The 57671-nt window shown below is 64.6% G+C and carries 48 protein-coding genes (1 of these 48 only partly in view); 32 read left to right on the top strand and 16 right to left on the bottom strand.

Going from position 1 to position 57671, the window contains the following annotated elements; all coding sequences use genetic code 11:
* Positions 1–58: 58 nt before the first annotated feature.
* From betB to glpK, 13 genes are all read left to right on the top strand, one after another.
* Positions 59–1468: a betaine-aldehyde dehydrogenase gene (gene betB, locus NSE01_RS01890; protein WP_147157927.1), complete on the top strand. Its 1410-nt coding sequence runs from the start codon at positions 59–61 to the stop codon at positions 1466–1468.
* Positions 1455–3122 (top strand): choline dehydrogenase, encoded by a 1668-nt coding sequence (betA, locus tag NSE01_RS01885; RefSeq protein ID WP_147157926.1) that lies wholly within the window; start codon positions 1455–1457, stop codon positions 3120–3122. Before betB ends, betA begins: the two co-directional genes overlap by 14 nt.
* A complete protein-coding gene (locus NSE01_RS01880) occupies positions 3119–4768 on the top strand; it encodes a trimethylamine N-oxide permease (protein WP_147157925.1) in 1650 nt (549 codons plus the stop codon). Before betA ends, NSE01_RS01880 begins: the two co-directional genes overlap by 4 nt.
* A gap of 114 nt (positions 4769–4882) precedes the next feature.
* Positions 4883–7390, top strand: a complete 2508-nt coding sequence (locus NSE01_RS01875) for a GcvT family protein (protein WP_147157924.1) — start codon at positions 4883–4885, stop codon at positions 7388–7390.
* Between the two features lie 4 nt (positions 7391–7394).
* Positions 7395–8633, top strand: a complete 1239-nt coding sequence (locus tag NSE01_RS01870) for an aromatic ring-hydroxylating oxygenase subunit alpha (RefSeq protein WP_147157923.1) — start codon at positions 7395–7397, stop codon at positions 8631–8633.
* A gap of 5 nt (positions 8634–8638) precedes the next feature.
* Positions 8639–9892, top strand: a complete 1254-nt coding sequence (locus NSE01_RS01865) for a sarcosine oxidase subunit beta family protein (protein ID WP_147157922.1) — start codon at positions 8639–8641, stop codon at positions 9890–9892.
* A 10-nt stretch (positions 9893–9902) separates the two neighbouring features.
* Positions 9903–10175: a sarcosine oxidase subunit delta gene (locus NSE01_RS01860; RefSeq protein ID WP_147157921.1), complete on the top strand. Its 273-nt coding sequence runs from the start codon at positions 9903–9905 to the stop codon at positions 10173–10175.
* Positions 10172–13036 (top strand): glycine cleavage T C-terminal barrel domain-containing protein, encoded by a 2865-nt coding sequence (locus NSE01_RS01855; protein WP_147157920.1) that lies wholly within the window; start codon positions 10172–10174, stop codon positions 13034–13036. The genes NSE01_RS01860 and NSE01_RS01855 overlap by 4 nt, the downstream gene beginning before the upstream one ends.
* Positions 13029–13559 (top strand): sarcosine oxidase subunit gamma, encoded by a 531-nt coding sequence (locus NSE01_RS01850; protein WP_147157919.1) that lies wholly within the window; start codon positions 13029–13031, stop codon positions 13557–13559. Before NSE01_RS01855 ends, NSE01_RS01850 begins: the two co-directional genes overlap by 8 nt.
* Positions 13556–14065 carry a prolyl-tRNA synthetase associated domain-containing protein gene (locus NSE01_RS01845; RefSeq protein WP_147157918.1) on the top strand — a complete coding sequence of 170 codons (510 nt, stop codon included), beginning with the start codon at positions 13556–13558 and terminating at the stop codon, positions 14063–14065. Before NSE01_RS01850 ends, NSE01_RS01845 begins: the two co-directional genes overlap by 4 nt.
* The gene (locus NSE01_RS01840) at positions 14062–15438 is read left to right on the top strand and encodes an L-serine ammonia-lyase (RefSeq protein WP_147157917.1); all 1377 of its coding nucleotides are present in this window, start codon (positions 14062–14064) and stop codon (positions 15436–15438) included. The genes NSE01_RS01845 and NSE01_RS01840 overlap by 4 nt, the downstream gene beginning before the upstream one ends.
* 205 nt (positions 15439–15643) lie before the next feature.
* On the top strand, positions 15644–17389 hold the full coding sequence (locus NSE01_RS01835; protein ID WP_147157916.1) for an amidohydrolase: 1746 nt from the start codon (positions 15644–15646) through the stop codon (positions 17387–17389).
* 117 nt (positions 17390–17506) lie between these two features.
* Positions 17507–18991 carry a glycerol kinase GlpK gene (glpK, locus tag NSE01_RS01830; protein ID WP_147157915.1) on the top strand — a complete coding sequence of 495 codons (1485 nt, stop codon included), beginning with the start codon at positions 17507–17509 and terminating at the stop codon, positions 18989–18991.
* A gap of 55 nt (positions 18992–19046) precedes the next feature.
* Here the strand turns inward: glpK and NSE01_RS01825 are convergent, their stop codons facing one another.
* The 8 genes from NSE01_RS01825 to NSE01_RS01790 form a co-directional block, all read right to left on the bottom strand.
* Positions 19047–19631 carry a nucleotidyltransferase family protein gene (locus NSE01_RS01825; protein ID WP_147157914.1) on the bottom strand — a complete coding sequence of 195 codons (585 nt, stop codon included), beginning with the start codon at positions 19629–19631 and terminating at the stop codon, positions 19047–19049.
* The gene (locus tag NSE01_RS01820; protein WP_147157913.1) at positions 19612–20592 is read right to left on the bottom strand and encodes an XdhC family protein; all 981 of its coding nucleotides are present in this window, start codon (positions 20590–20592) and stop codon (positions 19612–19614) included. The genes NSE01_RS01825 and NSE01_RS01820 overlap by 20 nt, the downstream gene beginning before the upstream one ends.
* The gene (locus NSE01_RS01815) at positions 20589–21128 is read right to left on the bottom strand and encodes a cytochrome C (RefSeq protein ID WP_147157912.1); all 540 of its coding nucleotides are present in this window, start codon (positions 21126–21128) and stop codon (positions 20589–20591) included. Before NSE01_RS01815 ends, NSE01_RS01820 begins: the two co-directional genes overlap by 4 nt.
* Positions 21129–21168: 40 nt before the next feature.
* Positions 21169–21711 carry a methylamine dehydrogenase light chain gene (locus tag NSE01_RS01810; protein ID WP_147157911.1) on the bottom strand — a complete coding sequence of 181 codons (543 nt, stop codon included), beginning with the start codon at positions 21709–21711 and terminating at the stop codon, positions 21169–21171.
* Positions 21712–21780: 69 nt separating this feature from the next.
* Positions 21781–22383, bottom strand: coding sequence for a thioredoxin domain-containing protein (locus NSE01_RS01805; RefSeq protein ID WP_147157910.1), 603 nt, complete (start codon positions 22381–22383; stop codon positions 21781–21783).
* 4 nt (positions 22384–22387) lie between these two features.
* On the bottom strand, positions 22388–22957 hold the full coding sequence (locus tag NSE01_RS01800) for a MauE/DoxX family redox-associated membrane protein (protein ID WP_147157909.1): 570 nt from the start codon (positions 22955–22957) through the stop codon (positions 22388–22390).
* Entirely contained in the window at positions 22957–24159 is a 1203-nt protein-coding gene (locus tag NSE01_RS01795) for an amine dehydrogenase large subunit (protein ID WP_246134981.1), read from the bottom strand. The genes NSE01_RS01800 and NSE01_RS01795 overlap by 1 nt, the downstream gene beginning before the upstream one ends.
* A gap of 385 nt (positions 24160–24544) precedes the next feature.
* Positions 24545–25249, bottom strand: coding sequence for a TetR/AcrR family transcriptional regulator (locus tag NSE01_RS01790; protein WP_246134980.1), 705 nt, complete (start codon positions 25247–25249; stop codon positions 24545–24547).
* Positions 25250–25494: 245 nt separating this feature from the next.
* On the opposite strand from NSE01_RS01790, the gene NSE01_RS01785 reads away from it, so the two are divergent.
* Positions 25495–25968 (top strand): (2Fe-2S)-binding protein, encoded by a 474-nt coding sequence (locus NSE01_RS01785; protein WP_147157907.1) that lies wholly within the window; start codon positions 25495–25497, stop codon positions 25966–25968.
* A complete protein-coding gene (locus NSE01_RS01780) occupies positions 25965–28151 on the top strand; it encodes a xanthine dehydrogenase family protein molybdopterin-binding subunit (protein ID WP_147157906.1) in 2187 nt (728 codons plus the stop codon). Before NSE01_RS01785 ends, NSE01_RS01780 begins: the two co-directional genes overlap by 4 nt.
* A 185-nt stretch (positions 28152–28336) precedes the next feature.
* Here NSE01_RS01780 and NSE01_RS01775 read toward each other — a convergent pair whose 3' ends face one another.
* Positions 28337–31033: a TonB-dependent receptor gene (locus tag NSE01_RS01775; RefSeq protein WP_147157905.1), complete on the bottom strand. Its 2697-nt coding sequence runs from the start codon at positions 31031–31033 to the stop codon at positions 28337–28339.
* A 387-nt stretch (positions 31034–31420) separates the two neighbouring features.
* On the opposite strand from NSE01_RS01775, the gene NSE01_RS01770 reads away from it, so the two are divergent.
* Positions 31421–33481 (top strand): tetratricopeptide repeat-containing sulfotransferase family protein, encoded by a 2061-nt coding sequence (locus NSE01_RS01770; RefSeq protein WP_147157904.1) that lies wholly within the window; start codon positions 31421–31423, stop codon positions 33479–33481.
* On the opposite strand, the gene NSE01_RS01765 is transcribed toward NSE01_RS01770, so the two are convergent.
* Positions 33478–35481: a TonB-dependent receptor plug domain-containing protein gene (locus NSE01_RS01765; protein WP_174811979.1), complete on the bottom strand. Its 2004-nt coding sequence runs from the start codon at positions 35479–35481 to the stop codon at positions 33478–33480. The two genes, NSE01_RS01770 and NSE01_RS01765, sit on opposite strands and share 4 nt — an antisense overlap.
* A 149-nt stretch (positions 35482–35630) precedes the next feature.
* On the opposite strand from NSE01_RS01765, the gene NSE01_RS01760 reads away from it, so the two are divergent.
* The 3 genes from NSE01_RS01760 (at position 35631) to NSE01_RS01750 (ending at position 38286) form a co-directional block, all read left to right on the top strand.
* Positions 35631–36395 carry a DUF1223 domain-containing protein gene (locus NSE01_RS01760; RefSeq protein WP_147157902.1) on the top strand — a complete coding sequence of 255 codons (765 nt, stop codon included), beginning with the start codon at positions 35631–35633 and terminating at the stop codon, positions 36393–36395.
* 69 nt (positions 36396–36464) lie between these two features.
* Positions 36465–37628 (top strand): pyridoxal phosphate-dependent decarboxylase family protein, encoded by a 1164-nt coding sequence (locus NSE01_RS01755; protein WP_218033228.1) that lies wholly within the window; start codon positions 36465–36467, stop codon positions 37626–37628.
* Between the two features lie 58 nt (positions 37629–37686).
* A complete protein-coding gene (locus NSE01_RS01750; protein WP_170233725.1) occupies positions 37687–38286 on the top strand; it encodes a GNAT family N-acetyltransferase in 600 nt (199 codons plus the stop codon).
* Positions 38287–38307: 21 nt separating this feature from the next.
* On the opposite strand, the gene NSE01_RS01745 is transcribed toward NSE01_RS01750, so the two are convergent.
* On the bottom strand, positions 38308–38751 hold the full coding sequence (locus tag NSE01_RS01745) for a MarR family winged helix-turn-helix transcriptional regulator (protein WP_170233724.1): 444 nt from the start codon (positions 38749–38751) through the stop codon (positions 38308–38310).
* 108 nt (positions 38752–38859) lie between these two features.
* Positions 38860–40665 (bottom strand): cation:proton antiporter domain-containing protein, encoded by a 1806-nt coding sequence (locus NSE01_RS01740; RefSeq protein WP_170233722.1) that lies wholly within the window; start codon positions 40663–40665, stop codon positions 38860–38862.
* 89 nt (positions 40666–40754) lie between these two features.
* On the opposite strand from NSE01_RS01740, the gene NSE01_RS01735 reads away from it, so the two are divergent.
* On the top strand, positions 40755–41054 hold the full coding sequence (locus tag NSE01_RS01735) for a hypothetical protein (RefSeq protein WP_147157899.1): 300 nt from the start codon (positions 40755–40757) through the stop codon (positions 41052–41054).
* A gap of 39 nt (positions 41055–41093) precedes the next feature.
* On the opposite strand, the gene NSE01_RS01730 is transcribed toward NSE01_RS01735, so the two are convergent.
* A complete protein-coding gene (locus NSE01_RS01730; RefSeq protein WP_147157898.1) occupies positions 41094–41546 on the bottom strand; it encodes a PaaI family thioesterase in 453 nt (150 codons plus the stop codon).
* Positions 41547–41711: 165 nt separating this feature from the next.
* On the opposite strand from NSE01_RS01730, the gene NSE01_RS01725 reads away from it, so the two are divergent.
* From NSE01_RS01725 to katG, 6 genes are all read left to right on the top strand, one after another.
* Positions 41712–42023 carry an FtsB family cell division protein gene (locus NSE01_RS01725; protein ID WP_170233721.1) on the top strand — a complete coding sequence of 104 codons (312 nt, stop codon included), beginning with the start codon at positions 41712–41714 and terminating at the stop codon, positions 42021–42023.
* 46 nt (positions 42024–42069) lie between these two features.
* Entirely contained in the window at positions 42070–42684 is a 615-nt protein-coding gene (gene folE, locus NSE01_RS01720; protein ID WP_147157896.1) for a GTP cyclohydrolase I FolE, read from the top strand.
* 22 nt (positions 42685–42706) lie between these two features.
* Positions 42707–43600 carry an alpha/beta hydrolase family protein gene (locus NSE01_RS01715; protein WP_147157895.1) on the top strand — a complete coding sequence of 298 codons (894 nt, stop codon included), beginning with the start codon at positions 42707–42709 and terminating at the stop codon, positions 43598–43600.
* A 117-nt stretch (positions 43601–43717) separates the two neighbouring features.
* Positions 43718–44167: a hypothetical protein gene (locus tag NSE01_RS01710; protein WP_147157894.1), complete on the top strand. Its 450-nt coding sequence runs from the start codon at positions 43718–43720 to the stop codon at positions 44165–44167.
* 41 nt (positions 44168–44208) lie between these two features.
* Positions 44209–44910 (top strand): TorF family putative porin, encoded by a 702-nt coding sequence (locus NSE01_RS01705; RefSeq protein WP_170233719.1) that lies wholly within the window; start codon positions 44209–44211, stop codon positions 44908–44910.
* Between the two features lie 133 nt (positions 44911–45043).
* Positions 45044–47227: a catalase/peroxidase HPI gene (katG, locus tag NSE01_RS01700; protein WP_147157892.1), complete on the top strand. Its 2184-nt coding sequence runs from the start codon at positions 45044–45046 to the stop codon at positions 47225–47227.
* Between the two features lie 7 nt (positions 47228–47234).
* On the opposite strand, the gene NSE01_RS01695 is transcribed toward katG, so the two are convergent.
* From NSE01_RS01695 to NSE01_RS01685, 3 genes are all read right to left on the bottom strand, one after another.
* Positions 47235–47915: a hypothetical protein gene (locus NSE01_RS01695; protein ID WP_147157891.1), complete on the bottom strand. Its 681-nt coding sequence runs from the start codon at positions 47913–47915 to the stop codon at positions 47235–47237.
* Positions 47916–47942: 27 nt separating this feature from the next.
* Complete coding sequence (locus tag NSE01_RS01690) at positions 47943–48941, bottom strand: sterol desaturase family protein (protein WP_147157890.1); 999 nt, start codon at positions 48939–48941, stop codon at positions 47943–47945.
* Between the two features lie 152 nt (positions 48942–49093).
* On the bottom strand, positions 49094–49573 hold the full coding sequence (locus tag NSE01_RS01685; protein WP_147157889.1) for a peroxiredoxin: 480 nt from the start codon (positions 49571–49573) through the stop codon (positions 49094–49096).
* Between the two features lie 293 nt (positions 49574–49866).
* Between NSE01_RS01685 and ahcY the strand changes: the two genes are divergently transcribed.
* From ahcY to addB, 6 genes are all read left to right on the top strand, one after another.
* Positions 49867–51276, top strand: coding sequence for an adenosylhomocysteinase (gene ahcY / locus NSE01_RS01680; protein ID WP_147157888.1), 1410 nt, complete (start codon positions 49867–49869; stop codon positions 51274–51276).
* Positions 51277–51403: 127 nt separating this feature from the next.
* Complete coding sequence (locus NSE01_RS01675; protein ID WP_147157887.1) at positions 51404–53764, top strand: sensor histidine kinase; 2361 nt, start codon at positions 51404–51406, stop codon at positions 53762–53764.
* Positions 53765–53813: 49 nt separating this feature from the next.
* Positions 53814–54263, top strand: a complete 450-nt coding sequence (gene tsaE, locus NSE01_RS01670; RefSeq protein WP_147157886.1) for a tRNA (adenosine(37)-N6)-threonylcarbamoyltransferase complex ATPase subunit type 1 TsaE — start codon at positions 53814–53816, stop codon at positions 54261–54263.
* On the top strand, positions 54260–55252 hold the full coding sequence (locus tag NSE01_RS01665) for an aminoglycoside phosphotransferase family protein (protein ID WP_371863195.1): 993 nt from the start codon (positions 54260–54262) through the stop codon (positions 55250–55252). The genes tsaE and NSE01_RS01665 overlap by 4 nt, the downstream gene beginning before the upstream one ends.
* Positions 55249–55968 carry a nucleotidyltransferase family protein gene (locus NSE01_RS01660; protein ID WP_147157884.1) on the top strand — a complete coding sequence of 240 codons (720 nt, stop codon included), beginning with the start codon at positions 55249–55251 and terminating at the stop codon, positions 55966–55968. The genes NSE01_RS01665 and NSE01_RS01660 overlap by 4 nt, the downstream gene beginning before the upstream one ends.
* Positions 55961–57671: the 5' portion of a double-strand break repair protein AddB gene (addB, locus tag NSE01_RS01655; RefSeq protein WP_147157883.1), read on the top strand. Its footprint extends 1268 nt past the window's final position; the window shows 1711 of its 2979 coding nt (coding positions 1–1711); it begins with the start codon at positions 55961–55963; its stop codon lies off the right edge, out of view. The genes NSE01_RS01660 and addB overlap by 8 nt, the downstream gene beginning before the upstream one ends.

Genomic DNA, 57671 nt, shown 5'->3' with positions numbered 1-57671 from the left:
GTGCCGAAGGCAGGTCGGAGGGGTTCTTCCTTCAATTTGAAAGCAGCGATACCAACCCATGACCGAGACCTTCCAGACCATCAATCCGGCAACCGGCGAAGTGCTGGCGACTTTGCCCATCGCCGGGCAGGCCGAAGTCGATGCAGCAGTCGCCAAGGCGGCAGCAGCGCAGAAGGAATGGGCCAAGCGCACCGGCACCGAGCGCGGCCGCATCCTGCGCCGCGCGGCAGAGATCCTGCGCGAGCGCAATGACGAACTGGCCGCGCTGGAAACACGCGATACCGGCAAGCCGATCCAGGAAACCATAGTGGTCGATGTCGTCTCGGGCATCGATTGCCTTGAGTTCTTCGCCGGTGTCGCGCCGACCATCGCGGGCGAGCATATCGATCTGGGGCCCAGCGCATTTGGCTATACCCGCCGAGAGCCGCTGGGGGTCTGCGCGGGCATCGGGGCCTGGAATTATCCGATCCAGATCGCCTGCTGGAAGTCCGCGCCCGCGCTTGCCTGCGGCAATGCGGTGATCTTCAAGCCTTCGGAACTGACCCCGTTGACCGCGATCGAGGTGGAAAAGATCTACCTTGAAGCCGGGCTGCCGGAAGGCTTGTTCCAGGTGCTCCACGGTTTCGGTGCGACGGGCGCAATGCTCACCGAACACCCCGGCATCGCCAAGATCTCGCTCACCGGCTCTGTGCCGACGGGCAAGAAGATCATGGCGGGCGCCGCTTCGACGCTCAAGAACGTGACGCTGGAACTCGGCGGTAAATCACCGCTGATCGTGTTCGCCGATGCCGATATCGAGAACGCGGTTTCGGGCGCACATCTCGCCAATTTCTACTCGGCGGGTGAGGTCTGCTCGAACGGCACGCGCGTGTTCGTGGAACGCAGCATTCTGCCGAAGTTCCTTGCCAGCCTGAAGACACGTACCGAGCGGATCAAGCTGGGCGACCCGATGGACCCGGCGACACAGATGGGCTCGCTGATCTCGGAAGCGCACCTGAACAAGGTCATGGGCTATATCGAGAAGGGCAAGGCCGAAGGCGCCGAGGTTCTGACCGGCGGCCACCGCGTGACAGAGGGCGTGCCGGCAGCCGGTTTTTACGTGGCGCCTACGGTATTTAGCGCGTGCACCGACGACATGACCGTGGTGCGCGAGGAAATCTTTGGGCCTGTGATGACGGTTCTGCCGTTCGACAGCGAAGAGGAAGTGATCGCCCGCGCGAACGACACCGAATTCGGGCTGGCGGCGGGTGTGTTCACCAATGACCTGACGCGGGCGCACCGTGTGATCGCGGCGCTCGATGCGGGCTCCTGCTGGATCAACACCTTCAACATCTGCCCGGTGGAAATGCCCTTCGGGGGGTTCAAGCAGTCTGGCATCGGCTTCGAGAACAGCCGCGAGGCGATCCACCACTTCACGCGCCTGAAGGGCGTCTATGTCGCGATGGAGCCGATCGATGCCCCTTACTGACGGGGAATTCGACTACATCATCGTTGGGGCCGGGTCGGCCGGCTGCGTGCTGGCTGACCGGCTTTCGGCGGACGGCAAGCACAAGGTGCTGGTGCTGGAATTCGGCGGGTCGGACCAGTCGATCTACATCCAGATGCCGAGTGCGCTCGCGATCCCGATGAACACCGCGCGGTGGAACTGGCAGTACGAGAGCGAGCCCGAGCCTGGCCTTGATGGCCGCGTGCTGCACACGCCGCGCGGCAAAGGGCTCGGCGGGTCCTCCTCGATCAACGGCCTTGTCTACATCCGTGGCAATCCGCTGGATTTCGAGCGCTGGGAAGAAGAAGGCGCGCGGGGCTGGAACTACGCCTCGGTGCTGCCCTACTTCAAGCGCGCGGAGCGCCGCGACGAGGGCGGGAACGAGTATCGCGGCGGCGATGGGCCGCTCGATACGCGCTATGGCACCTTGCAAAACCCGCTCAATCAGGCGTGGCTCGATGCGGCAAAGCAGGCCGGCTATTCGCTGACTGATGACGTCAACGGCTACCGTCAGGAAGGCTTTGGCCGGATGGACATGACCGTCCGCGATGGCGAGCGCTGCTCGGCGGCAAAGGCCTACCTGCGCCCGGCGATGCGCAGGCCCAATCTGACTGTGCTGCAACACACCCTCGCAACGCGGGTGGTGATGGAAGGCAAGCGTGCGGTGGGCGTCGAGATCGAGCGCTATGGCAAGCGGTCCATCGTGAAGGCCAATCGCGAAGTCATTCTTGCCGGGGGGCCAATCAATTCGCCGCAGCTTCTGAAGCTTTCGGGCATCGGCCCGGCGGAGGAACTGGCGCGGCACGGGATCAAGGTCGTGGCGGACCGCGCCGGGGTCGGCGCGAACCTGCAGGACCACCTCGAGTTCTATTTCCAGATGGCCTGCACGCAGCCGGTCACGCTCTACAAGTACGCCAATCTCTTCGGCAAAGGGCTGGTCGGCGCGCGCTGGCTGTTTCTGAAATCAGGCCTTGGTGCGACCAACCACTTCGAGACCTGCGGATTCATCCGCAGCAAGGCCGGCATCCGCTATCCCGATATCCAGTACCATTTCTTCCCGATGGCGGTGAGCTACGACGGCAATTCGCTGGCGAGTGAGCACGGCTTTCAGGCCCATGTCGGCCCGATGCGTTCAAAGAGCCGGGGTTCGGTAACCCTGCGGAGCGCTGATCCGAACGACAAGCCAGTGATCCGCTTCAACTACCTTTCGCATCCCGACGACATCGAGGAAATGCGCGCCTGCGTGCGGCTGACGCGCGAGATTTTCCAGCAGCCTGCGTTCGAACCTTGGCGGGGCCGCGAAATCCAGCCGGGCGCGGATGTGACCAGCGACGAGGCGATCGACGCCTTCATCCGCCAGAAGGTCGAGAGCGCCTATCACCCCTCGTGCACCTGCAAGATGGGCGCGGTGGATGATCCCTTTGCGGTGGTCGATCCTGAACTGCGCGTGATCGGCGTGGAAGGCCTGCGCGTGGTCGATAGTTCGGTCATGCCGTCCGTCACCACTGGCAACCTCAATGCGCCAACCATCATGATTGGCGAAAAGGGCGCGGACCACATCCTCGGCAAGGACATGCTCGCGCCTTCGAATGCGCCCTACTACGTCGCCCCGAATTGGGAGACCTCACAACGATGAGCGGAGCCGCGATCGCTGACGTCGCCGGTATCGAGGAAAACGGCGAACTGCATCGCTCGCTCGACTGGAAGGGCGCGTTCTGGGCTTCGTCCGGTGTGCCGGCAGGCGTTCTTCTGACCATTGGCGGTATCGCCACCATGATCGGCCAGCCGAGCTGGGTGATCTTCATAGCCTCGATCATGATGGGGTTCCTGCAGAGCTTCGTCTACGCAGAGATCGCCGGGCTCTATCCGCACAAGTCGGGCGGGGCCTCGGTCTATGGCGCGGCGGCTTGGCTGCCCTATTCCAAGTTCGTGGCGCCGATTTCGGTGTGGTGCAACTGGCTGGCGTGGTCGCCGGTGCTGACGCTGGGCACCAGTCTGGCGGCGGGCTACATCATGGCGAGCCTGTTTGCGCCCGATAGTGCGATCAATACCTGGCATATCACGCTGCTCGACCTGGGCTTCATCCGCGAGAAGCTGACGCTGCGTATCAATGCCGTCTCGATCATCGGGACTGCGTTTCTGCTGCTGACTTTCGCCTTGCAGCATGGCGGCGCGGCCAAGGCTGCGAACGCGCAGAAAATCCTCGGCATCGCCTGCCTTGCGCCGCTGATCCTCGTCGGCTTTGTCCCGCTGATTACGGGCGATCTGCCGACGCAGAACCTGTTCCCGATCCTGCCGCTCGTCCGCGATGCAGCGGGGCATGCGCATTTTGGCACATGGGATGGCTATGGCCTCACCCTGATGGCTGCCGCGATGTTCGGCGCGGGCTGGTCGACTTACGGGTTCGAGACGGCGGTCTGCTATACCCGCGAGTTCAAGGACCCGGCGCGAGATACGCCGCGCGCGCTGATAGCTTCGGGCATCCTGTGCATCGTGATCTTCGCGCTGGTGCCGCTGGCGTTTCAGGCCTCGCTGGGCCTCGAAGCGATGATGGACCCGCGCATCGGCGATGGTTCGGGCGTCGCGCTGGCACTGGCCACCATCGTCACCAAGGGTCTGGGCGTTACGGCAGGCGGCGCGGTGGTCGTCGCCAACCTGTTCATCGCGATGCTGATCCTCTCGCTGCTGCTCATCGTGATGACCTCGATGATGGGCTCCTCGCGCACGCTTTATCAGGCGGCAGTCGATGGCTGGCTGCCGAAGTATCTGGGCCGCGTGAACAGTCACGGCGCGCCGACTGCGGCGATGTGGACGGACCTTGCGTTCAATCTCGTGCTGCTGCTCGCTTCGGACTACTTCGCAGTGCTGATGATCTCGAACGTCTGCTACATGGCGTTCAATTTCCTCAACCTGCAATCGGGCTGGATCCACCGCATGGACCGCGCGACCTGGGAGCGGCCGTTTCGCTGCCCGACATGGCTGCTCGGGCTCGGCGCGGTGCTGGGCTTTGTCAACATGGCCTTCATGGGGGCGGGTGCGGACGTCTATGGCGCCGGGACGCTGCGCAACGGCCTTATCGGTGTGCTGCTGATTCTGCCCGTCTTCGCCTTCCGCCACTACGTGCAGGACAAAGGCGTGTTCCCGGCGGCGCTGGCGGAAGACTTTGCCGAAAGCCCTGCGGTGAAGCGCGCGGGAGTGCTGCCGTGGCTGGCGCTTGCGGCTTGTGCGGCGGTGGTTTGGGGCGCACATTCCCTCGCAAAGTTGCCGGTTCCGGTTGGCTAGGCCTGGCTAATACTCTGCATTAGTCTTTGCGATGGCTGCAATGAGCGGTTCAGCCGCGCGCGCTTGGCTGGCATATCGGATGCCTGATATAAGAAATCGAAAGCCGAGGGCGAAATGAAGACGACAGCGCGGGTAGTGGTCATTGGCGGCGGTGTGGTGGGCGTGAGCACGCTCTATCACCTTGCCAAGCTCGGCTGGAGCGATTGCGTTCTCATCGAGCGCAAGGAGCTGACCTCGGGTTCGACATGGCACGCCGCAGGCCTGCTGCCGCTGTTCAACCTCTCGTACTCGGTGGGCAAGCTGCACCAGTACTCGGTCGATCTCTATCCCTCGCTTGAGGCCGAAACCGAGCTCAACGTCGGCTTCTCCAACGTTTCGAACATCCGCCTCGCCACCACGCGCGACCGTATGGACGAGTACAAGTACTACGCCGGAGTCGCGAAGACGATTGGCGTCGAAGTCAATTTCCTGACGCCCGACGAAGTGAAGGCGATCTGGCCGCTGGCCGAGATGCAGAACGTGCTCGGCGCGATCCAGCACCCGGCGGACGGCTACATCCAGCCGGCGGATCTCACGCAGGCGCTCGCCAAGGGTGCCCGTCAGCGCGGCGCCACGATCTATCGCAACACGACCGTGACCGACATCACCCAGAAGGCCAATGGCGAGTGGGTCGTCACGACCGATCAGGGCGAGATCACCTGCGAGCACGTCGTTTCCGCCACCGGCAGCTTCGCGCGCCAGACGGGTGCGATGGTCGGGCTTGATATCCCGGTCGTGCCGGTCGAGCACCAGTACATCGTTACGGAACAGCACCCGGCGATCATGGAGCGCCGCAAGCAGGGCCTGCCCGAAATGGGTGTGCTGCGAGAGAGCGACGCCAGCTGGTACATGCGTGAGGAAGCCGGCGGCCTGCTGCTCGGGCCCTACGAGATCGGCGCGCCCGCATGCTACGTGAAGGGCCCGGCGGCCAACAGCGAATACGAGCTGTTCCCCGACGCGCTTGAGCGTCTGGAGCCGTACATCCTCTCCGCCATCGAGCGCGTGCCCGCGTTCGGCGAAGTCGGCGTCAAGAAGGTCTACAACGGCGCGATTGCCTACACGCCCGATGGTTCGCCTATCGTCGGCCCGGCGTGGGACAAGAAGAACTTCTGGCTCAACGAAGGCCACTCGTTCGGCATCACCGCTGCAGGTGGCGCTGGCTGGCAGCTGGCGCAGTGGATCGTCGAGGGCGAGCCGAGCATCGACATGATGGGCGTCGATCCGCGCCGCTTCGGCGACTATGCGGGCGAAGGCTATCTCATCGAGAAGAACGAGGAAGCCTACGCCAAGGTCTTCACCGTCCACTACCCGGACGAAGAGCGCGAGGCCGCGCGCCCGCTCCGCCGCACGCCGTGCTACGACCGGATGAAGGCGCTAGGCGCCGTGTTCGGCAGCGTGTTTGGCTGGGAGCGCCCGAACTGGTTCGCGCCGGAAGGCTATGAGCTGACCGATGCCGATCTCGACCGTCCGGACGTTATCCTCAACCACAACCACCCCGATGTGCCCGGTGAGCCGATCCGCGAGAAGTGGTCGTTCCGCCGCTCGAACTACTTCGAGCATGTCGGCAACGAATGCCGCCACGTGACGCAGCATGTCGGCATTCAGGACATGTCGGCCTTCGCCAAGTGCATGATCTCTGGCCCCGGCGCGGAAGATTGGCTCAATGGCCTGCTGTCCAACGTGGTGCCCAAGAAGACCGGCCGCGTGACGTTGTCGTACCTGCTGACGGATATCGGCGGCGTGCGCGCCGAGTTCACCGTCTACAAGAAGGGGCCGCAGCAGTACTACCTCGTCTCGGCGGGTGCGTTGGAGCGCCATGACCAGGACTATCTGCTGAAAGCCCTGCCGACTGACGGCTCGGTGCGCTTTGAACGCCTGACGACTGCAATGGGCGTGCTGGTGGTTGCCGGTCCGAAGTCGCGCGATGTGCTGCAAAAGCTGACCCACGCCGATCTTTCGAACGGAGCGTTTCCGTGGCTGACCGGCCAGTCGGTTTCGCTCGGCACGGCCAAGGTCGATCTGCTGCGCGTGAACTTCATCGGCGAGCTGGGTTTTGAAATCCACCACCCGATCGAGATGCAGAACTACATCTTCGACAAGATCATGGCGGCGGGCGCAGAGTTCCAGATCAAGCCCTTCGGTATCCGCGCGATGACCGCGATGGCGATCGAAAAGAGCTACAAGCTGATCCCGCGCGAGCTTTCGATCGAATATGCGGCGCTCGAAAGCGGGCTCGACCGCTTCGTCAGCTTCAAGAAGCCGGCGTTCAAGGGCCGCGAGGGGCTGTTGGCGCGCAAGGAAGCGGGCCTGAAGTGGCAGTTCGTGACGCTCGAAGTCTTCGGCGTGACCGATGCCGATGCGCGCGGTTCGGAAGCGATCTTCCGTGATGGCGAGCTGGTTGGCCGCGCAACTTCGGGCGGCTATGGCTGGCGCTGCGGCAAGAGCCTCGCCCTCGCGATGGTCGGGCCGGAACACGCCGCTGTCGGCACTGAACTCGAGATCGTCATTCTGGGTGAGCCGCACCGCGCGGTCGTCATCCCGGATTCGCCCTTCGACCCGGACAACAACGCATTGCGGAGCTGATCCCATGATGCACTTTGACGCGATTGCCGAAAGCCTGAAGCAGGACAAGCCCGGCTTCACCCTCCCGCAGAAGCTCTATGTGAGCGAGGAGGCCTACAAATTTGACACCGAGGTGATGCTCAAGTCGGTGTGGCTTTACGCCTGCACGATTGCGCACGTGAAGAACCCGGGCGACCGCTTCCTGTTCGAGCTGGGCGATACTTCGGTGATCGTGACCCGCACCAAGGATGGCGAGATCAAGGCCTTCCACAACAGCTGCACCCATCGCGGCGCGAAGCTGTGTGACGGCGCGGGCAAGAGCGCGCGTCTGGTGTGCCCGTACCACCAGTGGACCTTCTCGCTCGACGGCAAGCTGCTTGCCGCGCGCAACATGCCGGAAGAGTTCGACAAAGCGGAGTTCGGCCTGCGCCCGGTCGCGCTGGAGAACATCGGCGGCCTGATCTTCCTCTGCCTTGCGGACAATCCGCCGCCGATCGACCGCGTGAAGGCCGATATCGAAGAGCAGATCGCGATCTACGACATGACCAAGCTGAAGGTCGCGGTGCAGGACGATCTGATCGAGCCCGCCAACTGGAAGCTCGTGATGGAAAACAACCGCGAGTGCTACCACTGCGACGCGAGCCATCCCGAACTGCTGAAGTCGCTTTCGACCTATGGCTTCGGCAAGGGGCTGCCCGAGGACGGCGAGGGCGACGTCGTCGATGACGCGGCGTTCGATGCCATGCTCGAAGCGCAGCGCCAGCGCTGGGAAGACCTGGGTTTCTACCACGACATCGTCGAGTTCCCTGACAACTGGTGGCACCGCGTGGCCCGCCTGCCGCTGGCAAACGGCGCGGTTTCGCAGACGCTTGACGGCAAGCCCGCCTCGCAGAAGCCGATCTGGCCGCATGGCCTCAATGAGACGACCAGCCTTTCGGTGTGGACGCAGCCCAATTCGTGGCACCACTTCTGCTGCGATCACGTGGTGACGTTCTCGCTCACCCCGCTGGGACCGGAGAAGACGCTGCTGCGCACCACCTGGCTTGTGCACGAAGATGCAGTTGAAGGCGTTGATTACGATCCCGCAAACCTCGCGGCGGTGTGGCGCGCCACGAACGCGCAAGACAGCCATCTCTCGGCGGTCAACCACGCCGGCATCAAGGGCGATGGCTATCGCCCGGGCATGTATTCGGTCGAGGAGAAGCTGGTGGACGCGTTCAAGGCCTTCTACGTCGAGCGCAGCCGCGCTGCTCTGGGGGTCTGAGCCAGATGAAGCGGTTTTCCGGTTTCAACCTGATCGGCGAGGCGTTTCGCAGCCATCAGGGCTGGCCCGAGCACTGGCCCGACAAGGCGCCCAAGGCGAGCTATGATGCGATCATCGTCGGCGCTGGCGGGCACGGGCTTGGTGCGGCGTACTACCTTGCCAAGAAGTACGGCATCACCAACGTTGCCGTGATCGAGAAGGGCTGGCTGGGCGGCGGCAACACCGGGCGCAACACCACGATTATCCGCTCGAACTACCTCTACGACGAGAGCGCGCATCTTTACGATCACGCGGTGAAGCTTTGGGACGGGCTGAGCCAGGATCTCAACTACAACATCATGTATTCGAAGCGCGGCGTGCTGATGCTCGCGCACAACGTGCATGATGTGCAAAGCTTCAAGCGGCACATTCACGCCAATCGCTTGAACGGCGTCGACAACGAATGGCTGACGCCTGAAGAGTGCAAGGCCTATTGCCCGCCGATCGACATTTCCCCGCGCACGCGCCATCCGGTGCTGGGCGGCGCGTTGCAGCGGCGCGGCGGCACGGCGCGGCATGACAGTGTGGCCTGGGGTTATGCGCGTGCAGCCTCTGCGCTGGGCGTTGATATCATCCAGAACTGCGCGGTGACGGGCATCCGGCGCGGCGCGGACGGTGCCATCGAAGGCGTCGAGACCGAGCGCGGCTTCATTGCCTCGCGCCGGGTCGGCGTTTCGGCTGCCGGCAGCACCTCGCTCGTCATGAAGATGGCGGGCCTCGATTTCCCGCTGGAGAGCTACCCGCTGCAGGCGCTGGTATCGGAGCCGGTGAAGCCGATCTTCCCCTGCGTCGTCATGTCGAACACGGTCCATGCCTACATGAGCCAGTCCGACAAGGGCGAGCTGGTGATCGGCGCGGGCACCGACCAGTACACCAGCTATTCGCAGCGCGGTGCGTTCCATATCGTTGAGCACACGCTGGCCGCGATCTGCGAGATCTTCCCGATCTTCACGCGGATGCGGATGCTGCGCACCTGGGGCGGGATCGTCGATGTGACACCGGACCGTTCGCCGATCCTCGGCAAGACACCGGTCAAGGGGCTCTACGTCAATTGCGGTTGGGGCACCGGCGGCTTCAAGGCGACCCCGGGTGCGGGCGACTTGCTCGCCTACACGATGGCACACGACGAGCCGCACAAGATCAACGCGCCCTACAATCTCGACCGGTTCCGCAACGGACGGCTGATCGACGAAGCGGCTGCGGCCGCTGTCGCGCACTGAGGCACAAGCCATGATTCTGATTCATTGCCCTTATTGCGAAGAGGCGCGCCCCGAGGTGGAGTTCGCCTATGGCGGCGAGGCGCATATAGCGCGTCCGGTGGACCCTTCGACCTATTCGGACGAGCAGTGGGAGGAATTCCTCTACATCCGCAACAATCCGCGCGGGCGGCACCATGAACGGTGGCGGCACACGCACGGATGCGGGCGCTTCTTCAATGCAGTTCGGGATACGGTGACCGACGTTTTCGAGACAACCTACAAGGCCGGGGAGGCCCGCAAGTGAGCGGCTTCAGACTGGCGGATGGCGGCCGCATCGACCGCCGCACCAAGCGCAATTTCACGTTCGATGGCAAGGCCCAGTGGGGTTATGCCGGGGACAGCCTTGCCTCCGCACTTCTTGCGCAAGGCCAGATGCTGTTCGGGCGCTCGTTCAAGTATCACCGCCCGCGCGGCATCCTCGGTGCTGGTGTGGAAGAGCCCAACGCGCTGGTGACGGTCGATCGCGGGCCTGGCCGCATCACGCCCAACTTGCGTGCGCCTTCGGTGGCGCTGCACGATGGGCTGACTGCGACGAGCCAAAACCGTTTCCCGACGCTCAAGACCGACCTGATCGCGGTCAACAACGTGTTCTCCGCGTTCTTCCCGGCGGGTTTCTACAACAAGACCTTCATGTGGCCGCGCGCTGCATGGGAGAAGGTCTATGAGCCGATCATCCGGCGTCTTGCTGGCCTTGGCGACAGCCCGACGACGCGCGATCCCGATCACTATGACGCGACCTATGCGCATTGCGAGACGCTGGTTGTCGGCGCCGGGCCTGCGGGTATTGCAGCGGCGCTCGAAGCGGCAGCGGGCGGCGGACGGGTCATCCTGATCGACGAACAGGAAGAAATCGGCGGCGGCGCGCTCAGTGATCCCGCGCAGTGGCCGTGGCTTGAAGAGGCCTCTGCCAAGCTGGCTGCGATGGACAATGTGACGGTGCTGCCGCGCACGACAGCAATCGGCCACTATCACCAGAACTTCGTTGTGGCAGCAGAGCGCCTGACCGATCACCTATCGGTGGATGAGGCCGAAGGCGCGCGCGAGAAGCTTTGGCGTATCCGTGCAGGCGAAGTCGTGCTCGCGATGGGCGCGATCGAGCGCCCCCTGGTGTTCGAAGGCAATGATGTGCCCGGCGTAATGCTGGCGAGCGCGGCGAAGACCTTTGCGCTGCGTTATGGCGTGGCGGTTGGTCGCAAGCTGGTCGTCATGGCGGTGCATGACAGCGGGTGGCGCGATGCGCTCGCGCTGCACAAGGCGGGCGTCAACATTGCGGCTATCGTCGATATGCGGCGCGATGTGGCGTCCGAACTGATCGAAGGCGCGCGTGCCGCACGGATTGCGTGCTATCAGGGCTATGCCGTGACGGGCGTTTCCGGCGGGCAGGCGGTGAAGGGCGTGACCATCGCGCTGGCCGGTGTCGGCAAGGGCCAGAAGATCGATTGCGATGCCGTGCTGATGGCTGGCGGATGGACCCCGACGGTGCACCTGTGGAGCCACGCCAAGGGTTCGCTGCGCTGGGATGAAGCCTGGGGCGCATTCGTGCCGGACAAGACGCACGAAGACCTGCGCTGCGTTGGCGCTTGCGGTGGCGCCTGGGACTACGGCAAGGGCCTCTCGGGCGGACTGCTGCCCGCGCCCAAACCGCTTCATGACAGCAAGGCCTTCGTCGATTTCCAGAACGACGTGAAGGCGCGCGATATCGGCCTTGCGGTGCAGGAAGGCTTCCGTTCGATCGAGCACATCAAGCGCTACACCACCAATGGCATGGCGACCGATCAGGGCAAGACTTCGAACCTCAACGGCCTCCAGATCGCCTCGGGAGTGCTGCACCGGCCGGTGACCGAGATCGGCCTGACCACGTTCCGTCCGCCCTATACGCCGCAGAGCTTTGGCGCGATCCTAGGCCACCACAAGGAAGCGCTGTTTCAGCCGCTTCGCAAGTCGGTGATCGACGATTGGGCGGCGGCGCAGGGTGCGGTTTATGAAAACGTCGCGCAGTGGCGCCGCGCGCGCTATTTCCCGCAAGGGTCCGAGGACATGGACGCGGCGGTTGCACGCGAGTGCCGCACCGTGCGTTCGGCGGTCGGCGTGTTCGATGCCTCCACGCTCGGCAAGATCGAAGTGGTGGGGCCGGATGCGGCGGAATTCCTCAACCGCATGTACACGAACCCGTGGAAGTCGCTCGAGCCGGGACGCTGCCGCTACGGCCTGCTGCTGGGCGAGCACGGCTTCATCATCGACGACGGTGTTTCGGCGCGGCTTGCGCCCGACCGGTTCCACCTGACGACGACGACCGGCGGCGCTGCGCGCGTGCTGAACATGATGGAGGACTACCTCCAGACCGAGTGGTCGGACCTCGACGTCTGGCTGACGAGCACGACCGAGCAATGGGCGGTGATCGCGGTACAGGGCCCCAAGGCGCGGCGCGTGATCGAACCGCTGGTGGAGGGCATCGACCTTTCGCCCGAGGCCTTCCCCCACATGTCCGTGCGCGAAGGCAAGATTTGCGGCGTCGATACACGGTTGTTCCGCGTGAGCTTCACCGGCGAACTGGGCTTCGAAGTCAACGTGCCGGCAGAACATGGCCGTGCCGTTTGGGAAGCGATCTGGGCCGAAGGGCAGAAGCACGGCGCGGTGGCCTATGGCACCGAGACGATGCATGTGCTGCGTGCGGAGAAGGGCTTCATCATCGTCGGGCAGGATACCGATGGCACGGTGACGCCGGACGATGCCGGTCTTGGCTGGGCGGTTGGCAAGAAGAAGCCCGATTTCGTCGGCAAGCGCTCGCTGGCGCGGCCCGACATCGTGGCGCCGGGCCGCAAGCAGCTGGTGGGGCTGCTTACTGATGATCCGCAGGCGGTGCTGGAGGAAGGCGCGCAGATCGTGGCCGATCCGAACCAGCCCGTGCCGATGACGATGATCGGGCACGTGACGTCCTCGTATCACAGCGCGACGCTGGGCCGCTCCATCGCGATGGCGCTGGTGGCGGGCGGGCGCGACCGGATGGGCGAGACGCTGCACATTCCGATGCCTGACAGGACGATCAGCGCGAAGGTCGTCGCACCGATGTTCTACGATGCCGAAGGGAGCCGCCTGAATGGTTGAGATCGCAGAAATCGCGGTTTCGGCAGCGGAGCTGAAGCTCGGCACGGAGCCGGTGCAGGGTGCCGGGGTGCGGCTTTCGCATGCTGGCCCGCGGTCGCGCTATTCGCTGCGGGCGCGCGATGCCAAGGTCCTCGCCGAAGTGGTTGGACGCACGCTTCCCGGCAAGATCGGCGATCAGGCCGAAGGCGTGATCTGCCTTGGCCCGGACGAATGGTATGCCATCCTTGCCGAAGATACGGTGCTGCCGCGTGGTGAAGGGCTGCCCGTCAGTGTGACCGACGTATCATCGCGCGCACTCGGACTGGTGCTTGAAGGGCCGGCCGCGCTGGCCGTGCTTTCCAGCGGATGCCCGCTCGATCTGGCCAATATGGGCGTGGGCCGCGCGACGCGGACCGTGTTCGAGACGGTCGAAATCGTGGTCTGGCGCGAGGCGGAAGATCGCTGGCACGTAGAAGTGTGGCGCAGCTTTGCAACATGGCTGTGGAACGCCTTCCTTGCCGCGATGCCGGGTGCACACGGATGAGCGACACGGCGCTGAAGGAGGCCTTGGCCGCGCTGGGCATCGGTTGGTCGATCCTCGAGCATGAGGCGGTCTATACGGTCGAGGAAAGCCTTGCGATCCACGATGCATTGCCGGGCGCGCATACCAAGAACCTGTTTCTGAAGGATGCCGGAGGCCAGTTCTGGCTGGTGACCGTGGAGCATTCCCGCCGCGTTGACCTCAAGGCACTGGCAGGCGTGATCGGCGCGAAGAAGCTGAGTTTCGGCAAGGCCGAGGATATGGAGCGCCTGCTGGGTGTGACGCCGGGTTCGGTGACCCCGCTGGCTGCGCTCAATGATACCGGCGGCGCGGTGCGCGTGGTGCTCGATCCCGATCTTGCGGCGGCGGATGCGGTTCATGTTCACCCGCTGCGCAACACAGCGACGATTGGCCTTTCGGGTGCAGACCTGATCCGCGCACTGGGTGCCTGGGGCCATGACCCGCTCATCGCGGCGATCCCCGAACGCGCGCCTGCCTTGCCGGCATGACCGTCTCGACCTTCGAACTGTTCAAGATTGGCGTCGGGCCATCGAGCTCGCATACCGTGGGCCCGATGGTCGCCGCGCGGCGGTTTGGCCTGCTCCTCGAAGAGCGCGGGCTGTTGGCGCAGACCCTGCGCCTCGAGGTCGATCTCTATGGCTCACTGGCGCTGACGGGGAAGGGGCACGCCTCCGATACGGCGGTGCTGCTTGGCCTGATGGGCGAGACACCCGCCGAAGTCGATATCGATGCTGCACCGGGCAGGATCGCTGCGGTGCATGAGACCGGCACGATCGATCTGCTCGGCAAGCAGCGGGTACAGTTCGCGCCAGCCGACGACCTCCATTTCCATCAGCGCGAGCGGCAACCGTTCCACTCCAATGCGATGGCGATTTCCGCTTTCGGGGCGGGCGATGCGTTGCTGCTGCGGCGGTTCTACTATTCGGTCGGCGGCGGTTTCGTGCTCGATGAGGAAGAGGCTGGCCGCAATGCGCCTGCGGGCGATACGGCGCCGGTGCCCTATCCGTTCACGACCGGGGACGAGCTTATCAAGATGGCGGGGGAAGCGGGCCTCTCCATTGCCGAACTGATGCTGCAGAACGAAACGGCGCTTCGGCCCCTGAACGAAGTGCAGCAGGGCCTCGACCACATTGCCGAGACGATGGCGGCCTGTATCGACCGCGGCACCTCGCAAGGCGGCGTCCTGCCCGGTGGCCTCAGGGTCAAACGCCGGGCGCAAGGGATCGCTGCGGAACTCGTGTCGCGCCAACAGGCGGCGCTCAGTGATCCGCTGGTGGTGCTCGATTGGATCAACCTCTGGGCCATGGCGGTCAACGAGGAAAACGCTGCGGGCGGGCGCGTCGTCACGGCGCCGACCAATGGCGCTGCGGGCATCATCCCGGCTGTCCTGCGCTACTACGAGCGGTGCTATCGCGGCGACGTTGCGGGGCGGCGCGTGTTTCTGCTGACGGCGGCGGCGATCGGCGCGCTCTACAAGCGCAATGCCTCGATTTCCGGCGCGGAAGTGGGCTGCCAAGGCGAAGTAGGCGTGGCCTGCTCCATGGCGGCGGCCGGGCTAACAGCGGCATTGGGCGGCACCAACGCGCAGATCGAGAACGCGGCCGAGATCGGCATGGAGCACAATCTGGGGCTCACCTGCGATCCGGTCGGAGGCCTGGTGCAGATACCCTGCATCGAACGTAACGCAATGGGCGCGGTCAAGGCCATCGACGCCTCGCGCCTCGCGCTGCTGGGCGACGGTGAACACATGGTCAGCCTCGACAAGGTGATCGAGACGATGCGCCAGACCGGTTTCGACATGCGCGACAAGTACAAGGAAACTTCGCAGGGCGGGCTCGCGGTCAACGTGGTGGAGTGCTGAGGGGGCGCCTCTCGGAATACGGCCCAAACCCGCTCATGCTGAGCCTGTCGAAGGATCTTGCACCACGGTCGCGCCAACATCCTTCGACAAGCTCAGGATGAGCGGGGTCAGGATTTGAATGCCTGAAGGGATTCGACAGCCTACGATCCCCTTGATACGATCTAGGACAAGTGTTCGGGGTTGTTCTGGTTCGGGGGGTATCGGCATGGCGAATTCGCGGCGCATCGGGCTTTGGAGCGGACTGGTTGCAGCGTCCCTCGCGCTTCCGGCAGGGCCAGCGAACGCCAAGGAAGCGGTCGATCTGATCCTCCATCACGGTCAGGTCATCACCGTCGACCGCGCATTCACCCTGAAAACCGCCGTTGCCGTGAAGGGTGACCGGATCGTCGCGGTTGGCGGTGAGGAACTGCTGGAGGCGTATTCCGCGCCCAAGGTGATCGATCTTGCCGGCAAGACGCTGATGCCGGGCTTCATCGATACGCACGTGCATCCCAAGCCCGTTTCGCCCAACGACATCGCGGTGGAGGAGGCGAAGAGCATCGCCGAAGTGCAGGCCATGCTGCGGACCAAAGCGAAGGAACTGGGGCCGGGCAAGTGGATCACCGGTTATGGCTGGCAGGAATCGAACTTTACCGAGAAGCGCAATCTCAGCCGCGCGGATCTCGATGCCGCCGCGCCGAACAACCCGGTAGCGCTGCTGCGCGCGGGTTCGCATTCGGCGGCCTACAACACGGCCGCGTTCAAGATTGCCAAAGTGGACAAGTCCACACCCGAGCCTGCGACCGGCCTGATCGAGCGGGGGCCGGACGGCGAGCCCAGCGGGATCATCCGCGAACGCATGGATGTCGTTTCGAAGTTCATTCCCGATCCGGGCTGGGACGCCATGCGCGGGCCGACGATCACCTGGCTCAAGCAGATGCTGGCGCTCGGCATCACCAGTTTCCACGACGCCAGCGGCACCATCGACGATGAGCCGGTGGGCAAGGGCGGGACTGACAGCAAGGACCTCGACCCGCTGTGGGGCGCCTCCAACATGACATGGAAGCGCGCGCGCGAAGTCTACGCCGCGATGGGTGACCAGCTGCCGCGCATCACGATGTACATCATCCACCCCGGCGCGGAGCGGCTCAAGGCGTTCCCCTACCACACCGGCTACGGCGATAACCGGCTGCGCCTCGGCGCTATCGGCGAGAACGCGGTGGACGGCGGGTTCACAGGGCCAACGGCGTGGCTGCTGGCGGATTACAAGGGCCAGCCCGGTTTTCGCGGCAAGGGGCGCTTCACAGATGCCGAACTGCAGGAGCTGGTCGACAGCGCCGCGAAGCTGGGCTGGCAGATGGGGCTGCATGCCATCGGTGATGCGGCCATCGTCCAGACGATCAACGCTTATCACAACGCGCTGAACAGCATTCCCGACCCGGCGCACGAACCGAATGACCGGCGCTGGTTCACCGATCACTTCACGATCATGCCGCCCGACGCGACCATGGCGCTCATGGCGCAGGATCACGTGATGATCTCGCAGCAGCCCAATTTCCTCTACAATCTCGATGATCGCTATGCCGCGCTGCTCGATGATTGGCGGCTTGCGCACAACAATGCGATCAGCACGCCGGTCTACAAGTTCGGGCTGTTCATGGCCTTTGCCAGCGATAACCTGCCGATCGGGCCGCTGGTCGGGCTCTATGCCGCAACAACGCGAAAGGGGCCGAGCGGAGTGGCGCGTGGGCCGGAGGAAGCGGTCAACCGCGCCGAGGCGATCCGGATGTACACGGCAAACGGGGCCTACCTCTCGTGGGAGGAGAACGAGAAGGGCACGCTGGAGCCGGGCAAACTCGCAGACATGATCGTGCTGCCGTTCGACCCGCTGACCGCGCCGGAGCAGACGTTCCTCACCGGCAAGGTGGACATGACCTTCGTCGGCGGGAAGCTGGTCTACCAGCGCAAGTAGCGCACGCCGCAGGGGCGCGATCTCAAAATTCTATGGGCTGGATGCAAAGGGTGCTTCCGGTGCCGCTCCGGCTTGGATAGGCAGGGCCCAACGGCCGAGCGCCACGAGAGGAGACCCATGCAGCCCCCCTACATTCTTGCCATCGATCAGGGCACCACGTCGAGCCGCTGCATCGTGTTCGATGCCGCGGCCAAGCCTGTTGCCGTGGCGCAGCGCGAATTTCCCCAGCATTACCCGGCGTCAGGCTGGGTTGAGCATGATCTCGAGGACATTTGGCAGGATGTCGTCACCGTGCTGCGCGAGGCGGTCGGCAAGGCGGGAATCGATGTGGCGGACATTGCCGCCATCGGCATCACCAACCAGCGCGAGACAGTCTCGGTGTGGGACCGCGCGACCGGCAAGCCGATCCACCGCGCCATCGTGTGGCAGGACCGCCGCACCGCCGATACCTGCGCGCGGCTCAAGGCTGATGGTGCAGAACCGCTGTTTGCCGCGAAAACCGGGCTGCTGCTCGATCCCTATTTCTCGGGCACCAAGCTTGCGTGGATTCTCGACGAGGTGGCGGGCGCCCGTGCGGCGGCAGACCGGGGCGAACTCGCCTTCGGGACGATCGACTGCTTCCTCCTCTCGCGGCTGACGCGCGGCAAGGTTCACGCCACCGATCCGACCAATGCCTCGCGCACGCTCATGTTCGATATCGGAGCGCAGGCCTGGGACGAGGAATTGCTGCGCCTGCTGCGCGTGCCCGCCTCGGTCCTGCCCGAGGTGAAGGACAATTCGCACCTCTTCGGCGAATGCGACCCGGCGATCCTCGGTCGCGCGATCCCGATTGCCGGCATGGCGGGGGATCAGCAGGCCGCGCTGTTCGGGCAGGCCTGCTTCCGCCCGGGTATGACCAAGTCGACCTACGGCACCGGCGCCTTCGCGCTGATGAACATCGGCAGCAAGCCGATCCCGTCGAAGAAGCGCATGTTGACGACGGTGGGTTACCGGCTGAACGGCGAGACGACATACGCGCTGGAAGGCGCGATCTTCGTGGCGGGCGCGGCGGTGAAGTGGCTGCGCGATGGCCTCAAGATCATCACCCATGCCTCGGACACGCACGACATGGCGGTGCGCGTGCCGGACAACCACGGCGTCTACATGGTGCCGGCCTTCGTTGGGCTTGGCGCGCCGCATTGGAACCCCGATGCGCGCGGGCTGATCTGCGGGCTGACGCTTGATTCCACGCAGGCGCATGTTGCGCGCGCTGCGCTGGAATCGGTGGCCTACCAGACGCTCGATCTCATCAACGCGATGAAGGAGGATGCCAACCCCGGCGACGCGGCGCTCAGGATCGATGGAGGTATGGCGGCCAACGATTGGCTCGGCCAGTTCCTTTCCGACGTGCTGGTCGCGCCCGTCGAGCGCCCGGTAAGCGTGGAGACGACCGCGCTGGGTGCGGCGTTCCTTGCCGGGCTTGCGACGGGGGTGTGGAGCGATCTCGCTGCACTCGAGGCAACCTGGGCCGCGGACAAGCGCTTCGAGCCGAAGATGAGCGCGGCGCTGCGCGGCGAACTGGTTGCCGGGTGGCACAAGGCAGTGGATCGGGCGCTGCTGTAATCCCGGATCACCAAGGCTTCGTCATTCCCGCGCAGGCGGGGATGACGAAGGATGGCTAAAGCAGCGCTTCGGCGCGTGTGAGGTCTTCGGGCCGGTCCACGTCGAGGGCGAACCTTGGGTCGAGTGCCACTATCGGCGCGCCCTTGAGCCGCACCGCTCCGCCGCGATCGCCATCGAGCGCGGCGAGGGCGGGAAAATGCTGTGCGCCGAAGATTGCGGGCGGCAAGGTGACGCCATGCGCCGAAGTGGCAATGCGATCGCCGTCAAATTGGCTGACCAGCGCGCGGATATGATCCTGCGGCACGAGCGGCATGTCTGCCAGTGCGACCAGCACCGCCTCCGCGCCGTCCGCCATGGCCGCCGCAACCCCAAGCGCGAGTGACCGGGCCTGAGGCGCTCCGGCAGGTGTGAGCGGGATGCACTCATAGCCCAGCGCGGAAAGATCCGGCACTTGCGGTCCGACAACGGCATAGCGCTTCGTGAACGGCAAGCCGGCGAGCATTGCCGCCGCGTGGACGGCGAGCGGCATTCCGGCGAGCGGAGCCAGCAGTTTGGGACCACCGAAGCGGGCGGACTGTCCGCCTGCGAGCAGGATCAGCGCGAGACCGGAAAAGCCGGTCTCAGTTGCGGGTCGGGACATGCGAGGCAGGATCCTGCCCCGTCCGGCCCGGCGCACGGCCGCTCCAGCCCGGCATGCCGGCACAGGCCTGATAGTCCTGAACCAGTTCGCCAAGGACTGAAAGCGCAAGCGTCGCGGGATCACGCGTCGCCGGAATAAGGCCGATGCCGCCGCGCAGCGTATCGAGGCTGGCTTGCGGAACGCCGATCGTGCGCAGGCCCGCAAGCCGCGCATGGTGCGTGCGCGCGCTGCCAACGGCGCCATGGTAGAAGCCGTCCTGCGCCAAGGCATGGGGGAGGAGCATTTCCTCCCAATCGTGATCGTGAAACAGGAACACGAAGGCGGTCCATGGATCGCCGACAAGGTCTGGCAGCGCGGTGCGGCTGACCAGCGGGATGACACCGGGTTCGGCAGCGGCATGGCGGTCGGTCGCCGGGGCAAAGGCTTCGACTGTCACGCCGAACGCCCGCGCCAGCCGGACCAGTGCGGTCAGATCTTCACCGTGCCCCAGCGCAACGAGCCGCAGCGGCGGTGCATAGGCGCGCTGGAAGCCGTGGGCGCCCGGCGTGCTGGAAAGGGCCGCGCCGCCTTCATTGAGCCGAAGCACTGCCGCCTTGCGCGCATCAATCCGTGCCAGAATTTCGGAAAGTACCGCCGGGTCAGGGTGTGGCGTGAACAGCAGATCGATGCCACCGCCGCAGGGCAGGCGGATATCGAGGTACGGTGATCCCACGCCGTAGCGCACTGTGCGGCCATAGCCCTTGGCGAGCACGTCCTGCGCTTCGGCAATCACGGCGGCTTCGACGCATCCGCCAGAGAAGGAACCGGCGCTGCGCCCATCCGCCAGCACCGCCATCTGGGCGCCGACCCCGCGCGAAGAGCCGCCCTCGATGCCGGTCAGCGTGACAAGGACGCCTTCGATGCCCGCCTCGGCACCCTCAATCAGCAGGCCAAGGATGCTGCGATCATCGTGAGCGATCATTGTGTCGATCCCGGATACTGCAAGCGCAGGGATGCAGGCGCGCGGCACTTCTTGATCGACTCGTTGGCGAGCCGCAGGCGTTCGGCCTTGAGCGAAATACTGGTGAGTGCGAATTGCCGCTCGTACGCAACTTCCGGACCGGTGAACGGCTTCGTTCCAGCTGGCACGCTCGTGCCGCCGAGCACGAAGACCACGTAGTTCATCAGGTCCGCCAGCTGATCGTTGTCCGCAATCCGGCTATGCGCGACATTGGGCAGGCGCAGCAGATACGCGCGCGATCCCGGCGTGCACATGAACCAACCGACGCGGTCCTTGATCTCCGGCAGCTTGGCAGGAACGGTTGTGCCGCGAAGGCCATGGCAACCGGCGCAGTTCTCGATGAAATCGGTCTGTGCCAGTTCGGGATCGGCCAGCAGCGATCTTACCCCTGCCGGGATCTCGGGCGAATGGTTGTCCGGCTCGGCTGCTTGCAGCGCGCCGAGCGACAGTGCGCACAGCAGCGTAGCAGCGGCAAGGAGGGCTGTACGGAATGTCATTTGCCGCTTTATAGCCCCACGTGCCGCGCTGCGATACCCCTCAGGCTGTGCCGACGAGCACAGCCGTCGAGCAATGGTATTCCATGCTCGTGGTGCCGAAGCACCAGATGACGTCATTGTTGAGCTGCGGGACGTAGAGCTGCGTCTCGCGGTCGGTGCCGTCGCAGTTGCACTTCGCGCAGTAGGCCTTGCCGCAGCAATCGCGGTAGGCGATCAGGTAGGCGCGGCCGTCGTCGGGATTGATGCAAGTGCCGACCCACGAGACGGGCGAGTGTTCAGCGCCCGGCGGGCAGCGGTTTACCGCACCGCCGCAGCACGAGCAGAGCGAGCCGTCGATCGCGCAGTAGCGCCAGTAATCGCACTTGGTATCGTCCTTCGACTGCGCATTCCGGGCGAAGGTAGTCTTGGCCTCGGGCGAGCGGTCCGGCTTGGCGGCGCTGGCACGGCTGACGGGCAGAACCGGGAAAACCGGCGCGGCGACCAGCGCGAGGCCGAGCCGGGCGAGGATACCGCGGCGCGAGGTGCCGCCGGCAAAGCGGCGGAGCAGCTTTTCGCCCATGGCGTCGGGATTGAAGGTCTTCATGAGCTTGTCCCCTAAGAAGCTAGTAACGCAGTGCGCTGGAACGGTGTTCGATGATGGAATGAATGGCGATCAATTGGCGACGGCCTTGAGCTTGCCAATGTAATCCTGAACCGACTGGATGCCCATTTCGTGAGCGATGATCAGGCTTTCGAGGTGCTCGCGGCTGTTGACGAGGCCCTTTGAGAGGATCGTGCCGTGCTCGTCCATCAGGACTGCATAGGGCAGCTTGGCCACTTCGTAGGCCTGGCCGACTTCGGGGCCGTTGATGAACTGGTAGCCACCGAGGCTGTGCTCGGCAATCATCTGGCGCTGTGCTGCCGCGTCATCATCGCCGATGAAAACCAGTTGCACGCGTTCATCGCGGGCGAAAGATTTCGCCATCGGGATGAGGTTCTTGCACAGCGGACACGAGGGCGAGACGAACATGAGGAGGCGCAGCGGTACGCCGTGGAGGTGGCCGCCGACGGTGGTCTTCTGTCCATCCAGCGTAGTGGCCGGGATCGCGGCAGCCGCGCTGCCGACCGAGGGGCCTGCGGAAGTCGTCAGCGCACCGGCAGGAGCAACGCGCATGTGCAGCACGCCGACCTGACGGGCGAGCGCAAGCAGCGCGACACCGAGCAGGAGGATGATGATCCACGACAGAACCGCCGAAACGAGCAGGGCTTGCAGCATTCAGTTACCTCCGCTGAGCCGCGAGCGGCGATGCCGCCAGCGCCCCGATGGCGTTGAAAAGTTGGACGATCACGAAAACCGCGAGACCGCCAGCAAACGCGATGGCGAGATCGGCCGTGGTGCGCGGCGCAGCCGGGAACAGCTGCGGCACGAGCAGCGCAGCCAGCACGATATTGCGCGTGACAAGCAGCCAGCTGAGCGGTTGGCGCAGCTGCGAACGGCCGCACCCGCAATCGATCTCGCGCCGCCCACGTGCGATATTCACGCCCATGGCAGCGGCGAAAATGAGAAGAAGCATGATGGCCGCGCCAGCCGCCAGCATGTTGCCGCCCAACAGCAGGCCGATGGCGATGACAAGTTCGGCCGGAGCAAGGAGCAGTGCCGCCGGGGCGACCAGCGCTGCTGGAAGCAGGCGGTAATTGGCGATGACACCGGCCAGAAGCTCACGGTGGCGCAGCTTGGCGTGCGCGGCCTGCAGGAATACCAGGCCAACGCCCATCGCTCCCGCAAGGCCGATCACGCCCAGACCGCTTCCGCCGAGCGCAGCCAGTGTCAAGGCACCGCTGTCTGCCATCAGGGCTCCAGCGTCCGCATCACACCGCCGCCCGAATTCTCGAGCATGAACTTCTGCTCGCCGGTCTTGGCATCGAGAATGAGGAGAGCGCTTGGCCCATCCTCACCGCGTTCGGTGGAAAGGACCAGCTTCGGATTGGCTTCCTGCGTGATGGCGATCGCGCTCGCGGGATGCTCGAGCGGGATGCGCCGGACGACCTTCTTGGCTGCGACATCGAGATCCCAGATCTCGGTGCCGGGCTCCTTGTGGGTCCAATATTCGCCAGTGTGCATGAGCACGTAGGCATGGCCGGTGCCGAGGTGATAGGCAAGGCCCTGCCGCGCACCGGGATACCAGTGCACGTCGAGCGGCTTTGTATCGGCGGGCGATACGCCTGCGGCCGCCTGGATCGAGAAGGGTTCCGAAATCGTCGGCGTTGCGCCGAGCTTGGCGGTAAAAACCTGCCCCGTATAGGTCAGGAATACGGCCTGCTGCTTGGCTCCGTCATAACCGAAGTTGTCGAAGATCGGATCATTGGTGGCCGAGAAGAACGGGGCCGAGCGAGTGATCTCGGGCTTGGCAGCGGCGACCTTGACGGTGGCGAGCGAGCCATCTGAGCACAGCGCCGAGAAGCCGACACCGGTGACCGGCATCAGGCTGGCGCAGCCGGCGAGTTCGATCTTCTTGACGAACTTGCCCTTCACAAGATCGACTACGTTCACCGAGGATGCCGGGTCTAGGTTGTAGACGTAAGCCGTCTTGCCCTCATCGGCGAGGACGAAGTTGAACTTGCGTCCGCCGATCAGGATGCGGCCGGGAATTGCGATTTCATTCTTCAGCTTGAGCGTGGCAGAATCATAGACCGTGATCATGTCCTGCCGCGTGCCGCGCCAGCCCTTGGTCCAGATGCTTTCCGAAACGTAATAGGCCTTGCCAGCGGGATCGATCGAGAGATCCGACAGGGTCGAGGCCTCGACCATGCCGAGCATCTTGCCGGTGTCGGTGTCATAGATTGCGTTGCCCGGCACTACGAACCCGCGCTCGACGAACACCCAGCTGGGCTTTGGCGCGGAAAGCGTGACCGCTTCCAGTTCCGGATCCGACGGCAGCGGATCGGATGCGCGCGCAATGTTGGCGGAGCCGAGCAGCGCCAGAGCGCAGACGGCCGCGGCGCTGTGCCTGGCGCGGGCGGAAAGCGATGATTTGCGCTGAACCTTCATCATTTTCATCTGGCCTGGCCCCTTTTGCCTGAAACTCGGAAACTTGCGAATTCCCCTGCGTCGACAGCTTTGATCGGCCATGCTGCAAACCGAGCGCGCCCGTTGGAATGCGGGCGGACGGTGAGCGGATCGACGCGAGTTGTGCGACTGCGAAGAAGTTTTGACGGGCGTCCAGTTTTAGTCAAGCGCTTTGTAACGCTAATTTGCCCGATCTGGTGGAGAAGCGCGCAGCAAGGCGCGGCGTTGCAAAACGCCGTCGCACCAAGTCCGGAAAAAGACATCGCCACCACGCAAACTCGCATCACGGGCACGCTGCCGCGCCCGGTCTAAACAATGCTCGTTCCTGCGGAGCCGTCGCGTCGCACTCAGCTTGAGGGCCCGCACAGCCTTATGGCTTGAGTGCAATCTGCTCCGATGTGATCGACTTGGCAAGCATCACCATCGCTTCAGCAGCGATTGCAGTGATTTGCGGCATTTTGCCGGCCCACGGTTTGTCGAAGCCGAGGAACGGCGTGGTGCCTTCCATCGATGCGCTGATATAGAGCGCGAGCGTCCGCACGTCCTCCGCTGAGAGCGCCGGGTTGAGCTCGGTCACCACTTCGCCGATGAAATCGTGCACGCGCTGGTAAAACACGCGCACCCGGTCGGCGACGAATGCGTTGTGGTTGGCAAGCGCCCAGAGTTCGGTGAACAGGCGCGTGGTCCGCTTGCCCGCAATGTCATCGAGGCACAGCTTCACGATCAGGCGGAGGCGGTCTTCCGGAGAAATGCCAGGCTGGCGCACTTCGCTTTCAAGCAGCTTGTCATAGCTGTCGAGAAGCTCGTCCAGCATGATCTTGATGAGCAGTTCCTTGCGCGGGAAGTGGTAGCTGACATTGCCCACCTTCATTCCGCTGGCGCTGGCGATGCGGCGGATGGTGAATGCGCTCGCGCCTTCTTCGATCAGCACATCGTGCGCAGCCTTGAGAATGGCATCGACGGTTTCGGTACCGCGCGCGTATGTGCCGGGGCGAGGGCCGGTGGTCATGCCTTCATCGGCGCCGGAACCGGCATCGTTGGGTGCCTCGACCAGCGGGGCAGTATTACGGTCCATGGGGTATGCGTAGCATGCGTGCGGCACCCTAACCAGAGCGCCCTTCCGGCAAATCGCTCTTGACGGAATCCGCAAGTTTGTACAGACTTTGCGCTGCCATTTCAAGTATATGAAAATAAACAGTTATTACTCGGCCCTCCGGTAATCGATACCATGCTGTATCCGCAGCGGAACAGGGCCGGATTTTCCCAGAATTTGCCGGTCCGGCGCGCCTATTGCCGCCCCGGCTTCTCGAAAGGACCGCAATGGCGATCTCGCTGACCGTGAACCGCAAGCCTCGGACCGTGGATGTCGAACCTGACAAGCCGCTGCTTTGGGTGCTGCGTGAGGATCTCAACATGCCGGGCACGAAGTTCGGCTGCGGTGCCGGGCTTTGCGGTGCCTGCACGGTAATCCTGAACGGGGAGGCCGTGCGTTCATGCCAGACCGCGCTGTCTGATGCCGCGGGCAAGGAAATCGTGACGATCGAGGGTGTGACTGCCTCACCGGTCGGCGCCAAGGTGGTCGAGGCGTGGACCGCGCTTGACGTGCCGCAGTGCGGTTATTGTCAGGCCGGGCAGATCATGTCTGCCACTGCATTGCTCACCGCCACTCCCAAGCCGTCTGCGGACGAGGTGACCGCCGGGATGGCCGGCAATGTCTGCCGCTGCGCAACCTATCTGCGCATTCAGAAGGCAATTGCCGAAGCAAGCAAGGCGATTTCGGGAGCCGCCGCATGACCGCCGTTTCCGTTTCCCGCCGCTCGTTTCTCGCCGCCTCGCTGGCCGGTGGCGCCGCGCTCACGTTCGAGGCAAAGCTCGCGTTTGCTGCTGCGCCCGGTGCGGCGGAGCCAGCCATGCTGGGTGTGTTCGTGAGCATCGCGCCTGACAACACGGTCACGATCCTCGCGAAGAATCCCGAGATCGGGCAGGGCGTGAAGACCATGCTGCCCATGCTGATCGCCGAGGAACTCGATGTTGCGTGGAGCCAGGTGAAGATCAAGCAGGCCGACGACAATGCGGACAAGTATGGCCCGCAGTTCGCCGGCGGTAGCATGACCACGCCGCTCAACTGGCTGCCCGCGCGGCAGGCCGGTGCCGGTGCCCGCGCGATGCTGGTCGCCGCCGCTGCGCAGCAGTGGAGCGTACCCGCCGCCAGTCTGACCACGGGCGAGGGCATGGTGAAGCACGCCGCCAGCGGCCGTTCGATCACCTATGCCGCGCTCGCGCCGATTGCCGCGAAGATCGCAGCGCCCGATCTCGAGAAGGTTCCGCTCAAGAACCCCAAGGACTTCAAGATCGTCGGCAAGCCGCGTCCGGGTGTCGATACGCCCGCGATCGTGCGCGGCGAGCCGCTGTTCGGTATCGATGCCCATCCGCAGGGCATGCTTTATGCCGCAATGGTCAAGTGCCCCGTCATCAGCGGCACGCTCAAGAGCTTCGACGATGCCGCCGTGCGCAAGGAAAAGGGCGTGTTGGCGGTAGTGCCGATCACCGATGGCGAAATTCCGGCGGGCAAGCACAATGCCGTGGCGATCGTCGGTGACAGTTGGTGGCGCGTTCACAAGGCGCGCGAGAAGCTTGCCGTACAGTGGGATACCGCGGGCTTCGATGGTTACTCGACAGAGGGCTATGCGGCGCAGGCCAAGGCCTTGCTGGGCGCGACCCCCGCAGCGGACTTGTTCCGCGCGGGCAATGCCGATGCAGCGATGTCCAAGGCAGCCAAGGTGGTGACGGCCGACTACGCCTACCCCTTCCTCGCCCACGCCACGCTTGAACCGCAGAACTGCACGGCGGTATGGCATCCGGACGGCAAGCTGGAGTTCTGGGCGCCGACGCAGGATCCCGGCACGGCGCGCGGTGATATCGCCAAAGTTCTGGGGATCGATCCAGCCTCGATGACGATCCACATGACGCGCATCGGCGGCGGTTTCGGCCGGCGGTTGATGAGCGATTTCATGATCCAGACCGCCTGCATCGCCAAGGCGCTGCCCGGCCGTCCGGTCAAGCTGCTCTATGACCGCACGGACGATCTGCGGAACGACTACTTCCGCCCTGCAGGCTGGCACCGCATGACTGCGGGGATCGACGCGAGCGGCGCGCTGGTGGCGCTTAAGGACCACTTCGTGACCTTTGGCGAGAACGGCAAGCCGATGCGCGCGGCGGGCATGCTTGCCAGCGAATTTCCGGGGCCAGAGCTGCCGGACGTCCATTACGGCGTCTCGTACCTCAAGACCAACGTCACGACCGGGTGGCTGCGCGCGCCCACATCCAACGCCGTGGCCTTCGTGTTTCAGGGTTTCCTTGATGAAGTGGCCGAGGCTGCCGGAACGGACCTGCCGGAGCTGATGCGGCGCACCCTTGGCGCGGGGCGCAAGTTCCCTTCGTCCGATCCGGATGAACCGGTGTTCGATACTGCCCGCGCGCGCGGCGTCGTCGATGCGGTGTGCAAGTTCGCAAGCTGGACCGGCAAGCGATCGACCACACCGGGCAAGGGACGGGGCTTTGGCTTTTACTTCAGCCATCGCGGCTACTTTGCCGAAGTGGTCGATCTCACCGTTGCGGATGGCCAGATCACCATCGACAAGGTGTGGGTGGCCGGTGACATCGGCAGCCAGGTCATCAATCCGCTCAATGCCGAGCACCAGATGCAGGGCGCCGTGATCGACGGTATCGCGCAGGCGCTGGTGTGGCAGCCGATCGAGCAGAAGGCAGGCGCTGTCACGCAGGAGAACTTCGGTGATTTCCCGCTGATCCGCATTAACCAGACGCCCGGCGATGTCGCCATCACGTGGGTGGTGACTGACAACCCGCCGACCGGCCTTGGCGAGCCGACGCTGCCGCCGGTAATCCCGGCGATTGCGAATGCGATCCGGGATGCGACGGGCAAGCGCCTGCGGAGCCTGCCACTTACGCTCGCTTGAGTGCGCTGAGCTGAGGCTGGGCTTCAACGCCCACTAGAAACCCCTTCCGTGCAAGCGGTAGGGGTTTTCTTGTGTGTAGGGCAAGGTCAACCCCGCACGTCTGTCATTCCGGCTGCGCACAAAGAAAAACCCCTCGCAGATGGTCTGCGAGGGGCCTTTCCGGTTCTCGAGTTTTTATCAGGCTGTCAGTAGCGATAGCCCAGCTTGAGCCCGAAGAACTGCGGCCGGATCGGGAACGTGCGGGAAGAACCCGCGCAGACCGAGATCGAGCAGAACGTGTTGCGGGTCAGCTGGCCACGCCGGTCGAACGCGTTCTGGATGAAGATATCGGCAGTCCAGTGATCCTTGCGGACACCGGCCCCGAAATCGAAGCTGACGAAGCCAGCAGTATTGCCAAGCAGATTGTTGTTGAACTCGTTGAGATCCTGCGTCGCGCCAGTCTGATAGAGGACCGCCCCCTGCAGGTAACCCTTCATCGAACCGAAATCGGTATCGAGCCGGATCGTTGTTGTGCCCTTGAACTTGGGCTGGCGGGGCAGGCGGGTTCCGTCAGCAGCAGCCACCGACGGCGTATCGAGGTTGCCAGGGATGAACTCGCCGGGCGCGCAGGTGGCAAGCTGCGAGATCACCTTGGTGTCACGGTTAGCGACGAAGTTGCAGAAGTTGCCCTTCAGTTTGCCGTCGTTGTAGGCGCCGCTGCTCGAGATCGTGAACTTGCCCAGCTTGAGTTCGGCGTCGTATTCGATGCCCTTGACCTCGGCCTTGCCGGCATTGCCGGTGTAGCCGGCGCCTTGCGCTCCGGCGACGACCAGACCGTACTGGATGTTGTTCCACTTCTCGAAATAGATCGCGGCATTGAGGCGGAACACGTTGTTGAACGTGCCCTTGAAACCAATCTCGAAGTTGGTGAGCGTTTCGGCTTCGAAGGGCGGCGCCGCAACGACAACCTGGGGCTGCGTCTCGGTCTTGCGGAGACGTAGTGGTCGGTTGTACCCGCCGGGGCGGAAGCCGGTCGAATAGTTGAAATAGAGCAGCTTCTGATCGGCAAACTGCCAATCGACCACCACTTTGTGTGTTTGTCCCTTTTCGCTGTAGCGGCCAATGCTGAGCGGATCGAGCGCATTGGTGTTGCGGCATTCAAGGCGCGCGCCGGTGAGCGGTAGCGGGCAGCCAACGGCCCCGGTGGGAAGGAAGATCGACGGCGCCACAGCGGCCGAGGCGCCCACGCCCTGGAAGCCGACCACCTGATAATCCGTCCAGAAATAGCGGATGCCGCCAGTAATCTTGACGTTGGGCAGGATGTTGTAGTGCGCCTCTGCGAATACGGCGGTATCGTGGTAGAGCGTGTCGAACTCTTCGAGGTAGTAGGCATCGCCGCGCACCGCCGGGGTGCCGAGGATCATCGTGCCGCCCTGATCCTGCGGAATGCCGAAGCCATCGGGATTGTTGTCGCCGCCACCGGATTCGGTATAGCCGACGATCTGGTCAAGCCCGCGAATGGCGTAGTTGTTGTCCGTCTGGTTCTTCTGGCGCTGGTAGAACGCGCCGACCGTCACATCGAACGGCCAGGTCTTGGGCGTGGTGAGACGCACTTCCTGCGTGAACTTCTTGTTCCGCTGGACGGTGTGATAGTACTGGTTGGGATTCAACAGCGTGGTGCACTTGAGTGTTGCGCCAGAACCGCTGCATCCAGATTTGTCAAAGAACTGCAGGTAGTTTTCATAGCCTGCGCCGAAGCTGTCATAAGTGACGGTGTAGTAGGTGTAGTCGTTGTTGATCTTGCGGTTGCGATAGTAATAGCCCGTCGCCGAGACCAGATCGAAATCGCCGATGTGGCCGTGCACGGTAAGCGCCGCCTGCACCCATTTGTCGTCATTGCGCGTCAGGTCATAGTCGTGGACCTGAAGATCGCCGACGCGCGGATCATAGCCGAAATAGCCATACGAGATCTGGCGCTGCGCGGTGACAGCAGGGGTAACTTCCCAGCCATCGGTGACATCCCACAGCATGGAAAGACGGCCGCCGTATTCGTAGACCGGGTTGTAGTCCTTCTTGGCGATGGAGGCATTGCTGAGAGTGTAGGATGTCGCCGGATTGTCGTCGCCAAGGTTAAGGACCGCAGGGCGCGGATCGGGCTGCAGCGGGTTGTCGGTCGTGCCGCTGATGAACTGGCCCTTGTTGTCGGTGTTGTCGATGTAGCCGCCTTCCTTGCGGTAGTAGCCCATCGCGCGGATGGCGAAGCGATCGCTCACCGGAATGTTGATGTACGACTTGATCGTACCGCCAACCCCGCCTTTGCCGAACTTGTTGATTTCGCTGTCAGCGCCGAATTCGAAGGAACCGATCTTGGGCTTGTTCGTGATGAAACGCAGCACGCCGGCGAGCGAGCCCGCGCCGAACAGAGTGCCTTGCGGACCCGAAATAGCCTCGAGCCGCTCCATGTCGTAGACTTGGATATCCGGCACTTCCTGTCCGGTGATCGGGATTTCGTCGAGGTAATAACCGACCGAGGCATATGCGCCGCCAGCTGGCACGATACCGCGGAAATAGACCTCGTTGCGGCCGGGCCCGATGCCCGCGAATGAAACCGAGGGGAGCAGCGCGGCGTAGTCCTGCAGGCCCTTGACCTGTCGCTGCGCGAGGAAATCTGAGCTCAGTGCCTGGATCGCGATCGGCACCTTCTGCACGCTTTCGGCCTTGCGGGTTGCCGTGACGATGATCTCGTCAAATCCGCCGGTGGTCTTTCCTTCCTCGGCAGGGGCGGCCTGCGGCGCGAGGGCTTCCTGCGCGAACGCGGCGTGAGGCGCGGCGATGCCGGTGAGAATGGTGGAAAGGCACAGCGCCCTCAGCGTGCGCGACCGGCGACCGGTTTTCATTGTCATGACGTGTGTGGCTCCCTGTTCTTGGTACTCAGCTTCGCAAAAGGCTCCTTCGCGTCCGTTCCTGCGAACCGGCCTTTGGCCGGTTGATTCGCTGCTATGGCAGCGCCACCACCAGAGCTGGTCCCCTGCAGTTTTGCAGTGGGGAAAAGCCCTTGAGCCACGGTCGCTTAGCGACCTCTGGCCTACCGCGCGGACCGCACGGCGTGATTGTATCAAATTGATCCCCTGTAGGACGCCATTCTTGACGCCTGTCCAAGAGCGGAAGATGATAGATTACAGTTGAGAGTCAACAGCCATTTTCGCAATTGCAGCATGCTGCCGATTGAGCCGTTGCACCTGTGACAAAACCTGCACATGATGCAGCATGGCTAGGCGGCAAGACTAAGCATGGATGTGGGAAAACCAGCGGTTGCCGCTGGCTCGCGGCACTCGCAGCAGGATTTGCGGGCGGCGCTGGATGCAGCGGCGCAGCGCGTTGAAACCGCGCCCGATAGCGCGCTTGCAGACGCCGAGCGGGCCTTGCGCGTTGTCCCCGGATTGCCCCCCGCGCTGTTCATTTCCGCGCAGGCCTTGCGGCGTCTTGGCCGGTCCGCAGAGGCATGCGCGCGGCTTGCGCTGATCCCCGGCGGGCCGCGCCGTCCGGCCATGGTGCTGTGGGAACATGCGCAGGCGGCCAGCGAAGCCGGGCAAGCAGGAACAGCGATCGAGGCGCTGGAGGCGCTGACGCAGGTGCAGCCCGGTGTTGCAAGCGGATGGTTTCTGCTGGCGGCCGAACTGCGCAAGGCGGGGCGTGACGAGGACGCCTGGCGTGCAGACCTCTCCGCCGTCCACGCCGCCTCGCGCGATCCGGAACTACTCAAGGCGGCGGCCGCGATCCATGATGGCAAGCTGGACGAAGCGGATACCATGCTGCGTGCACGCGCGGAGCGACTGCCCAACGATCCCGTCGGCACGCGCATGCTGGGCGAGGTTCATTGGCGGCGCGGCGACATGGCCGAGGCGCTTCAGCTTGTGGAGCGCGCGGTTGCACTGGCGCCCGGCTTCGATCTGGCGCGCGATTTCCTCGTGCGCTTGCTCATGCAGCTCAATCGCTTGCCCGATGCGCTGCACCATGCCGAAACATTGGCGCGCAGTCCGGTCAAGGCGGCGGGGGCTGAACTGATCCTTGCCTCGGTGCTGGTCCGGCTTGGCGAACAGGAGCGCGCACGGGGCATCTACGAACATCTGCTCGAGATGCAGCCCGAACAGCCCCTGCTGTGGCAGAACTTAGGCCACGTGCTCAAGACGCTCGGCGAGCAGGGCGAAGCGATTGCGGCCTACCGCGCGGCGGTGACGCATCAGCCGAGCCTTGGCGAGGCGTGGTGGAGCCTCGCCAATCTCAAGACGGTGAAGCTCGGCGCCGAGGATATAGCCCGGATGGAAGCGGCGCTTGGCGAACTGGCCGAAGGGAAGGGGCGCGAGGAAGACGTGTTCCATCTCCATTTCTCGCTGGGCAAGGCGTTCGAAGATGCGGGCGATGCGGCGCGTGCCTTCGAGCACTACGATAAGGGCAACAAGCTGCGGCGCACCTTGATCCGCTATGATGCGGACGAGTTTGCCGCCGACGTCGATGCGGCTGCATCGACCTTCACCGCGCCGTTCCTTGCGGCGATGGGTGAGGGCGGTGCACCGGCCGAGGACGCGATCTTCATCGTCGGCCTGCCCCGTTCCGGCTCCACGCTTGTCGAGCAGATTCTCTCCAGCCACAGCGCCATCGAAGGCACGATGGAGCTTTCGGAGATGATGACCATCGCCGCGCGGCTGCAATCGCGGGTGGACGAGGGGGAGTTTGCAGACTTCGGCACGATGGTGCGCTCGCTGACCGCGACGGACCGCCGGCGTCTGGGCGAGGAATACATCGAGCGCACGCGCGTGCATCGCAAGACGGACCGTCCGCGCTTCACCGACAAGATGCCCAACAACTGGCAGCACGTCGGGCTGATCCGGCTGATCCTGCCGAACGCGAAGATTGTCGATGCGCGCCGCCACCCGATGTCATGCTGCTTTTCGGGCTGGAAGCAGCATTTCGCCCGCGGGCAGACTTTCACATATGATTTCACCGAGATCGGCCGGTACTACCGCGATTACGTGCGGCTGATGGCGCATTACGACGCGGCAGCGCCGGGGGCGGTGCACCGGGTTATCTATGAGCGGATGGTTGCCGAGACCGAAGGCGAGGTCCGGCGCCTGCTTGATTATCTCGGCCTGCCGTTCGAGGAGGGTTGCCTCGAATTCCATCGCAACACCCGCGCCGTGCGCACCGCAAGTTCCGAGCAGGTCCGCCGCCCGATCTACACCGATGCGGTCGAGCACTGGAGAGCCTATGCGCCGTGGCTCGGTCCGCTGGAAGCCGCGCTCGGGGATGTGGCGACGAGCTATCCCGAGGTGCCGGGCGCCCTGCTGCCTTAGCGGAAGGCGATCTTCACCCCGCCCCAGATCGTGCGCGGGGTGCCGAGATCGATCGATCCACCGGAATTGCGTGTTACCACCGCCTCGTCGAACAGGTTCTCGCCGCGCAGGACGAGGCTGAACGGGCCGGCGACGGGCACTTCGGCATAAGCGTCGAGCGTCGTTGCGGCGGGCAGTACGTCGGTTTCGAGGTCGTCCTCGAACTGAGCGCCCGTATGCCGCAACGTGATCGCCAGAGTAGTTCGCGGGGATGGGCGCCACGCTGCCGTGGCGCTGGCGGCATAACGCGGGGTCTGCGCCGGGCGCTTGCCATCGAGCGCGGTGCCGGGGGCTTCGACCTTGGCATCGGTATAGGCGAAGGAACCGCTGAGCGAGAAAGCGCCGAACTTGGCTTCTGCGCCAAGTTCGATGCCATTGGCATGAACCGCATCGACATTCTGGCGCTCGCGGACATTGGTCGCCACGGTGACGTTGGCGATCGCGTGACGCACCTTGTTGTCGAATGCCGTGGCCGAGAAGGACAGGCCCGCCGCCGGTCGCCAGTCGATCCCGCCCTCGAAGCCGCGCAGCTTCTCGTTCTGAAGTGCGGCATTGGCGCGGGTGACGATGGGGAACACGGTGAACGAGCGGTAGAGTTCATTGAGCGTGGGCTGGCGTAGGCCGGTATAGGCCGAACCGCGCAGGGCAACGCCGCCGCCGAGCTTCACCACTGCGCCGCCGCGGAAACTGCCGTCCCATCCGGCACGGTCCGGATAGACGGTGGTGGAGGCCTGGCCGCTCAGCACGGAATCGAGCACGCCATTGCGGACCGACCAGCGATCTGCGCGCGCACCGGCTGTCAGGATCACCGGACCGAGGGTCCAGTCATCCTCGATGAACAGGCCGAGATCGCGATTGGTGCCCCCGGCGCGGCGCTGGCCGGTGATCTTGCCGGCGGTATAGACGTCCTCCTCAGTATGCCCTTCGGCATAGCGCCAGTCCGCGCCGAGGCGGAGGACGTGCGCCTTGCCGACTGGCGGGCGCAATTCAAACTTGCCGCCGATACCGGTTGAGGGCGTCGCGCGCTGGTCGAGCGTCGGCAGGAAGGTGCGCGCGCTGATGACGACGTTGTTGAAATCACGGGCCTGCACATAGGCGAGCGCATCGAACTTCCAAGCTCCGCGTCCGACAAGGCGCAGGCTGGCATCCTGTCCGCTGGCGGCGGTGTCCGCCCCGGCAAAGCGCAAGGTCCGGGCATCGTTGAAGGCCGCAACGCGGGCCTGCAGTTCGATGTCGCCAGTAAGCGGTGCGACGGCGCGCAGGCTGGTGGACCAGCTTTCATAGCTGGCACGGACGCTGGCCGGGACGCGTTGGTCAACGGGGGTAGTCCAGAAGCCCTGGCCGCGATCCCAGCGGCCCGAGGCGACGAGGTAGCCTGCGCCGAGCTTTGGCGCGAGCGTGGCCGAAAGCTCCGTCTCGCCGCGATCATCGACCAGCGCGCGCCCACCGAACAGGCCAAGCTGATCGGGGCTAGCGCTGGTCAGGTCGATAGTCCCCGCCACCGCGCCCGCGCCGAATGCGCCCGAGCCGCCGCCGCGCGTGACACGCGCCATCGCAAGCCGCTCCGGTGCCAGCGCGGAGAGCGGGACATAGCCGAAGAACGGATCGGCGACCGGCACGCCGTCGAGCAGCATGAGTGTACGGCTCGTGGCATTGCCGCCGAGCGCGCGCAGAGTGATGCCCTGCGCGGAGGGATTGGATGCGCGGCTGTCCGAGCGGCGGAACTGCTGGAAGCCGGCGGCAGCGGACAGCGCATCCTCGATCCGGCTGGAGGCGGCAACGGCGAGCCGGTCCTTGTCGATATCCTGCACGTCGTAGGCCACGGCAGCGGGCGCTGCATCGAGGCCGCGTCCAGTCACCACGATCTGGTCCGGCGCTGCTTCCTCGGCATAAGCCAGCGAGGGCAGGGAAGCACCGGCGAGCAGTGCGATAAGGGCAGCTGGGCGAAGGGTGCAGGGCACGGTGTAAATCGCTTTCGATCAGAAGGATGCCTGTGGGCCGTTGCCGTGCCGGGCCTGCCTGTCAAGTGGTCGGCCGGGCTTGCGTTGTAACCGGTGAAAGCGCACGGACGAATTGGCAGGTATCCCCGATGCCTGCAGAAAGCCATTCGATGCCGCGTTCACCTTCCTTGCTTCGCCGCCTGACCGCGATTGCCCTGCCGCTGGGCCTTGCCGGTTCGGCTTTGGCTGCGGGCCATTTCCTTACAAGTGTCGCTCAGGCGAATGCCCCGGCGGCGTCCCGCGTGGTGGCCCCTGCCGCGCCCGTGCTGGTCGAACTCTACCAGAGCGAGGGCTGCTCCAGCTGCCCACCCGCGGAAGCCTATCTCAACGGCATTGCGGGCCGCGCCAATGTGATCCCGCTCGCCTTCGAGGTGACTTATTGGGACTACCTTGGCTGGAAGGACAAGTTCGCCAGCCCCGCCTATACCCAGCGCCAGCGCGATTTTGCGTCGCGCTCCGCCAGCCACGAAGTCGCCACGCCGCAGTTCTGGATCAACGGTTCGCAGAGTGTCACCGGAGCCAATCCGCGCGGCGTTGAAGCGGCCATTGCCGCTGCGCGCAGCACCGCGCCGGTGCCGAACGTGGGCGCAGACGGCGTGACCATCGCGAAGGGCGCTGCGCCCGCGCGCCCGGCCGATGTCTGGCTCGTCCGCTATGATCCGCGCACCATCGACGTGCCGATCAAGGCCGGCGAGAACGGCGGCCGGACCCTGCCGCACAAGAACCTCGTGCGCGAACTGACTCGGCTCGGCGCGTGGAACGGCGGCGCGGCGCGCTTTTCCTATGCCCCGGCGGCCGGCGGATTGCGCAATGCGGTGTTCCTTCAGGACGGTCGCGGCGGCGCAGTGCTAAGCGCGGCAACCGACGCCCGCTGAGGCGAAATAGCGGCGGGAAGCCTCGCTACTGACGGGCCAAGCATTTGTGCCTGCCCGAAGGCGCGTCGCTTGGGCAAGTTCGCGGCCCTGCAGGCGGCGCGCGCCTGCGTGGCAGCGAGGCACGGCATGATCGATCTTCCGCAAACCCTTCCGCAGACCGGAATCGGCGAGGAGGCTGCACTCGCGCTGCTCGGCGCGGCAGCCATGGACCTGCGGGCTGATCTCGCCGCGCCCGATGTGCTGGCGCATATGGACCCGCCGTCGGCCGATGTGGCGGCGCGGATGGCCTATCTCGTCGCGCAGGCGAACCAGAACCTTCTGCACGCGGCGACGAGCCCCTTTGCGACGCAGGCCGAAGCGCTTGTGCTCGATTGGATCGTACCGGCTTATGGCATGGCCTGGGGCCAGTTTTGCAGCGGGTCCACGCTCGCCAATCTGACTGCGCTGTGGGCGGCGCGTGAGGCTGGCGCGCGCAAGGTCGTCGCATCGGCAGAGGCGCATATCTCCATTCCGAAGGCGGCGCGCATCCTTGGGCTGGACTACCACTCGGTGCCGGTCGGTGAAGACGGGCGGCTGCTCCGCAGCGCCTTGCCCGATCTGGCAGATGCCGCGCTGGTGCTCACCGCGGGGACAACCGGGCGCGGCGCGATCGATGATCTGGCGCCGATCGCAGCGAAGTGGCGCCATGTCGATGCCGCGTGGGCCGGGCCGCTGCAGTTCACGCACTACAAGCCGCGGCTCGCCGGGATAGAGGCTGCGGACAGCATCGCGATCTCCGCGCACAAGTGGTTCTTCCAGCCCAAGGGGGCAGCGCTGGCCCTGTTTCGCGATCCCGATGCAAAGGCATCGATTTCGTTCACCTCGTCCTATCTCGCCCGGCCCAACACCGGCATCGAAGGCACCCGCAGCGCGGCGGCACTGCCACTGCTGGCAACCCTGCTCGCGTGGGGGCAAACAGGCCTCGCCGAGCGGATCGAACGCTGCATGAGCATAGCCGAAGCGCTGGCAGAGCGGCTCGCCGCCGATCCGCGCACCGAGTTGAGACAAGCGCCAGAGACCGGTGTGATCAACTGGCGGCCGCGCTATGCAGACGCCGAGCGCATCGTCGCGGCGCTCGAAGGGACAAGTTCTGGCTTCACCATCGATGGGGAATTTTGGGTTCGGCAGGTTGCCGCCAATCCCCACGCGGACGTTGAGGCGCTGTGGCAGAGGATTGCTGCGGCGCTTGGGTAGGAGCGGTCTGCCCACCGCCTTTCCGTTTCGCCCGCCATACCGTAAGATCGACCGATCCATGACCTTGCCCTCCGGAACCGACCATATCGAAACCGAACGGCTACTCCTGCGCCGGATGGATGAGCGCGACCTCGAATTTCTGATTGCTGTCCATGCTGATCCCGAGGTCGCGCGGTATCTTGGCACGGGCATTGCGCGAACACCGGCAGAGACCGAGCAATGGCTGGCCGATGTCCTGCATGGTTATGCGACCGTGAACCTCGGCCCGCTGCTGGTGACGCGCAAGATCGATGGCAAACGCCTCGGTCGATCGGGGTTGAGCGACGGTGTCCTCGAAAAGCACCCGCAGCCGGGAAACTTGCGGCGCATGTGGTTCTTCCGGACGCATGTGCCGGAGGGCATGGCATACGAGACACTGCCCGAGCTCGGATATACCTTTGCGCGCGAGAACTGGGGGCAGGGTTATGCCTCGGAAGCTGCGCAAGCGGTTGCTGACTATGCGCGCAGGCACCTTGATCACCCCGCCGTCATGTCGGTCATCCACCCGGGCAACGTGGCCTCGCGCACTGTCGCCCAGAAGTTCGGCGTGACTTATGCCGATGATATCGAGATGGGCGGACGCGTCTACCAGCGCTTCCTCTGGCCTGGTTTTGCATGATCGAGTACCAGGTCGGGCCGATCACGCGGCGCTGACAGGTTCAGCCAGCGGCGCGAGCAGCCGGGCCAGCGCGGTGCGATCTTCCTCGGCGACCCTTGCACCGAGTGCCACCTCGATCGCTTCGGCATAGACCGGCCACATCGCCGCGCGCATCTCGAGCCCTTCGATCGTCAGCCTGATGGTGTGGCCGCGCGCGTCATCGGGGCAGGGCCTGCGTTCGAGAAGCCCTGCTTTCACCATCCGGTCCAGCAGGCGTGAAATCGCATATTGCTCGACGCCGAGCGCTGCCTGCAGATCGCGCGGGCGCTGCGCACCGCTGCGTTCGAGCGCCAGCAACACGTCGTACCACTCCGGCGGCGGCAGTCCGAGTTTGCGCAGGGTATCTGCGCAGTGCTGGCTTGCGCATTCAGCGGCGCGGAGCAGGCGCGTCCACGCCAGCAGAGTCGTTGCGGCAGGCATGACCATGGCAGGCGGCCTTTTCGATGCGGGTGCATGGAAAAACCCATGCGGCTGCATCCAAAATCTGATGCAGTCGCATGAAAAAGTCCATGCAAGTGCAACTACTTATGGGTGTTACCCGCCATACTCCTGCGGCTCGGGGCCGGTCAGGATACGGTCGCGGGCGACGCGGGGGTCGCCGGCTTCGACCTGGAGCTCCAGCCGCTCAGTGTCACGGGCGCGGAAGAGTGTTTCGGCCCGCGTGATCGCCTCGTTGCTGAGCCCGGCGTTGTCGAGCGCGGCGCGGGCCATGGCGATTGCGGATTCGAAGGTTTCGCGCATGATAAGCGTGACCGGGGCGCCGCGCAGAGCGATGAAGCCGCGCCTGTCGAACGTGCGGACGTAGAGGGCCGCGCGCGGAAACGCTTCGTGGACGGCGGCCAGCATCGGCGTGTCGAGTTGGTCCTTGTCGATGCAGAACAGGATCATTTCGGCGTCCGCCGCGCCGGCCTGTCGCAGCATGTCGATCCGGGTGCCGTCGCCGAAATAGACCTTGGCGCCGAAGGTGCCGGCGACGTCGATCATCTCGACATCCGTGTCGATCAGGGTGACGCTGATTCCGGCGGCCTGCAGGACCTGTCCGACGGCCTGCCCGAAGCGGCCATAGCCCACGATCAGCGCATTGGCGCCGTCGTTACTCGGCCCTTCGCGCGTCCCCTGCGGCGCGGCGGAAGGATCGGCGCGGAAGCGGCGGGTGGCAATCATCAGGAACGGCGTCGTTGCCATCGAGAGCGTGACGACGGCGCTGAACAGGCTGGCGGCTTCCGGCGCGATGAGCAGGGCGTGGCTCGCCTGTCCGAACAGGACAAAGCCAAACTCGCCGCCTTGGCTGAGCAGCAGGCCCAGCGCCAGCGCGCCGCGCCATGGCACGCCGAAAAGCCGCGCCAGCGCGAACATGACCGCAGCTTTCACCGTAATCAGCATCAGCGCCATGCCGATGACGAACAGCGGATCGCGGGCAATCGCGCCGAGGTCGAGCATCATGCCCACGGCAAGGAAGAACAGGCCGAGCAGGATCGAGCGGAACGGCTCGACGTCGGCTTCAAGTTCGTGGCGATAGGGGCTGTCGGCCAGCATCACCCCTGCGATGAAGGCGCCCAGCGCGGTGGAGAGACCAAGGAACTCCATGACGGCGCCCGCGGCCATTACCGTGAACAGAGCGGCGACAATGAACATCTCGCGCTCACCGAGATTGCCGATCAGGCGGAAGAGCGGGCGGATCAGGAAGCGGCCTGCGGCAACGAGGCCAGCGATGGCGGCCACGGTTTCCAGCGCCAGCAGCCAGCCCGGCGGGCCGCCGACATCCGCCGGATTGCGGCTGAGCGCTGCGATGATGGTGATGAGCGGGATGATCGAGAGATCCTGAAACAGCAGGATCGAGAAGGCGCGTTCGCCGAACCGCGTCTTGAGGCGGCCAGAGGACTGCAGCATCGGCAGCACCTGCGCGGTAGATGAAAGCGCCAGCGGCAGCCCCAACGCGAGCGCTGCGGCGGGCGAGAAGCTCGTCGTCAGCATGATCGCGCCGGCCAGCGCGAGTCCCGAAATCGAGACCTGCAGCAGGCCGAAGCCGAGGATATCGCGCTTCATCTTCCACAGTTTGCTGGGATCGAGCTCCAGCCCGACCAGGAACAGCAGCAGCGTGATGCCCAGTTCGGCAAAGCCCAGCTTTTGTTCCGCATCGCCGACCATGCCAAGCACGAACGGTCCCAGCACGGCGCCTGCAATGAGATAGCCCAGCGTCGCACCGAGGCCGAGGCGGCGGAAAAGCAGCACGAACGCAAGCGCGAAGCCGAGCAGCAGGAAGCCGTCGTGCATGATCGAGGCGGGATGGGGGGCTGTCACGTCACGGTTGTCGGGCCTGGCGCCGCCGAGGTCAACCATGGTTGAGAGCCGCCAGCCCGGATCAACCCTATTGACATTGATGTAGGCAGCATGGTTCCTTCCTGCCCGAACCACAAAGGGAGAGATCCATGTCAGTTGCCGGCAAGTATGAATGCGTGACCCGTTCGCCGATGGGCGATCAGACCTCGATCCTCACCGTCGAAGTCGACGGCAGCAGCTTCAGCGGCAGCAATTCCGGGCCGATGGGCAACATGGAAATCACTGGCGGGACAGTCGATGGCAACACCATCGCATGGTCGAGCAACATCACCGTGCCGATGCCGATGAAGCTCGATTGCACCGCCACCATCGACGGTGACGCGCTGAACGGCACGGTTACGGCGGGCATGTTTGGCAGCTTCCCGATGACCGGCAAGCGCATCGGCTGATTGCCGGGCCGGGGGAGGGCGCTCCTCCCCCAACTGCCTTCAGCGCGCGTGGATGCGCTTGAACGTACCGGAAAAGGCGAGCGCCGGTTCGCCGTCTGCTGTGATGAGGCCGCGTGCAAAGACAAGGCTACGCCCCGCGCGGATCACTTCACCGCGTGCTTCGAGGAGTTGTCCGGCGCGGGCCGGGCCGACGAACTCGGAATTGAAAGTGACGGTAACCCCGCTCATCTCCTCGCCGTTTGCGCTGGCAATCATGAACAGCGAGAAATCGCCGAAGGTCATAAGGCAGCCGCCGTGGATGCTGCCATGCGCGTTGCAGTTCTTCGCGCGCGGGCGAAAACCGGTGACGAGGCCCTGTTTGTCGCGGCGGACGTAGAACGGGCCGACGTCATCCTCGAACGGATCGTTGCCTGCCCAGTGATACCATCCCGCCCAGTCCGGATCGGTCGCGGCTTCGAGCTTTCCGGCGAAAGGCGGAGTCTGGATCGTCATGCTATAGGTCTGTCCCTGAGCGTTTGGTGTTGCCCTAGAACAGGAATCGGCCCGCGAGAAGCCGTCTGCGTCTGGCCCGCAGATCAGCGCTCCGCGTAAACATCCTGTACCAGAATTGCACTTTTCCGGTTGTATCGGCGGTGCAAGTATGATTCTGTCAGTTTGATGAAACGTCGCCCGAATTCCCTCAAGCTTCCTCGTGAGAGCATGGCGCAGACCTTTGCGCTGGTGGTGCTGCTGCTGCTTGGGGCCATCGCGCTGGCAGGGCCCAGCGGGGTGCTTGCATGGACGGAAAATGCGCGGCTGCTCGAACAGCGGCAGGCCGAAGTGAAGCAGCTCCAAGCGGAGCGTGACCGGCTGCGTAACCGGGTGAACCTGCTCGATCCGCGCCACGCCGATCCCGATCTGGTCGGTGAACTGCTGCGCTCCGATCTCAATGTGGCGCATCCGGACGAGATCGTCATCCAGCGCAAGTGATGCCCTGCGGCATCTGACACGCGATCTTCACGGAGCTCTATCGACAATGACCGTCCACCACGGACACGATGACGACGACTTTGGCGAGGACGGCAAGATTGTCGTTCCGGACCATGTACAGGATGCGATCCGCACGCTGATCCGCTGGTCGGGCGATGATCCGGACCGCGAGGGGCTGCTCGATACGCCGCGGCGCGTTGCGCGGGCGTGGAAGGAATATTGCCAGGGCTATGGCGAGGATCCCGCCACGCACCTCGCGCGGCAGTTCGAGGAAGTGGGCGGGTACAACGAGCTTGTGCTGCTCAAGGACATCCCGTTCCAGTCTCACTGTGAACACCACATGGCGCCAATTATCGGCAAGGCAGCGATCGCGTATCTGCCGCGTCACAAGGTTGTGGGCATTTCGAAGCTCGCCCGCGTGCTCAACGCCTATGCGCGGCGGCTGCAGATTCAGGAGCGGCTGACCGCCGAGGTCGCCACCTGCATCTGGGACAACCTCAAGCCGCACGGCGTGGCGGTGGTGATCGAGGCGCAACACGGCTGCATGACCGGGCGCGGCGTGCGCACCCCCGGCGTCGGCATGGTGACCAGCCGGATGATGGGTACGTTCCTCGAAGACAATCGCAGCCGCAAGGAAGTGCTCAGCCTGATGGGTTACTGAGGCGGAAGAGAGAGGCAAGCAGATGCAGGGAATCGCGAAATTGGCCGCCGCATCGCTGGCCCTTGCGGCACCGATGGCCGTCGCTGCACCGCTGGTCTCGGCCGCTCCCGCCATTCCCCCTGCGATCTACACCGATCCCCCTGCCGATGCCGCGCATCCGGCGCGGATGGAAGTGCTTCATATCCCCAGCGGCGGGGTGGAGATCAATGGCGTCGCCTATCTGGCTGCGGGCGCCGGGCCGCACCCAACCGTGGTGATCTGCCACGGTCTTCCCGGCAACGAGAAGAACCTCGACCTTGCGCAGGCCTTGCGGCGTCAGGGCTGGAACGCCATCACGTTCAACTATCGTGGTTCGTGGGGCAGCCCGGGCACGTATCGCTTCGGTCAGAACCCCGAGGATGCGCGTGCCGTCCTCGCGTTTCTTCGCGTGCCGGCCAATGCCGCCCGCTTTGGCATCGATCCCGCGCGCATGGCGATGGTCGGGCATTCGATGGGCGGTTGGGTAACGGCGATGACTGGCTCTGAGGAGCCGGAACTACGCGGCCTGGTGATGATTTCCGCCGGGGACTTTGGCATGGTTGGCCAGATGCCGGAGGCTGATCGTACAAAGCTGGTTGCCGAAAATAGCGAGACCTTGGCCAACACGCCGCAGGTGCTTTCCGCCGAACTCGGCGCGCATGCCAGCGAGTGGGACTACGTGAACCGCGCCGAAGCGCTCAAGGCGATGCCGCTGCTCGTGCTGACCTCCGAAGATGGCCTCGCACCGCATGGCGATGTGCTGGTGGCAGCCGTGCGCAAGGCAGGCGGCACCAAGGTCCAGACCGCACATGTTGCGACCGATCACAGCTGGTCCGATCACCGCATCGACCTCGAAGCGCGGGTGATCCGCTTCCTTGAACCGCTGCTGGCGAAATGACGGACTGACCGCTGCTCAGCAATCAAATATTACTGAGCAGTCGTTTTCTGCACACCAGAACGTGCCTATCTTTCGTTTGGACCCGGCCATAACCGGGCCATTGCAGGAGACAGGACTATGCGTATCTGTGCGCTCGCTTTTGCAGCGACAACTCTGGCGCTTGGCGCTCCGGTGCAGGCGATGGAACACAAGGCCACGATCGACCATCCGGTGGGCCAGATCGCGGCTGACTATTCGGGCACGACCAAAGTGGCGATGCAGCAGGTCGGTACGGCCGGCGTCGGCGGGCGGCAGGACAGCTTGCGTTGCCACTGGAGCGTTTCGCTCGTGGTTGAGCGGCAGGCCCGGCTCGGCGAAGGGCCGGAAGCCCGGCACACTTTGGCGCGCTCCAATGTCGTCAAGGGCTCTGCGCCGGGCTGGTGTCCGCAGCAGGGGCATCTGGCCGAACGCATCGCGGCACGGCACCGCGATGATCTGCACGCCGCGATGATGGCGCTGGTTGAACAGGACCGCGCGCTGATCCTCGCCGAGGCAGACCGCATGCGCGGGGCCCCGCGCGAGAGCTGAGCCGACTTATGGCCCCCGGGGCAAGAGCTGCGCTGGCGGGAATGGCGCTTTCCCTGCCAGTCGCAGCATCGGCGAGGTCGTTGGACGGCGGGATCGAAGCGGCCAGCGACGACATCCGCGCCGGCATCAGCTGGAGCGGCGGCCGCGCATCTGCTTCGGCTGACGCACGGTTCGATCTGACCGTGTTCGATGCATCGCTGCGCGTCGCCGCGCTACGCGGTGCGCCGCGCCACGCCGGGGCAGATGTGCTGGCAGACGTTGCGGTTGGGCGCGACTGGAGCCTTGGTGCAGTCACGCTTCGCACCGAGGCTATCGGCCATATCTTCGGCGGGGCTTCCCGGCACATGGATTTTGGCGAACTCGCGCTCGGTGCAAGGTATGGCCTTGGCCCGGTGCGTCTGGCCGCGACAGCTTGGTATGCCCCGCGCCAAAGCACGATCGGTGGAGATAACCTCCATTTGCGCCTCGCCGCTGATGCGGGGCTGCCCGGTTTGCCGATAACCCTGCTGGCCAGCGCAGGCTACACCACTGGCAGCGGCGATGATGCGCGCACAGCGCGCCTACGGCCCGGCGGAGACTATGCGGATTGGAAGATTGGCGCGGAATACTCGCGCTATCCGCTGTCTATCGGAGTTGATTATGTGGGCACCGATATCGCGTTGGCGCGGCTCAAGGCATCTCCGTTTGCAGATCCATCGGGCATTGGAGACCGGCTCGTGGCGCGCGTGCGGTTTTCGTTCTGATTGACCACTTCAGTCGATTGGAATTTCAGTCTTCATGGTCAAATCCGATCACTGCGATGAAGTTTACTCGCTTCCCGCCCTAAGCACCTAGGCGTAGTTTTGTTCCACCGAAAACGCGATGGAGTCTCTCCCCATGAACATGCAGACCGGTGACGCAGCAGGTGGTTGCCCGGTTCACAAGGGCGCCGCGCGCGCCCTGCTGGGCCGTACGAACAAGGACTGGTGGCCCGAGGCGCTTCCGGTCGACATTCTTCATCAGGGCGGCGTTTCGCCTGATCCGATGGATCCCGGCTTCGATTACCGCGAGGCGTTCGAGGCGCTCGATTACGCCGCGCTCAAGGCCGATCTCACCGCGCTGATGACTGATAGCCAGCCTTGGTGGCCGGCGGACTATGGCCACTACGGCCCGTTCTTCATCCGTATGGCGTGGCATGCGGCCGGTACTTATCGCACGGCGGATGGTCGCGGCGGAGCGAACAGCGGGCAGCAGCGTTTTGCTCCGCTCAATTCCTGGCCTGACAACGGCAACCTCGACAAGGCGCGGCGGCTGCTCTGGCCGATCAAGGCAAAGTACGGGAAGCATATCTCGTGGGCGGATCTCTTCGTCCTCGCCGGCAATGTCGCGATTGAATCGATGGGTGGGCCGGTCTTCGGCTTCGGCGGCGGCCGTGCGGACGTCTACGAACCCGAGCGTGATATCTACTGGGGCCAGGAATCGAAGTGGGTCGATGCGGAGGAAACGCGCATCCAGCCTGACAAGCAGATGGACCTCGAGAATCCACTCGCCGCGATCCAGATGGGGCTGATTTATGTAAACCCGGAAGGTCCGGGCGGCGTGCCCGATCCGCTCGCCTCGGCGCGTGACATCAAGATCACCTTTGCGCGCATGGCGATGGACCTTGAGGAAACCGCAGCGCTCACCGCCGGTGGCCACACTTTCGGCAAGGCCCACGGCGCGGGTGATGCGGCATTGGTCGGACCTGCGCCGGAGGCTGCTGATATCACAGCGCAAGGCTTCGGGTGGCTCAGCACGCATGGCAGTGGCAAGGGCGGCGATACGATTACCAGCGGCATCGAAGGCGCATGGGTCAACACGCCGACCGAATGGTCAGGCAACTACTTCCGCCTGCTGCTTGATTACGAGTACGAACTGGTGCGTTCGCCCGCTGGCGCGCATCAGTGGCAGCCGATTGGCCAGAGCTTGGAAGACATGGCCCCGGCGGCACATGATCCGTCAATGCGCGTGCCGACGATGATGACGACCGCCGACATGGCGCTGAAGGTCGACCCAGAGTTCCGTGCGATTTCGGAGAAGTTCCGGGGCGACCACGAAGCGTTCAAGGACGCCTTCGCCCGCGCGTGGTTCAAGCTGACTCACCGCGATATGGGCCCCAAGGCGCGCTATCTCGGCCCTGAAGTCCCGGCGGAAGACCTGATCTGGCAGGATCCGGTCCCGGCAGGACGGATGCCGCTGGAAGGCGAGATTGCGGCGTTCAAGGCGGCGATCCTCGGCTCCGGCGTGGCGCCTGCGGCGTTCGTCAGGGCAGCGTGGGCGTCAGCCTCGACTTATCGGCGCACCGATCACCGCGGCGGCGCCAATGGCGCGCGCATTCGCCTTGCCCCGCAGAAGGACTGGGCGGTGAATGATCCGGCAGAGCTTGCTGGGGTGCTCGATGTGATCGAGAACCTGCGCGGCAACCTTTCGGTGGCCGATGCCATCGTGCTGGCCGGCACGGCAGCGGTCGAGGCTGCGGCGAAGGCTGGCGGCTATGAAGGTGCGGTGCCCTTCACCGGCGGCCGCGGCGATGCGAGCGCGGAATGGACCGATGCCGAGAGCTTCGCGGTGCTGGAGCCGCGCGCGGACGGCTTTCGCAACTACCTTGCGGCAAAGCACTCGGTGAAGACCGAGGAACTGTTGATCGACCGAGCTTCGCTTCTTGGCCTTTCGGCGCCGGAAATGGCGGTGCTGGTTGCGGGGCTGCGCGTGCTTGGCGCGAACCAAGGCGGTAGCGATCTTGGCGTGTTCACCGATCGCGTCGGCGTTCTCTCCAACGACTTTTTCGTCAACCTGCTCGACATGGGTACAGCGTGGAGTGCGGTGGACGGCAGCGACGAGGAAGAGTTCGTCGGGCAGGACCGGGCAACCGGCGCGGTCAAGTGGCGCGCAAGCCGGGCCGACCTCGTGTTCGGTTCGAACAGCCAGCTGCGGGCCGTTGCGGAAGTCTATGCCGAAGCGGGCGGGAACGAGAAGTTCGTGGCCGACTTCATCAAGGCGTGGACCAAGGTGATGAACGCGGACCGCTTCGACCTCGCGTAATCAGCCTTCAACCCTCAAGGGTTTGCTGGAACCGCCGCCTGATCAGCCAAGGCTCGAGCAGGCGGCCCAGCACCCACAAGGCTGCGAAGATACCGGCAAAGACATAGGCGGGGGTGGGCGAGAAGCCATCCTTCTCCCCATCGCCGTCCTTTTTCTTGTCGCCAGCGCCTTTCTTGGCGTCCTTCTTCTCGTCCTTGGGCTTTTCCGGCGCTGGGGCACCAAGAAACTTGTCGACGGGGTTGAGCTTGATCTCGCCCTTCTTGGCCTCTTTCGCCTTTTCCTTCTTCATCTGCTCTTCGCTCGGCGGCTTCTCGAGCGTGCCGAGAAACACCGTGAACTGCCCGATCGCGAGGAACAGCAGCGGGGCAAGGAAGCAATAAAGCAGCGCGCGGCTGACGAGGCGGTAGCGCAGGACAAGGCCCTGCTGGCCAGGTTCGATCCGCAGCGTGCCGCTATCGACAATCGAAAGCGGATCCTGTGCGAGTTGGTCCCGCTTTGTCACCATCACCACGTCACCCATCCGCGCATGAGTCGTGCCGGAATGGGCGAAGAGTGGATCGAGCCTGCTGAGGGCTTCGTCGGCACATAGCCCGGCGGGCACGGACACCTCACCACGGATGTGCCAGATCCACCGGACAAGGTTCAATATCCCGGACGTTTCGGTGGTGGTGGCTGGCTGGCTTTCCATGCCCGATGTGCTGAGCGAGGCCACGCGCTATTCGGCCGGAACTGCGGAATGGTCGGCAAAGAACGGCTCGCGCGATTTGCGCTCTTTCCACGCCCTCCAGCCTTCGGTGAAGGGGTAGTGCATCTGCTCGCGGATCGACATGCGGCGACCACCTTCCATGCCGAGAAGTTCTGCCTCGCCATCGATGCAGGTGCCGAACATGCGGTCGATGAAGATGAAGGTGTTGCAGTAGTTGCTGCGCGTGGATTCGAAGTCCTGCGAGTGGTGCAGGCTGTGGTGCTCGGTCGTGTTGAATGTCCAGCGCCACCAGCGCGGGCTGTTGAAGCGCACGTTGATGTGCTGATACGCGCCGACCGACATGCCGATGGCACCCGCCAGCAGGAACGCGCGCGGCAGGAAATCGAACAGGCCGCCGATGCCGAGGCCGATCAGGAACAGTTCCAGCGGATTGCCCACCGCGCCTTTGTGGACGTTGAGCTGTGTGATGTAGTGGTGCACCGAATGCGGCAGCCACAGCGGGTACCAGTTGTGCATGCCGCGATGCATCCAATATTGGACGAAGTCGAAGATGAAGACGATCAGGAACGCCTGAACGAGCAGCGGCAGGCTGGTGAACCAGGCGAACTTGTCGAAATCGAAGCCCTTTTGCAGTGCTTCAATGATCGCATCGCTACCGATGTAATTATCAACGAGCCGCACGCACGTATAGGAAATGCCGACGTAAAAGAGGTCGGTCGCGAGTTCCTTCCAGGTGATCTGCCAGCTCTTGTGGCGCGGATTCACGAATTCGAGGATCTGGAGGAGCAGGCGAAAGACGATGCTGATGCCGATGGCGGTCGAGGCTTTCGCGATCGAGTTCGGCGCATAGTACCAGAATGCGACCATGCCGAAGAGGACGGCGGGCTGGAACCAGGTGAAAAACAGGCGCTTGAAGGTGCCGCCTTCGACTTTGGGAATGTTGTCCCAGCCGATCGTGACCGGAGACTGGGTCCCCACAATGCGCTTTCCGACTCGAATACCGTCCATCACGCGTCCCCATGGTGCGGTGCAGCGAGGGGGAGGATGGCAAATATTTGACGGTCGTCAAGCCCGTAGAATCGGACCTTTAGGGCTGGAAACCTACCGCAGTGCGGCGCCGTATGCGCTGCACTGCGGCATGAGTATTACGAAGTATTACGTCACAGGTTCTCGAGCACATACTCGGCCGAGGAGACCTTGAAGTCGCCCGGGGCTTCAACGTGGAGCTGTTCGACGGTGCCATCGTTGACAACCATCGCGAAACGCTGGCCGCGGATGCCGAGGCCGAAGCCGGTGCCGTCCATGGTGAGGCCGAGCGCCTTGGCGAAATCGCCGTTGCCGTCCGCCAGCATGGTGACATCCGCCGAACCGGCAGCCGCGCCCCATGCCTTCATCACGAAGGGATCGTTGACCGCGGTGCAGGCGATTTCGTCCACGCCCTTGGCACGGATTGCGTCGGCCTTTTCGACGAAGCCCGGGAGGTGCTTTGCCGAGCAGGTGGGCGTGAACGCGCCCGGAACCGAGAACAGCGCGACGCGCTTGCCGGCAAAGTATTCGGCGGACTGCACCGCATCGATGCCGTCAGCCGTGGCTTTCACCAGCTTCACGTCAGGCAGCTTGTCTCCAACCGCAATCGTCATGGGCAAGGATCCTCTTTGTTGTGTTGATCTGTGCGTTGATGCGCATGGGTCGATATAGGCGCGGTGTGTGACAGCGCAACCGTGAGGCGAGCCTAGCTGGCGCATTGGCCGCCACGGGTGCGCTGGCAAGCAGCGGCACTACCTGTGCGGCGGAGGCGAGCTCTGCGAAGGGTGATATAAAGACTTCTTTATATACTAATTGCGCATTGCCGAGAGGCCCGCTAAGGGGATGGCATCACAGCCCTCCCGAAGGCGGGCCTGTTTGTTTGATCTGCAATCTTGGAGACTGCCTCGTGGCCAGCGTGCTTGACGCCCGGAAAGACTATGTGATCGCCGATATCGGCCTTGCCGACTTCGGGCGCGCCGAAATCAGGATTGCCGAGACCGAGATGCCCGGCTTGATGGCGCTTCGCGAGGAATTCGGTCCGTCGCAGCCCTTGAAGGGCGCGCGCATCACCGGTTCGCTGCACATGACGATCCAGACCGCCGTGCTGATCGAGACGCTGACCGCGCTCGGCGCTGAAGTGCGCTGGGCCACCTGCAACATCTTCTCGACGCAGGACCATGCCGCCGCTGCAATCGCTGCCGCTGGCATCCCCGTGTTTGCGATCAAGGGCGAGAGCCTTGCGGAATACTGGGACTACGTGGGTTCGATCTTCGACTGGGGTGACGACATCACCGCCAACATGATCCTTGACGATGGCGGCGACGCCACGATGTTTGCGCTGTGGGGCGCGCGCGTTGAAGCGGGCGAGAAGCTGTTCGAGCCCAGCAACGCCGAGGAAATCGAGTTCGTCCGCGCGCTGACCGCGTTCCTCAAGAAGAAGCCCGGCTACCTCACGGCTTCGGTGAAGGCCATCAAGGGCGTCTCGGAAGAGACCACCACCGGCGTCCACCGCCTCTACCAGATCGCCAAGGACGGCAAGCTGCCGTTCCCCGCGATCAACGTGAACGATTCGGTGACCAAGTCGAAGTTCGACAACCTCTATGGCTGCAAGGAATCGCTGGTCGACGCGATCCGCCGTGCCACCGACGTGATGCTCGCCGGCAAGGTCGCCTGCGTCGCGGGCTTTGGTGACGTGGGCAAGGGTTCGGCCGCTTCGCTGCGTCAGGGCGGCGCGCGCGTCATGGTCACCGAGATCGATCCGATCTGCGCGCTGCAGGCCGCGATGGAAGGCTATGAAGTCGTCACGATGGAAGAGGCGGTGAAGCGCTGCGACATCTTCGTGACCGCGACCGGCAACGAAGACGTCATCACCGCCGATCACATGAAGGCGATGAAGCCGATGTCGATCGTGTGCAACATCGGCCACTTCGACAGCGAGATCCAGATCGCTGCGCTTTCGAACTACAAGTGGACCGAAGTGAAGCCCGGCACCGACCTCGTCGAGTTCCCCGACGGCAAGCAGATCATCGTGCTCGCCAAGGGTCGCCTCGTGAACCTCGGCTGCGCCACCGGCCACCCCAGCTTCGTGATGAGCGCCAGCTTCACCAACCAGACGCTGGCCCAGATCGAACTGTTCACCAAGGCCGATCAGTACAAGAACGAAGTCTACGTGCTGCCCAAGCACCTCGACGAGAAGGTTGCGGCGCTGCACCTCGCCAAGCTTGGCGTGCAGCTCTCGAAGCTCTCGGAGAAGCAGGCCAGCTACATCGGCGTGCCGACCGAAGGTCCGTTCAAGCCGGATCACTATCGCTACTAAGCTTTGTCAGAAGCAGTGGACGGAACGAGGCCCGTGCGAAAGCGCGGGCCTTTTTCGTTTGGCGATCCCACAGCTTGTGAGGCGCGGCGCATTGTAATTTGTGGCGCTGCACCCTAGCCAAGCAGGCATGGTCCTGCCGCCTTTTGCCCTTGTTCTCATCGCGCTGGTCCTGGCTGCCTGGACGCTTGGCGCCGCATGGGCCGTGCTTGCCGCACGCGGGCGGCTCGCGCGAGCCGAAGCGACCCAGCGCCTTGCGCGGCGGCTGTCCCGAATGATCGAGGAAGCACCGGCGCTTCCGTTGCTGGTGCGGGCTGACGGGCGAATCGAAGGGCCATCGCGGCTCGCGGGCTGGCTTGGCATCGATGCCATGCCGGGTTTCCTCAGCGAACTCGACGCGGGCGAGAAGGGGTTTGATGAGGTTCAGCTCTCGCAGCTGAGTGACGCGGTGCGCCGTGCGCAGAAGACCGGCGCGCCATTCGAACTGGCGCTGACGCCGCGCGGCGGCAAGCGTAGCCTTGGCGTGCGCGGGCATCTTGCCGATCCGCAGGTGTCTCCCGGCGGTGCGGCGCTGGTGTGGTTCTTCGATTTCACTGACAGCGTCGGCGAATTGCGCAAGCTGCGCGCCGAAGCTGCTTCGGCCCGCGCAGATTTTGCGGCGCTCGCCGGACTGATCGAGGCTGCGCCGCTGCCGATGTGGTTCCGCGGTCCGGACATGGCGCTGCGGCTCGTCAATAGTGCTTATGTCAAGGCTGTGGGGGCGCCGAGCGCGGCGGATGTAGTCGCGTCGGGGACCGAACTGATCGAACCGGTCGAGGGGGTCAGCGCGGCCAAGATTGCCCAGCAGGTCTACAACCGCCGTTTGCCGATCGAACGCGTCGTCTCCGCCACCATTGGCGGTCAGCGCCGTTCGATCCGTGTTTCCGATTTGCCGCTCGGCGAGGATGGTGTCGCGGGTTACGCGGTCGACACCGAGGAAATGGAGGAGCTGCAGCGCCAGTTCCGCCGCTTCCGTGAGGCGCAGCGCGAGATGCTTGATACGCTCTCAGCGGGGATTGCGCAGTTCGATGAGAAGCGGAACCTCGTCTTTGCCAACCAGCCGTTCTTGCGCATCTTCAGCGTCCCGCAGGCCTGGGTGGTCGATACGCCGCCGTTCGACCGCGTGCTCGACCGTATGCGCGACAGCGCGCGCCTACCCGAAGTACGCGATTTTCCGGAATGGCGGCGCGAGCGGCAGGGCTGGTTCCTCTCGCGGGAGCCACGTGAGGAATCGTGGCACCTCAGCGATGGCACCCATCTGCGTGTGATCGGTCAACCGATGCCGGATGGCGGCCTGCTGATGATCTTTGAGGATCGCACCGAACAGCTCCAGCTTTCCGCCACGCGCGACACGCTGCTGCGCACCCGCACAGCGACATTCGACAACTTGTTCGAATCGCTCGCTGTGTTCGGGCCCGATGGCCGCTTGCAGCTTTGGAACCGCCGCTTTGCCAGCGAACTCGGGCTCGAGGAGGAATTCCTCGCGACCCATCCACGCGCCGATGCGCTGCTCAGCCGTATCGCGAAGCTGCTAAAGCGCCCGGCGCAGGTGAGCACGATCGGCCAGGTGATCCAGTCCGCCTCGCTGGAGCGCAAACAGCAGAGCGGGCGCATTCTGCTGGCGGATGGGCGCTCTTTCGCGATCGCCGGGGTGCCGCTGCCCGATGGCAACGGCCTGCTCACCGTGCTCGACATCACCGATTCCGAGAAAGCCGAGGCGGCGCTGCGCGAACGCAATGCCGCGTTGGTCGAGGCGGACGCGGTGAAGACGCGCTTCATCGCCAACATGAGCTATGAATTCCGCACGCCGCTGACGTCCATCGGCGGCTTTGCCGAACTGCTGCAAAGCGGCATTGCGGGCGAACTCAGCCCGCAGGCGCAGGAGTATGTCGGTGCGATCCTCACCTCGGTCGAGCGGCTTGGCGAGCAGATCGAGAACGTGCTCGATCTTTCGCAGAGCGAGGCGGGCACGCTACCGCTGGCGGCCGAGCCTGTCGACTTGTTCGCACTGCTCAGCGAAGTCGTACGCGAACGGTCAGAGCGGTTGAGCGACGCCGGAATTGCGCTCGATCTGCGCGGCTCTTCGGCCATCGGAAATGCGACTGGGGACCGCAAGCGGCTGCGGCGGTTGTTTGGACAGCTGATCGACAACGCGATTGCCGCGATCCCCAAGGGCGGGCGCATTCTGGTAGAGGCATCGCGCCGAAAGGGCGGCAAGAGCGGGAAGGGCGCACTTCAGGTCGTCGTTTCCGACAACGGCGAGGGCATGGACCCAGCCCAGCTTGCCCGCGCGCTCGAAGGCCTCAAGATCAGCGCCGACGGCCGCTCGGTCGAACGGCGCGGCGGTGTCGGCCTGCCGCTCGTCCGCCAGCTTGTCGCGGCCCATGGGGGGACATTCGAACTCCTGTCCGAAAAGGGCGAGGGAACCAGCGCAATGGTGACCTTGCCATGAAGTGGGATTGGGCCATGAAGTGGATCTGGGCCATCAAGGGAATTGGACAATGATCGTACCTCTCCCCGATCTCGCCGCGACCGATGCGCTCGCTCGCCGCATCGCCACTCTGCTGCATCCCGGCGATGTGATCGCCCTCAGCGGCGGCCTTGGCGCAGGGAAGACGACGCTGGCCCGCGCGATCATCGCGGCGCTAGGATATGTGGCCGAGGTGCCGAGCCCCAGCTTCGCGATCATCGAGGTCTATGATCCGCCCGCCTTGCGCTTGCGCGTCGTCCACGCCGATTTCTATCGGCTCGAGGATCCGGAGGAAGTGGCTGAACTCGGGCTCGACGACTACCGCGCCGATGCCGTGCTCATCGCGGAATGGCCCGAACACGCGGGCGGTTTTGCGCACGAACCGGCGTGTCTGTCGATTAGGCTCGAAATCCTTGAAAACGAGCGTGTCGCCATTGTCGAGGCGGGGCCGGATTGGCTAGAGCGCAGGGGATGGACGTGACCCTTACTGAAAGCGCTCTTCCCGAAGGCGCGCCCGCGTTTCTTTCCGCTGCTGGCTGGGGCACGGCAGTTGTCGAACCGATTCCCGGCGATGCCTCCGCGCGGCGCTATTTCCGCCTGCGCCGCCCGGGCTCGACCGCGATGCTCATGCATGCGCCGCCGCCGGGCGAGGATCCCGAACCGTTCCTGCGCGCAGCCCGCTGGCTCGATGGCAACGGCATGCGCGCGCCGCAGATCTACGCCGAGGATACGGCGAAGGGCTTCGTGCTGCTGGAGGACTTCGGCGAAGTCCGCATGCGCGAATATGTCGATGCGTGGCCACAGGACGAGCGCGAGGTCTATAGGCACGCGGTCGATGCCCTGGTGCAATTGCACCGCCTCCCGCCGGGGCCGTTCACGGCCTATTCGCTGACCGAGTATCAGCGCGAGGCGCGGCTCTTCGTCGAATGGTATTGCCCGGTGCAAGGGCTGGGCGTTGATCTCGCGAGCTGGACCCGGGCGTGGGAGGAAGTTCTCGGCCCGCTGCTGGCGCGCCAACGTCCGGGCGTGACAGTGCTGCGCGATTACCACGCCGAAAACATCATGCTCGATGGCGGTCTGGGCAAGCAGGGCCTGCTCGATTTTCAGGACGCACTCGTCGGCCACGCCGCCTACGATCTCGTGTCGCTGCTTCAGGATGCCCGGCGTGAGGTTGACCCGGAACTCGAGCGCGTGATGCTCGCGCATTACATCGCGGCGAGCGGCGCCGAAGCGAACTTTGCCGAGGACTACGCAAGGCTTGGCGCGCAGCGCAACGCCAAGATCGTCGGCATTTTCGTGCGGCTGTGGCAGCGTGATGGAAAGCCGCGCTACCTTGACTACATCCCGCGCGTGTGGGGCCTGCTGGAGCGCGATCTCGCGCATCCCGCGCTTGCCCCGGTCGCGCGGTGGTTTGATGCCAACGTTCCGGCAGACCTGCGCGCGCAGCTTGGCGGGACTTTCAACGTATGACGACGCTCGCCAGCGATGTCGCGATGGTGCTCGCCGCCGGGATTGGCAAGCGCATGCGCCCGCTTACAGCGACGCGGCCCAAGCCACTCGTGCGCGTGAATGGTCGCGCGCTGATCGACCACAGCCTCGACAAGCTGGTCGAGGCGGGCGTCTCTCGTGCGGTGGTCAACGTGCATTATCTGCCGGGCCAGATCGAGGCGCATCTCGCGCAGCGCAGCGCGCCTGCCACCACGGTCTCGGACGAGCGCGAAGCCTTGCTCGAAACCGGCGGAGGCATGGTCAAGGCGCTGCCGCTGCTGGATGCCGATCCGTTCTTCTGCCTCAACAGCGACAATGTCTGGCTCGATGGGCCGCAGAATGTGTTCGCAGCGCTCAGCGATGCCTGGGATGCGGCGAAGATGGACGCGCTGCTGCTGCTGGTGAACCACTCGCGGGCGTTCAACTATACCGGGAGAGGGGATTTCCACCTCGATCCGCTGGGCCGGATTACGCGCCGCAAGGCGGGCCGCGTTGCGCCGTTCATTTACACCGGCATCCAGATCGTCTCGAAGCGCCTGCTGCGCGATGCGCCAGAGGGTGCCTTCTCGACGGGTGTGCTGTGGGACCGCGCGATTGCGGAGGGGCGGCTCTATGGCATTTCGCACACTGGCCTGTGGTTCGAAGTCGGCGCACCCGAAATGATCGCGCCGACTGAAGCCGCGCTTCAGCGTGGCTGAGCGCACGCCGAGCATCTATTCGATTGCCGCGCACCGCGGCTTTGCCGACGCACTCGTGGCCGGACTTGTACCGCGCTACCGTGAGGAAGGCTTTGGCCTCGCGCGGCTGACGCTGCTGCTGCCGACCCGCCGTACGGTGCGCATCGTGACCGAGGCCTTTATCCGGGCGAGCGGTGCGGATGGCGGCTTGCTGCTGCCGCGCATGGCCGTCGTCGGCGATCTCGATCTCGACGAGACGCTGGGTCCGCTCCTCGATCCGCTGGGGCAGGGGGCAGATTTGCCGCCCGCCGCAGATCCGGCAGCGCGCCTGCTAGAGCTGGCGGACATGTTGCGCAGCGATCCCGAGACGCGTGCTGCGACTGCGCCCGGTCTGCTGCGGCAGGCGCGCGCATTGGCGCAGGCAATGGACCGCCTTGCGGTGGAGGACGTGGAACTGGACTCGCTGCTCGATCCGGATGTGATCGGGCTGGTGGGCGAGCTTGCCGAGCATTGGCAGCGCGGCACGGCGCAGTTCGCCCGGATCCTCGTGCGGTGGCGCGCACGGTGCGAGGAGCGCGGAGAAATCGACGCGCCGGTGCGGCGCAACCGCTTGCTAGGCCATGTTGCCGAACGCTGGCGGCGCGAGCCGCCGCCTCACCCCGTGGTCGCGGCAGGCGTGACGTCAGCGGCGCCTGCGGTCGCGCGCTTGCTGCGGGTCGTCTCCGAACTCCCGCAGGGGGCAGTGATCCTGCCCGATCTCGATCTCGCGCTGCCTGATGCAGTGTGGGATGCGCTGGGCGCGGCGGGCAATACAGATAGTCCGGGGGCACCGGTTTTCGCGCACGGCGACGTGGCGACGCATCCGCAATACCATCTCAAGCTCCTGCTGGCGCGCATGGGTATCGGGCGCGATGAAGTGCAGGCGTGGCACCGGTCCGGCCCGGCTGCCGCACCGCCGGAGCGCAGCCGTGCGATCTCGAACCTGTTCCTGCCACCCGAAGCGAGCACCGTGTGGGCTGAACTTCCGGCCGAAGCGCGGCGCCTTTCTGGGGTGCGGCTGATGGAGACCGCGCATCCCGAGGAGGAAGCGCAGGCCGTCGCGGTGTTGGTGCGGCAGGCGCTGGGCGAGCCGGACAAGCGTGTTGCGGTGATTACGCCCGATCGCGATCTGGCGCAGCGGCTCGTCGCGCATCTCGAGCGCTGGGGCATTGCTGCCGATGATACGGCGGGTCGCCCTCTGTCGCAGGCTCCGGCGGGGCGTGTGCTTTTGCAACTGGCGGAAGTTGCTGCCACGTCAGCCGCACCGGTGCCGCTGCTGGCGTTGCTGGCCCACCCGCTGGTGCGGCGCGGGGAGGACCGTGCGGCTTGGCTGGAGCGCGTACGACACCTCGATCTCGTGCTGCGCGGGCCCCGGCCGGGACCGGGCCTGGAAGCAGTGCGCGGGGCGGTGGCAGCCAAGGAAAAGGACTATCCGGGGCTGACGGCATGGTGGGATGAGGCGGCGGCCTTGCTTGCCCCGCTGGTCGATCACTTTGCGCCGCCTTCACTGGCGCTGGGTCTCGATACGCTTGCTGAAACGGCGGAGGCGCTGTGCGGGCCGGCCATCTGGGGCGAGGCGGACGGACGTGCGCTGGCAGCGTTCATCGAGCAATGGCGGGAAGCGGCGCAAGGCAGCGCCCTGCCGGTGGAGCCCGCCGATCTCCATCCGCTTTTGAGTGATGCTC

Source organism: Novosphingobium sediminis (assembly GCF_007991615.1).
In the GTDB taxonomy this organism is placed as follows: Bacteria; Pseudomonadota; Alphaproteobacteria; order Sphingomonadales; family Sphingomonadaceae; genus Novosphingobium; species Novosphingobium sediminis.
This window is presented reverse-complemented; position numbering and strand designations above follow the sequence as displayed.

Coding starts and splice junctions, on each gene's coding strand:
- NSE01_RS01800 (WP_147157909.1), bottom strand. CDS start 22,957: ATGGCAGACAGCGGTGCCTTGACACTGGCTGCGCTCGGCGGAAGCGGT.
- NSE01_RS01870 (WP_147157923.1), top strand. CDS start 7,395: ATGATGCACTTTGACGCGATTGCCGAAAGCCTGAAGCAGGACAAGCCC.
- NSE01_RS01790 (WP_246134980.1), bottom strand. CDS start 25,249: ATGGACCGTAATACTGCCCCGCTGGTCGAGGCACCCAACGATGCCGGT.
- NSE01_RS01825 (WP_147157914.1), bottom strand. CDS start 19,631: ATGTCCCGACCCGCAACTGAGACCGGCTTTTCCGGTCTCGCGCTGATC.
- NSE01_RS01730 (WP_147157898.1), bottom strand. CDS start 41,546: ATGACGATCCAGACTCCGCCTTTCGCCGGAAAGCTCGAAGCCGCGACC.
- NSE01_RS01710 (WP_147157894.1), top strand. CDS start 43,718: ATGCGTATCTGTGCGCTCGCTTTTGCAGCGACAACTCTGGCGCTTGGC.
- NSE01_RS01795 (WP_246134981.1), bottom strand. CDS start 24,159: ATGATGAAGGTTCAGCGCAAATCATCGCTTTCCGCCCGCGCCAGGCAC.
- NSE01_RS01675 (WP_147157887.1), top strand. CDS start 51,404: ATGGTCCTGCCGCCTTTTGCCCTTGTTCTCATCGCGCTGGTCCTGGCT.
- NSE01_RS01850 (WP_147157919.1), top strand. CDS start 13,029: ATGGTTGAGATCGCAGAAATCGCGGTTTCGGCAGCGGAGCTGAAGCTC.
- katG (WP_147157892.1), top strand. CDS start 45,044: ATGAACATGCAGACCGGTGACGCAGCAGGTGGTTGCCCGGTTCACAAG.
- NSE01_RS01815 (WP_147157912.1), bottom strand. CDS start 21,128: ATGACATTCCGTACAGCCCTCCTTGCCGCTGCTACGCTGCTGTGCGCA.
- NSE01_RS01690 (WP_147157890.1), bottom strand. CDS start 48,941: ATGGACGGTATTCGAGTCGGAAAGCGCATTGTGGGGACCCAGTCTCCG.
- NSE01_RS01835 (WP_147157916.1), top strand. CDS start 15,644: ATGGCGAATTCGCGGCGCATCGGGCTTTGGAGCGGACTGGTTGCAGCG.
- tsaE (WP_147157886.1), top strand. CDS start 53,814: ATGATCGTACCTCTCCCCGATCTCGCCGCGACCGATGCGCTCGCTCGC.
- NSE01_RS01770 (WP_147157904.1), top strand. CDS start 31,421: ATGGATGTGGGAAAACCAGCGGTTGCCGCTGGCTCGCGGCACTCGCAG.
- NSE01_RS01780 (WP_147157906.1), top strand. CDS start 25,965: ATGACCGCCGTTTCCGTTTCCCGCCGCTCGTTTCTCGCCGCCTCGCTG.
- NSE01_RS01750 (WP_170233725.1), top strand. CDS start 37,687: ATGACCTTGCCCTCCGGAACCGACCATATCGAAACCGAACGGCTACTC.
- betB (WP_147157927.1), top strand. CDS start 59: ATGACCGAGACCTTCCAGACCATCAATCCGGCAACCGGCGAAGTGCTG.
- NSE01_RS01735 (WP_147157899.1), top strand. CDS start 40,755: ATGTCAGTTGCCGGCAAGTATGAATGCGTGACCCGTTCGCCGATGGGC.
- NSE01_RS01725 (WP_170233721.1), top strand. CDS start 41,712: ATGAAACGTCGCCCGAATTCCCTCAAGCTTCCTCGTGAGAGCATGGCG.
- NSE01_RS01865 (WP_147157922.1), top strand. CDS start 8,639: ATGAAGCGGTTTTCCGGTTTCAACCTGATCGGCGAGGCGTTTCGCAGC.
- NSE01_RS01695 (WP_147157891.1), bottom strand. CDS start 47,915: ATGGAAAGCCAGCCAGCCACCACCACCGAAACGTCCGGGATATTGAAC.
- NSE01_RS01740 (WP_170233722.1), bottom strand. CDS start 40,665: ATGGTTGACCTCGGCGGCGCCAGGCCCGACAACCGTGACGTGACAGCC.
- NSE01_RS01840 (WP_147157917.1), top strand. CDS start 14,062: ATGACCGTCTCGACCTTCGAACTGTTCAAGATTGGCGTCGGGCCATCG.
- NSE01_RS01845 (WP_147157918.1), top strand. CDS start 13,556: ATGAGCGACACGGCGCTGAAGGAGGCCTTGGCCGCGCTGGGCATCGGT.
- NSE01_RS01760 (WP_147157902.1), top strand. CDS start 35,631: ATGCCGCGTTCACCTTCCTTGCTTCGCCGCCTGACCGCGATTGCCCTG.
- folE (WP_147157896.1), top strand. CDS start 42,070: ATGACCGTCCACCACGGACACGATGACGACGACTTTGGCGAGGACGGC.
- NSE01_RS01685 (WP_147157889.1), bottom strand. CDS start 49,573: ATGACGATTGCGGTTGGAGACAAGCTGCCTGACGTGAAGCTGGTGAAA.
- betA (WP_147157926.1), top strand. CDS start 1,455: ATGCCCCTTACTGACGGGGAATTCGACTACATCATCGTTGGGGCCGGG.
- NSE01_RS01660 (WP_147157884.1), top strand. CDS start 55,249: ATGACGACGCTCGCCAGCGATGTCGCGATGGTGCTCGCCGCCGGGATT.
- NSE01_RS01745 (WP_170233724.1), bottom strand. CDS start 38,751: ATGGTCATGCCTGCCGCAACGACTCTGCTGGCGTGGACGCGCCTGCTC.
- NSE01_RS01705 (WP_170233719.1), top strand. CDS start 44,209: ATGGCGCTTTCCCTGCCAGTCGCAGCATCGGCGAGGTCGTTGGACGGC.
- glpK (WP_147157915.1), top strand. CDS start 17,507: ATGCAGCCCCCCTACATTCTTGCCATCGATCAGGGCACCACGTCGAGC.
- NSE01_RS01715 (WP_147157895.1), top strand. CDS start 42,707: ATGCAGGGAATCGCGAAATTGGCCGCCGCATCGCTGGCCCTTGCGGCA.
- NSE01_RS01775 (WP_147157905.1), bottom strand. CDS start 31,033: ATGACAATGAAAACCGGTCGCCGGTCGCGCACGCTGAGGGCGCTGTGC.
- NSE01_RS01820 (WP_147157913.1), bottom strand. CDS start 20,592: ATGATCGCTCACGATGATCGCAGCATCCTTGGCCTGCTGATTGAGGGT.
- NSE01_RS01805 (WP_147157910.1), bottom strand. CDS start 22,383: ATGCTGCAAGCCCTGCTCGTTTCGGCGGTTCTGTCGTGGATCATCATC.
- NSE01_RS01860 (WP_147157921.1), top strand. CDS start 9,903: ATGATTCTGATTCATTGCCCTTATTGCGAAGAGGCGCGCCCCGAGGTG.
- NSE01_RS01810 (WP_147157911.1), bottom strand. CDS start 21,711: ATGAAGACCTTCAATCCCGACGCCATGGGCGAAAAGCTGCTCCGCCGC.
- NSE01_RS01785 (WP_147157907.1), top strand. CDS start 25,495: ATGGCGATCTCGCTGACCGTGAACCGCAAGCCTCGGACCGTGGATGTC.
- NSE01_RS01875 (WP_147157924.1), top strand. CDS start 4,883: ATGAAGACGACAGCGCGGGTAGTGGTCATTGGCGGCGGTGTGGTGGGC.
- NSE01_RS01880 (WP_147157925.1), top strand. CDS start 3,119: ATGAGCGGAGCCGCGATCGCTGACGTCGCCGGTATCGAGGAAAACGGC.